Raw genomic sequence first — 57671 nt, forward strand, 5'->3', positions numbered from 1 at the left:
CCGCGCCTCGTTGCGTCGTCGGGGGTGTGCGTGTGGGGGTAGCGCCGTCGCCTGGCGCGCTGCGCGCTGTCTGGGCGTCGTGGCGTGACGGGCGGGGCCGGCGTGACGGCGCGGCTCCCCGCTGACGGCGCGGCTCCCCGGACGGCGCGGCTCCTCGTGACGGCGCGGCTCCTCGTGACGGCGCGGCTCCTCGTGACGGCGCGGCTCCTCGTGACGGCGCGGCTCCTCGTGACGGCGCGGCTCCTCGTGACGGACGGCCGCCCAGCGGTCGGCCACCCGGTACTCGGTGCCGGTGGCGTCGGCGTGCACCTCGGCGCGACGTTCCCCGACCCGCAACTCGCGACCATTCTCGTCGTCGCGGACGGCGGCCCACCGGTCACCGGCCCGCAGTTGCGACCAGTACTCGCCGGTGTCGTCGGCCCGCAGCGGTGGCCCGGGCTGCGGCGCCGCGGCTCCGGCCCGGTCGCGCTGCTCCGACCAACCCCGATCGTCCGGGCTGTCCCAGGATTCCGCTGCCGGCCGCTCGGGAGTGCGGTGTGACCGGGCCGCCGGGGCGGGCTCGTCGGGCTGGGCGTACGCGCCGCGCCGATCGGTCCACTCCGGTTCGTCGCGGCGGCCCCTCCAGCCCGGCTCGTCGCCGTACCTGGCCCCGGGGTGCTCCTCCGGCTCACTCCTCGCCCGCCCGGCCGGACGGGGGCGCTCGTCGGCGTCGCCGCCCCGGGTCCACTCCTGCGCGGGTGGGGTCCACTGACCGGCGTACCCGCCGCCGTAGCGCCCGGCCGGCTCGGCCGGGCCACCGTCCACCACAGTGTGCCGGGTGGTGACGTGCACGGTCTCGGTGTGTCGGACCACGCCACCCGGCCGGTGCGCCGCCTCGGGGCGGTCGTGTTCCCGGGGGCGGGCCGAACCGTACGCGGTGGCGGCCGGCCGTTCCGCGCCGTACGTCCCGGCGGGGGCCGGCGGCTCGGGGGCCTCCCGGGCGTACGCCGGCTCGTCGTCCGGGTGCTCGGGGCGCCCCCATCGGGGCGCGTCGTCGGGGCCGGACACCCGGGCGCGGCCGGCCGACGCGTCACCCCGGTTACGAGCCACCGGTACGTCGTCCACCGGCGGCTCGACGGCAGCCACCCGCGCCCGTCCGGCGCCCGCCGGCTCGACAGCGGGGGCGGCACCGGCGAGGGCGGCACCACTGGCGTCGAGGCGGCGGCGCACCGCGGCGATCCCCTCCTGGGCCCGTTGGGCCTGGTCGAGCGCCTGGTTACCGCGCTGGGCGGCGGCCACGATCTCGGTGCGCAGCTCCCGACGCAGCTCCTCGATCTCGTCCAGCAGCTCGTCGGTCCGCGCCGAGTCGCCGTCGCCGTCGGATCGCAGCGCGATGGAGAGGCCGATCAGCACCACAGCGAGGATGGCGAGCACCGCGGCGAAGCGCAGCGGGCCGTTGCCGTCGGCCACCAGCAGGATCAGCGCCGCCACCGGCGCGAGAGCGACGCCCGCCCAGAAGAGCATGGTCAGCAGCGGTGGTCGACGCCGGGCGTCGGAGATGGCCGGGGCTGGCATGGCTGTGCAGCCTACCCACGATAACCATCGGAGGGAACGGGGTCCCCGGGACGCGCGAACGCCCCCGCCCGGTCGGGGGCGGGGGCGTTCTCATCGCGTGCGGGAAGGGCTCAGCTGGTAGCGAAGGCGCCATCCGAGGAGAAGATGAGGCCCACGCTGATCGAACCGTCGCGCAGCCCGCTCTTGGTCAGCGGGCCGCCCTGGTCCAGGGAGGAGAACTTGCCGACCGACAGCCCGTACGTCTTCTCCAGGCCCGGCTTGCAGAACGGACGCTGCTCGCACTCCGGCGGGCCACCCAGCACTGTCGCGCTGCCGGAGCACTTCGCCGCCAGCTCGGAGAGGGTCCGCACGCCGTACTTGTCGGCGAAGGCCTGGGTCACGGCGAAGGCGTTCTGGTCCTGTGCGGCGGCCGGGGTGCCGAAGGTGAGGCCGGCCTTGTCGCCCTCGGCCTTGAGTGCGGTCACCGTCGTGTTGATGTCCGGCGAGGAGACCGGCTGAGCGTTCTGGCCGTTGGCCTTGGTGTTGAGGAACTCGGCCATGGTCGCCGCGTACTCCGGGACGACCTGGATCTCGCCCTTCTCCAGAGCCGGGGCGTACAGCTCCCGGTTGCCGATCTGCTGCACCTTGACCTGGTAGCCGGCGGCGCTGAGCGCGATCCGGTACAGCTCGCCCAGGATCTGGCTCTCGGCGAAGTTGCCGGCGCCCACGGTGATGTCGCCGCCCGGGCCCTTGGCGATGCCCGCGGTGAGGTTGTTCGCGCCGGCGAACTCCTCGGCCGCCACCTTGGGGGTCTTGCGGTCCTCGTTCACCGCCTTGTTGAGCTGGATCAGCTTCGGGGTGTCCAGCGTGGCGGAGACCTTGTCCAGTGCGGCGATCAGCTGCGGATTGGCCGCCTTGCTGTTGACAGCGGGAATGACGTTGTCGGAGTTCTGGAGCTTCTTGTCGTCCTGCAGAGCGATGAGCTGCTGACCGGCGACCGGGGCGCACCCGGCGCCGGAGGCGCTCGTCTGGGGTGCGTCGGTGCCGGACGAGCCGGCGCCACCGCAGCCAGTGAGGAGTCCTGCCCCGGCGATGGCGCTGACAGCCCCGATCGCCAGACGTGTACGTGCGCGCATGTGCCCGCCTTCCGTGTCCCGGCGCGGCCCGTCCCGGGCCGGCCGCGTGTCCGACGGGCGATCCTGACTGTCGGCCGCCCGCGAATGTCCACCCAACATGCTCCGCAAGCGACCGACAACTTGGGATGGACTTCGTCACCCCATCGTCACCGATTTGACGGGCGTGGGTCGCCAGCGCGACGCGGACTCACCCGGACGGGTCAGGCGCTCCCGGTGGCGTCGGCGGCGCGGGGTCGCCCGAGGCGCTGCCGACCGCGCCGCAGCGGCTTGGGGGTGACCAGCCGTTCGACGCCGCCGAGGACCACCTCGGCCAGCAGCGCGAGCCCGGCCACCAGCACACCGCCGGCGACGATCTGCCCGCCACCGGCCGCGATACCGATACCGAAGCCGGTCCTGATGATCTGGCCCAGGCCGCCGCCGTTGACGAAGGAGGCCAGCGCCGCGGTCGCGATCACCTGGACCGCCGCGGTTCGGAAGCCGGCCGCCAGGTAGGGCACCGCGAGCGGCAGCTCCACCCGGCGCAGCAGCTGCGCGCTGGACAGGCCCATCCCCCGGGCCGCGTCGCGGGCCTCCGGGTCCACCTGCCGCACCCCGGTGTAGGCGTTGGCCAGCAGCGGCGGAACGGCGAAGACAGCCAGTGCCACCACGACCGGTGTCTTCCCGAAGCCGCTGGCGAAGACGACCGGGAGGATGGTCAGCAGCGCCAGGGTGGGGATCGCCAGGGTGGCGTTGGAGATCAGCACCACGAGGCCGCCACCTCGGCCGAGGTGCCCCAGCCAGAGCCCGAGCGGCCAGGCCACCAGGCAGCCGAGCGCCACCGCCAGGGCGGAGATCGTCAGGTGCTCGCCGAGCCGGTCCAGCATGCCGCCGGGGTTGGTCCAGTTCAGTGGGTCGTTGATCCAGGTGATCGCCTGCCCGATCGGGTTCGCCGCGACGGTCACCGTGCCCTCCGGGTGGACCAGGGGGTCACCAGTCGGGCGACCAGGATGAGCAGCAGGTCGAGCACGACCGCGAGCGCCACGCAGAGCAGCGCGGCTGTCATGATCTCGGCCTTGTAGAGGTTGTTCTGGAAGCCCGCGAAGATCAACTGCCCGAGCCCGCCGTGCCCGACCAACACCCCGACCGTGACCAACGCCACTGTCGAGACGGTCGCCAGCCGTACGCCGGTCACGATGCCCGGCAGCGCCAGCGGCAGGTCGATCCGGAACAGGCGCCTCCACCGGCCGTAACCCATGCCCTCGGCGGCCTCGCGAACCTCCGGGGGCACCTGGTTGAGACCGGCCACCACGTTGCGCACGATCAGCAGCAGCGCGTAGAGGACCAGCCCGACCAGCACAGTGGTCGCCCCGGTGCCCAGGTAGGGGGCGATGAACGCGAAGAGCGCCAACGACGGGATGGTGTAGACCACCCCACTGACGGCGAGGATCGGGCCGGCGAGCGGACGGACCCAGTACGCCAGCACGGACAACGGCAGCGCGATCAGCACCGCGATCAACACCGCTCGCCCGGTGAGGGAGGCGTGTTCGCGCACCGCGGCGAGGATCGTGTCAGAGTTGTCCCGCACGTACTGCCAGGAGAACCAGGGGTTACCCGGGTCGGCCCGGTAGCTCAGGCGGAAGGACATACGTGGACGTTACCCCGGAGGCTGCCAGCGTGGCCCAATCCCCTCGCGCGGCGTCGATCTCCCTGGAGGGCATCCAGAAGCGCTACCCGAACGGCACCGAGGCTGTCCGTGACCTCAGCCTGGAGGTCCGGGCCGGCGAGCTGGTGGTGCTGATCGGCCCGTCCGGCTGCGGCAAGTCGACAGTGCTGCGAATGATCAATCGCCTGATCGAGCCGACCGCCGGTCGCATCACGCTCGGCGACGAGGACGTCACCGACGTCGACCCGGTGCGACTACGCCGTCGCATCGGTTATGTGATCCAGAACGTCGGCCTCTTTCCACACCAGACGGTACGGGCCAACGTGGCCACAGTGCCGGGTCTGCTCCGCTGGCCCAAGAGCCAGACCCGGGCCCGGGTCGACGAGCTGCTCGACCTTGTCGGGCTGGACCCGACGGAGTTCGGCGGTCGCTACCCGCACGAGCTGTCGGGTGGCCAGCGGCAGCGGGTCGGGGTGGCGCGCGCGCTCGCCGCCGACCCGGTGGTGCTGTTGATGGACGAGCCTTTCTCGGCCGTCGACCCGATCGTCCGGGCCCGCCTCCAGGAGGAGTTCCTGCGCCTCCAGGCCGAGGTGCGCAAGACGATCGTGCTGGTCACCCACGACCTCGACGAGGCTGTCCGACTCGGTGACCGGATCGCGGTCCTCTCCGAGGGCGGGCACCTGGAGCAGTACGACACGCCGGCCGCGCTGCTCGGCGCACCCGCCACCCCGTTCGTACGCGAGTTCGTCGGCGCCGACCGGGGCATCCGCCGGCTGGCGGTCACCCCGCTCGACCGGGAGGCGCTGGATCCGGTGCCCGAGGACGCCGCAGCGGATCTGCCCACCGTCGAGGTGGACGGCTCGGCGTACGACGCGTTGGCGGTCCTGCTCACCTCGGGCCGGGACCGGCTCCTCGTGACCGACGCCGGCCGGCCGGTGGGCGCGCTCAGCCGACAGCGGCTCCTCGACCTCGGCCGTCCGACCAGCTGACCCACTCCGGCCGGGCGCACGGACGACCGCCGCGCCTGATCCGCCTCTGCGGGTCAGGCGCGACCGCCGAGGCTGGCGATGCCGATGATCCACCCGGTGAGGAAGCCGTAACCGGCACCGGTGCTGGCGTCCTGTAGGGCCCCCAGCAGTGACGGTGCCGGGCCGAGCAGCGCCGCCAGCACGGCGGCCAGCCCACCAGCCAACACGTATGCGGCCCAGCCGGAGAAGAACTGGCTGACCGGGCCGGGCACCCGGGCGACCTGGGCGGCGGGCAACAGGTAGAGCAGCGCCACAGCGAGGACCACCAGCAGCACGGCTCGCACGTCGGCGGCGAACAACCCGCCGGCCTGCCCGTCCGCGTCGAGCCGCCAGGCCGGCCAGGCGAGCAGGCGCGCGTAGAACGCGCCGGCCGACTCCGGGTCGGTCAGTGTGACGGCCCAACCGGTGTACGCCGGACTGCCGCAGATGCCGACCAGCAGCAACACCGCGAGCGCTCCGGTGCCGGCGGCCGTGCCGTAACGGCTGACCGGGCCGGAACGGTGGATGAGCGACGCGATCCGCCCAGGCCCCGAACCGGTGGCTCGGGCGGACCTGGGCTGCCCCGAGCGGCTCAGTGCTTCATCAGGTAGTCGATGAAGGCGGCCCGCAGCAGCGGCGCCGACTCCTCGTAACCGTGACCGGTCAGCTCCCGCCACAGCGCATTGGCCTCGTCGATCGTCGGGCCGATCGAGTTCGGAGCGCCGTCGAGCACCGTGGCCTCGTCAGCGTTCGGCAGGCGGCGCAGCACCGACCAGTAGAACTTCACGTCCCGACGCTCCCGGGCGAGGGCGAACGCCCGCTCCCGCAACTCCTCGGTGGACAGCGCGTCAAGCTCGGCGAACGAGGTTCCGCTCGGGGTGGCGGCAGGTGTGTCGGTCATGTCGCCGAGCCTAACGGTCGAGATCAGCTCCGGCTCGGCGGACGCGACGGGCTCACCGCTCGTCGGTGTCCCACCGTCGCGGGCCGTCCTCCCACCGCGGATCCCGCCACGGGTCGACCGGTTGCGGCGCGGCCTGGGTCGGCAGCGTCGGAGGCCAGTTGTCGACGGACTGCGGCTGCGGCGTGGTCCAGCCCGAGCTGATCGTGCCGTCGCTGACCGGCTCGGGCCGGTCCGGGCTGCCGGTTCGGGGCCGCCCGAGCGTCTCGACCAGCCGGGTGGCCACCAGCCCGACGCCGAGCGCGGCCCCGCCGACCACCCAGTTGCTCAGCGTCCAGCCGCGCTCCGACGCGTACACCTGGAAGACGGTGACCAGGCCGACCGCCAGCAGCGTGCCGAACACACCGCCCCGGCGGCCGTACGCGCTGGTGCCGGCGAGCAGGGCCACCCCGATGGCCAGCACCGTCCAGTCCAGCCCCGACGTGGGCGCCACCGGCCCGGGGTCATTGGCGGCGAGCAGCACGCCGGCCAGAGCGGCCAGCACCGAGGAGATGACCAGCGCGACGGCGGTCACCACGGCGGCCACCGCGCCCCGCCGACGGGCCGGGTCGGCGATTGGTCGGTACCGGCCGACGAGCCGGCGGATCGCCCGGATGGCGCCGAACAGCCCGCCGAGGACGGCCACCGCGGCGAAGCCGGCGAAGAGGTAACCGGCGCTGCTGCTCGGGTCGTAGTCACCCTGCACCAGCACGGGCGCCGAACGGCGCTCGATGTACACCACCACGGCGGCGGCTCCGGCCAGGCTGGCGGCCCAGCTCGGCACGTGCAGCACCACAACGGCCAGCGCCAGCGCCAGCCCGCCCACCGCGGCGACCGCCACGGCCGGGCCGAGCGACGCCGGCAGGCCCCGGTCACCCTGCTCGGCGTAGTGCAGGGCGGCCGCTACCGCGATCGGGCCGACGGCCAGGTTCGGCGCTGCCGTACGCAGGCTCAGCCCGGCGGCCAGGGCGAGCAACCCGAGCCCGACCGCGTCGATCAGCAGCGTGCGCAGGTTGCCGTCGCGCACAGCTGTCGGATCCTCCCGCCAGAGCAGCCAGCTCACGGCGGCCAGCCCGGCCAGCAACAGCAGCTCCCAGCCCAGGTGGACGCCGATCCGATCCCGGCCGGGCTCACCGTGGGTGGGGTCGTCGAAGACGTTGTCCAGAACGGCGGCCGGCACCCCCGACGAGGGTTCGGCCGACCGGTCCCGGCCCGCTTCTTCGTACCCCATGACGCCGCCTCCCCAGTGGCCGACCGTCCCCAGTCCGGCGCACGGACGGACCCTGGGCGGCCCTTGCTCTCCGATCGCAGGCACCGTACCCGCGCCCGCAGCCGGGCGTAACCCCCTGCTCAGCGCTGGCCGGGGCGGCTCTCCCGAGGGTCCTGCTCGCGCTCGTCGTCCGGGCGTTCCGGCACGCGGCAGGAGCGCTCCAACCAGAGCGCGGCCCCGACCAGTGCCAGCGAGGCGAGCAGACCCCCGGCGGCGGCCGGTCGATCGTCCAGGGCGGCACGGGTGGTCTCCACGAAGAGCCAGCCGGTGAGCCCCGCGTAGAAGCCCGCGAAGATCGCCGCGGCCAGTGCCGACGCCTTGGCCAGCACCACGAAGCGGGCGACCAACAGCGGATTGACCGGGTCCCGACCCGGCTTGCGCTCGATCCGGCCCCGGGTGTTGATCGCGGCGTACGCCTCCAGCACGGCGAGCCCGGCCAGCGTCACCACCGGCAGCCAGGGCAGCCGGGGAATGCCGCTGTAGTAGAGGGTGCTGATCAGCAGCCAGGCCACCGCCGCCGCGGCCAGGCCAGCCACGACCAGGGTCGAGATCCGGGTGGGGCCCATCCGCGACCCGTCCGGGCCCGACCCGCTGGGTGGGGGCTTCGCCTGCGTCATGCCGGCCGGTTCCGCTCGGTCATGCCGTCGACTCTAACGCCAACTCCGGCCGGGGACGCAGCTCCAACGCCTCGTCCGCCGCCGGGCCGGTGGTCAGCAGGTCGGTCAGCCAGCCGTGACCGGGCAGCCGACCGTACGGCTGGATGTCGATCCACGGACGCAGCACGAAGGCGCGCAGGTGCGCCCGGGGATGCGGCAGGGTCAGCTCCTCCTCGTCGCTGAGCACCGGCTCGTCGTCGTCGCCCCAGACCGCGATCACGTCCACGTCGAGGGTGCGCGGCCCGAACCGCCGCTGCGGGTCACGGACCCGGCCGGCCGCGCGCTCCGCGTCCCGGGCCCGCTCCAGCCAGTCGCGCGGGGTCGCGCTCTCGTCCTGCACGAGCACCACCGCGTTGAGGTACGCGGGCTGGTCGGTGTCGCCCCACGGTGGAGTCTCGTAGACCCCGGAGAGCACGAGCACCGCGTCGCCGAGGGTGGCGACGGCCGTGCGCAGGTGCTCCAGGCGGTCGCCCAGGTTGCTGCCGAGCGAGAGGACCGCCCGGGTCACCGGGTACGCGCCCGGGTCATCGTGACGGCCACGTCGGTGAAGGTGTGCGGCACCGGAGCCTCCGGCTTGTGCACGGTGATCGTCGCGGCGTCGACCCGAACGTCTGCCAGGCAGACAGTGAGGAGTCGGTCCGCCAGGGTCTCGATCAGGTTGACCGGCTCGCCGGTCACCACCGCGACCAGGCGTTCGGCCAGCTCGCCGTAGTGCACTGTGGCGGTCACGTCGTCGCTGGTGGCGGCCGGGCCGAGGTCCAGTTCCAGGACGGCGTCGACAACGAAGTCCTGCCCCTGCTCGCGTTCGAAGTCGTACACCCCGTGCCGGCCGCGCGCCCGCAGGCCGGTCAGGTGGATCCGGTCCGTCGTCATCGCCGTACCCCATGCTCGTGATCGTGTGGCGTTCGCTTCTCGTCGTGGGGCGACACGGCCAGCCGGGGGCTACCGGTCGCCGCCCAGACGGCGAGCGCGTCGGCGGTGGCCTGGACGTCGTGCACGCGTACGCCCCAGGCGCCCGCGGCGACCGCCAGCACGCTGGTGGCCACGGTGGCCGCCTCCCGCTGGGCGGTCGGTCGCGGCGTGCCGTCCGCGGTGGCGAGCAACCGGCCGAGGTACGACTTGCGGCTCGCCCCGAAGAGCAGCGGGTAGCCGAGATCCAGCAGCTCCGGCAGGCGGGAGCTGAGCTCCCAGTTGTGCGCGGCGGTCTTGGCGAAGCCGAGCCCGGGGTCGACGATGAGGCGGTCGGCGGCCACGCCGGCGGCCAGCGCCGTGTCGATCCGTTGGGCCAACTCGGCCCGGACGTCGACCACCACGTCGGTGTAGGTGGCCAGCTCGCGCATCGCCCGGGAGTGCCCGCGCCAGTGCATCAGCACCCACGGGCAGTGCGCGTCGCGGACCACCCGGGCCATGTCCGGGTCGGCCAGGCCACCGGAGACGTCGTTGACCACCGCCGCGCCGGCGGCCAGGGCGGCCTCAGCGACCCGCGCACGGCTGGTGTCGACGCTGACCGTCACACCGGCGGCGGTCAGCTCGCGGATGACCGGCAACACCCGCTCGGCCTCGGTCGCGGCGTCGATCCGCTCGGCGCCGGGACGGGTCGACTCGCCGCCGATGTCGACCAGGTGCGCGCCGGCGTCGCGCAGACGGACGCCGTGTCCGACGGCAGCGTCCAGGTCGGCGTACCGTCCGCCGTCGGAGAAGGAGTCCGGTGTGACGTTGAGGACGCCCATCACCACCGGGCCCGAAGCCCGCACCAGATCGGTCACGACTAGACGGTACCGGTCGCGGCAGCGGCGCCCAGCGACCCGGGTCGGCCCCGCACCACTGCCCCTGACGTGCCGATTAGAACAGGTGTACGATCGGTCATCCGGGCAGTATTGGGCAGCCCCTTCGCGGCTTGTCGCAATCCGGGGCGGCCCGTACGCTTTGGAATTGGCCAGCATCGAGATGGCGAAGCTTGGAGGGAGGGCCGAAGCGGGGAAAATCCGCCCAAACCTCGCCACCCTCCGTGGTGAGTAACGAACACAGGGTCAAGAACGCCATGCCCTGTGGAGCGCTTTTCCTGCCAGGCTTGCCTATTGCACCGCCGCGGCACCGCCGGCCGCGCTATGGGGAGGTTCCAGTGATCGCCTTCGAGCTCATGGAGACGGCGTCGTCCGGCGTCGCCCACGCGCTCTCCACCCTGGCGTCGGCTCCACTCGCGGAGCCGGCACCGAAGGGGATCGACACCGACGGTGTGGTCAAATTCTTCGCCGGCAAGATCGCGCCGATCCTGCTCGCCGTCCTGGGCGTCATCTTCATCGGCCGTGCCAGCCGGGGCGAGATCTCCAAGGTGCTGACCAGCTCCGCGATCGCCATCGTCGGGCTCGCCTTCATCGCGGGCGCGGCAACACTCTTCTTCGTCGGCGATTACCTGATCGACCTCATCTTCGAATAGGCGCGTTCACCAGATGCGGCTGCGCACCGACGACGACATCTACCGGGCCCGCCTGGTCTACCTCGGGCCGCCCGGTTACACCCTTCCGGTCCACCTGCCCTACGCCCAGTACGGGCTCTTCCTGCTGCTGGTCCCCCTCTACATGTTCATCCACTGGCTGTTCACGTTGACGGTCGAGCTCTTCCCCGCCTGGGAGATCGCGCTCGCCATCGTGACCACGTCGTTCATCTTCCGGCACGTCGACCCCGATCGGCCGGCGCGGGTGGTCATCCGCACCGCGCTGACCGACTGGCGACGCACCCGGGAGCCGGCGGTCGAGCAGCGCGATCCGCGCCTGGTCGGCAGCCGGATCAGGATTCGGGAGGAGCTGGCATGACCGGATGTACGTCGAACGGTCCGTCGCAGACCGCGGGCAAGGGTCTGCCGACAGTCGCCGAGGCGATCGCATGAGCCGCTCCTCCACGCCGGGCTCCCCGGCCGGGCGCCCAGGCGTACCAGCCGGTCACCGTGCGCACTCATTCGACTACACCGAGGACGAGGACGAGGTTGCCCTCGACCCCGCTCTGGTGACGTCACCCGGCCACGGTGCCGTCGGCGTGTTCCAGGCGCCCCGGCCGGTTCCCCGCCGGACGCCACCGGCCGAGCCCAGCGCCGTGTCGGCCGGCGAGAACGCCGACATCGACTCTCCCTTCCTGGACCTCTTCGGCGGCGGGGGGCGACCCGGCTCGCCACGAGCCGTCACCGCAGGCCCGAGCACCCGCGAGCAGCCGCCGATCCCGCATCAGCCGCCACCCACCGCCAGCCCGGCACCTGCCCGCGCGGTTCCCGAGCTGGAGCCACCGTGGACGCCCGCCGAGCCGCCCGGCAACGGTGGCCGACCCGTCGAGCCACGGCACGGAGGCGGCCACCCGGCCAGCGAGTCCCGGGTGCCGCACCAGGCCGGCGATCGGCGGCCGATGCTGCGTCCGCCGGACGAGCCCGACCCGTCCACCGGCGAAGGGTCGCCGTCCGCGACCACCGGCCCCGTCCGCCGACCCGCTAGCACCGCGCCGGGCGGCCGCCCCGCAGCGACGGCCCGACCGGCGGTCCAAGCGCCCCAGCCGGCGGCCGCAGCCAGCCGGTCCACGGCTCCGCCGGAGCAGCCGGCGATGATCACATCTGCGGATCGGCCAGCTCTCGAACGCACGGCGCGCCGTGCCACCGGCAAGGAGGTCGTCGCGCCCCGACAGCGCACGGCGAGCCGACCGGACCGGCCGATCAAGCCGACCCGGGTCCGCGCCCCGAAGATCAAATTCGGGGATCGGGATCCGTCCGTCGAACTGGCCATCACCGAGATCGCCGGCCACCTGACCTTCACGCCGAACACCGTCACCGCCTGGTACTGGCTGCCCGAGGTCCGCTGGGCGTTCCGGCCGGACGCCGAACGCGAGGCGCTGCTGTCGGCGATCTCCGAGCAGTACGCCGGCCTGGCCGGCTTCCGGCTGCACCTGCGCCGCACCACCCGGCCGTTCCCCGCCGACGAGTGGGCGCGCACGATCGACACGCACACCTCGGCGCCACTGCCCGACGTACCCGGCACCACCGGCTGGGCCGACCACCTGGTCGCCGCCCAACGCCACCTGATGGCGGTCAACCACGCCGAGGGCCAGACCTACCTGGGCGTCACCTTCGCCCGGCGGTCCCTCGGCGACTCGCTCACCGAGCGGCTGCTGCGCACCTTCGGCCGGGGCACCGCCGATGGGGAACGCCGCAAGCTGGGCCGCACCGTCGAACAGTTCGACGAGGTGCTCGGCGCGTTCGGCATGCGCGGCCGGCGGGTCACCGCCCAGGAGCTGGAGTGGCTGCTCTACCGCTCGGTGGCGCTGTGCATGTCGCCGCCGAGCACCCTCTCCCCCGTCACCGACGGGCGCTGGGAGCGCGGCGACCTGCTCGCCATGACCGAGCAGGTCGAGCGCTACCGCACCCCGTACGGCTCGACGGTCAAGCTGGTCAACCGGATGACCGGCGAGGAGCGGCACGTGGCAGTGCTCGCTGTCGGCCGGATGGAGCCGCTGGAGATCCCGGAGCGACACGAGCCCTGGCTGCACTTCCACGAACGGCTGCCCTGGCCGATGGAGATTTCCACCCGCGTCGACATCCTCGGCTCCGGCGACTCCTTCCGCAATCTCGAACACCGGCTGCGGATGATCCGCTCGCAACAGCTCGACTACGCCGAACACGGCATCGACGCGCCCCCCGAGCTGGAACGACTGGCCAAGCGCGCCCTGGTGATCGGCGACGAGATGACCACCGGCCTGCCGGTCGACTCGGCCCGTGCGCACGGCTGGCACCGGATCGCGGTCGGCGGCCGCACCAGGGAGGAATGCCTGGAGCGGGCCCGCCGGCTCATCCAGCTCTACTCCCGGGAGCTCCGCATCTCGCTGCAGCACCCGAAGAACCAGGACTGGCTGGCCCGCGAGTTCATCCCCGGCGAGCCGATCGCCAACACCGGCTACGTCCGTCGCATGCCGGTGCCGTTGCTCGCCGCCGCGCTCCCCCAGGCCGCCTCCAACGTGGGCGACCGGCGGGGCGACCTGATCGGCCGGACCGCCGGCACCTGCCGCCGCCCGGTCTTCCTCGACCTGCACTTCCCCATGGAGGTCCGGGAACGCTCCGGGCTCGCGGTCTTCGTCGCCGAACCGGGTGGTGGCAAGTCGACACTGCTCGGCGCCCTGGGCTACCTGGCTGCCCGCCGAGGTGTCCAGGTGACCCTGCTCGACCCGTCCGGCCCGCTGGCCCGCCTCTGCGCGATGCCCGAGCTGCGGCCGTACTCCCGGGTGTTGAACCTGACCGGCTCGGAGCACGGCACCCTGGCGCCCTACTCGCTCATCCCGACGCCGCTGCGCTCCGAGTTCGGCACCGGAGCACCCGGTGACCGGGAGTTCGAGATCGCGGTCTCCAACGCCCGCGCCGAGCGGCGGATGCTGGTCCAGGACATCTGCATGATGCTCGTCCCGCCGCAGGTGGCCAGGGAGGCGTCAACCGCCACCCTCTTCCGGCACGCCGTCCGCCAGGTCCCCGCCGAGGAGACCTCCACCCTGGACGACGTGGTGAGCTGCCTCGGGCGGCTCGACGACGACGCCGGCAAGGAACTGGCCAACCTCCTGCTGGACACCGCCGAGATGCCACTGGCCATGCTCTTCTTCGGCCGACCGCCGGAAGGGCTGCTCGGTGCCGACGCGGCACTCACCGTGATCACCATGGCCGGGCTACGGCTGCCCGACCTCAAGATCGAACGCGAATACTGGTCAGCCGAGGAAGCACTGGCCCTGCCGATGCTGCACACCGCGCACCGGCTCGCCGTGCGGCGCTGCTACGGCGGCTCGATGTCGTCCCGCAAACTCGTCGGCCTCGACGAGGCGCACTTCATGGAAGGCTGGCGGTCCGGGCGCTCCTTCCTGGTCCGGCTCGCCCGTGACTCCCGCAAGTGGAACCTGGCCGCGCTGGTCGCCTCGCAGAACCCCAAAGACATCCTCGGCCTCGACGTGCAGAACCTCGTCTCCACAGTCTTCGTCGGCCGCATCGCCGAGGACGCCGAGATCGCCTCCGAAGCGCTGCGGCTGCTGCGGGTGCCGGTCAACGACGGGTACGAAGCAACCCTGGCCTCACTCTCCGCCGCCGACACCAGCTCGTCCAGCCGGCTCGGCTTCCGCGAGTTCGTGATGCGCGACGTCGACGGCCGGGTGCAGAAGGTCCGAGTCGACGTCTCGTACGTCGAAGGGCTGCTGGACCACCTCGACACGACGCCCGCCGCGATCGCCGCGGCGGCCGGAGTCCTGCCGAGCATCCCCCTGCCGGATCTGGAGGCGTGACATGGCTAGGGCCTGGGCAAGGACTGCGTCGTTCCTGCTCGCCCTTGGCGTACTGGCCGGGGCCACCCTCACCTGGCCGCTGATCGGCGCGGAGGCCGCAGCCGCGGCACCGCCCGCCGCCCAGGCCCGCGCCGACCTCTGCACGACCGCCGAATGGCAAGCCGACTTCCGTGCCTGCGTGGCGAAACTCAAGCAGGTCGGTGAGGGGGAGATCGAGTGTCGGAAGCCGCCAGTACCGTCCGCGCCTGACTCGGGCCTCGCTGGCTGGTTCGCTTCCCGCCCGGACTCGTCCAAGCTGCCCGGACCCAAGGGCATCTACAGCGACTACGGCTACGGCGGTTACAGCTTCAACACTTATAAGCTGGATGGTGGCTGCGCCTCCGCCGTCCTCCATCCCGACTACAAGTTCACCACCACCGTCGCCAACGGTGAGCTCATGATCGCCACGGCGGTCGTGGGCGCTTCGAACGCCCTCCGTGAGCGGGCCTGGGACCCTCGCTCGATGTGGGATTGGGCCGACCCGCTGGTGGAGAAGGCCACCAAGGCCGTCTACCAGAAGGTATTCAGCGTCTTCGGAATCGTCACGCTCTGCGTGGTGGGCCTCTACCTGCTGTGGCGCTCCCGCCAGTCGGACATGAGCAATGCGATGACGACGGCCGGGTGGGCGCTACTGGTGATGGTTGCGGTCACCGCGCTGGCAGCCTGGCCGGTCAAGTCGGCGAACATCGCCGACGGCACCCTGATCACCTCACTCGGCGTCGTGCACGATGCTTTAGGTCCGGCATCAAAAGATGTCCCAGCCGACAAGTGCGTACTTCCGAACCCGGACGCCTGCGTCGACAAGCGGCCACCGGCCGTCCGGGCCAGCGACACCGCTACCGAGTCGATGCTTTACCGCAACTGGCTGCGTGGCGTGCTTGGCTCAGCCGACAGCGAGACCGCCAAGAAGTACGGCCGGGCACTCTACGACGCCAAGTCGCTGAGCTGGGGTGAGGCGGAATCAGTCCGTTCCAATCCCAGCACCCGTGGTGTAGTGATCGAGGCCAAGCAGCGACAGTGGATGACTATTGCCGAGCAGATTAGGGTCGAGGACCCGGAGGCGTATGAGTTTCTGACGGGAACCCGCGATATGGACCGGATTGGCTCCGGGTTCATCGCGGTGCTTGCGGCCGTGCTCTTCGCGATGTTCGACCTCACCGCGTCAGTGCTGGTACTGCTGGGCTTCCTGATCTTCCGGTGGGCGGTGATCGCGGCACCCATCCTGGGCACCATCGGTTTGCTCCGACCGGCCAGCGCCGGGCTACGCCGACTGGCTAACGCGGTCGTTGCCGCGGTGTTCAACATTGCCATCTTCGGCACCGGCGCCGCGATCTACCTCTTCGCTGTTGATTTGATCATGAGCACACCCACCCTGCCGGGCTGGCTCCAGGTGGTGCTGGTCTGGCTCTGCGGGGTGGTCGGATGGCTGCTGCTGCGCCCGTACCGGCGGATCACCCAACTCGGCGGCAAGGACAGCAGCGAAGCGGTCAGCTCCGCCGGATCCTGGCACCGCCGGTTCTTCCGCGACATGCGGACCGCCGCTCGGCTGGACGTGGCCGAGCCGGGCGGCACCGCCGAGCCGGTGGGCGGACGTCGACGGTCGCCCGACGCTACGCAGACCCGGCTACGTCCCGAGGCGCGGCGGGAGGACCCGGCCCCGGTGCCGACCGCAGTGGCCGACGGGCGGCGTGCAGACGGGGTACGCCCCGACGGTCGAGAGCGGCCCGAAGAAGCCCCGGCGGAAGAGGGCAGGGGTCGGAGCCGCCCAACCGCCCCGCAGCCCCGACGCCGACAGCCAGCGACCTGGACCGAGCCGGATGTTCCGGCTGAGAACCCTTCGTTCGTGGTCTACCGCCCGGGCTCCACCGAGCGTGTACCGGACCGCACCGGACCTCGGGTGCGCTCAGAGGCGAGGTGACGGTCATGCGACGGGCGTTGGAATTCCTCTTCACTCGGGCTCTGCGGTCCCGGCTGGGCATTGCGCTGGCGATCGGGGTGGTGGTCGTCGGCGTGCTCGGGGCGACCCGGCTGATCTCCAACCCGGTCGACTCAGCGGATGGGTTGAGCAGCCGTCCGGATGGGCCGATCGTCACCGTGGATCCGACGGCCGGCGACGACGGGCTGCTCAACAGTGCGGCGCCACCTTCACCCGCGACGTCGCCCGGCGCCCGCACACCCGAACAGACCGCCGACCGCTTCGCCAAGGCCTGGCTGGGCCGTCCCGGGATGACCACCGAAGAGTGGCAGGCTGGCCTACGGCCACTCTCCACGCCGGCGCTGAGGGAGAAGTTGACCGGCGCCGAGCCCGAGAGCGTGCCGGCCGAGAAGGTCACCGGTCCGCCAACAATGCGAGAGCGGACCGAAACGTTCGTCGAGTTGCTGCTCCCCCTTGATGCCGGCGGGCTCCGGTTGGAGCTGGTCACCTCCGATGATGGTTGGCTGGTCGACGTTCTGGACTGGGAGCGGCCGTGAGCGACGTTGGTAGCGCCAAAACCCGCCGCGGTCCCCTCCGGCTCGGTGTGGTCGCCGCGGTGCTCACCGGGATGCTGCTTCTACTCTGCTGCACCGGCGGCACCGCGGCGTTCTTCCTCACCGGGCTCGGCGGCGACGACGCCGAGAACGTGGAGGCCTTGGCCCGGATGGAATGCGGACCGGCCCGAGCGGTCAATATCGCAGGCAAGCTGCCGCGGTTCACCGAGTACGGCGACACCCAGGTCCGCAATGCCGCGATCATCATCAAGGTCGGCCAGGACATGGGCGTACCCTCCCGAGGCTGGGTGGTCGCCCTCGCCACCGCGATGCAGGAGTCGGCCCTACGCAACCTGGCGAACAGCGGCGTTCCCGCATCCCTGGCCCTGCCGCACGAGGGGGTTGGCGCGGACCACGACTCGCTGGGCCTGTTCCAGCAGCGGCCGGGGTGGGGCAGCGTCGCCGAGCGGTTGACCCCCGCGTACGCGGCCCGCAAGTTCTACGAGAAGCTCGTCAAGGTGGAGAGTTGGCAACGCCGACCACTGACCGCAGTCGCCCAACGGGTGCAGGTCAGCGCATATCCGGATGCGTACGCCAAACACGAAGAGGTAGCCAGCCGGCTCGTGGACGCGCTGGCCGGCGGCGCGGCCCGCACCGTCGAGATCAACGGCAAGGCGGTGTGCAACGCGGCCGAACGCGGTCAGATCGCGGCCTCCGGCTGGACCGCGCCGATCCCCGGCGGAGTCGGCTCCGGTTTCCGCACCACCAGCCGTCCCAGCCACAACGGTGTCGACATCGGCGCGGCCAAGGGCACCGAGATCCGCGCGGCAGCGACCGGTCGGGTGCTGGTCTCCACCTGCGACGAGGACCACCGCGGCCGCCAGGACTGCAACGTGGACGGCTTCCCCGGCAAGGGTGGCTGCGGCTGGTTCGTCGACCTGCTGCACGCCGGCGGCTACATCACCCGCTACTGCCACATGGTGGTCCAGCCCTTCGTCAAGAAAGATCAGATCGTGACGGCCGGTCAGGTGATCGGCAAGGTCGGCAGCAGTGGCAACTCCTCCGGCCCGCACCTGCACTTCGAGGTGCACCTGCGCAACGACCGCAACGCGTCCGGCGCGGTAAACCCGGTCCCGTTCATGCGCGAGCGGGGCGCCCCGCTGCGCGCCGCTGAGTGAGGCCACCGCGGTCATGACCGGACCACTGCCCGACCCGTTCGCCGACCAGCCCGACTGGGCACCGCAGCCGCCGAGACCCCTGGCCATTGTTCCCGCGACCGAGCGGGTCGAGCTACGGGGGCAACGGGTGCTGGTCGGGCTGCCCGGGATGGGTTGGCGCGGCGACCTGCGCGCGGACGACCGGGTGGTGCAGAGCGCCCGAACCTACGTGCCGGTGATCCCCGAGCACGAGTGGTACCGGGCCGAAGCCGACCAGGTCGAGGTGTTCGCGCCGCTGGTGCCGGTGGAGCGGGTCTGGGTGGAGACCATCGGCAGCCGACCGGGATTGGACGACGCCCGGGACACAGGGATCCGGCTGGTATCGCTGGACGGCCCGGCACACCGGACCCCCACGCCGGTCTTCGAGGCGGACGCGGTCACCGGTCGGCGGGTGGTGCACGTCGAGGGCGGCCTGGAGCACCGCGACCTTCGAGCGGTCACCGAGACCTACTCGGGCGCCGAAGGAGACATCTGCGTACGAATCACCCCCGAAGTGGAGTGGTATCGCTGGGCCTGGCGCGGTCAATCACCCACGACCCTTGAGGTGCCGGTTCACCTGCTTTGGATCGAGTAAGTCTGCTCAGAATTGCCCGGCCTTACATACCCGCCAGCCGTCTTCGCGCCGTGTCTCAAATCGCCAACGCTGGCGATCGCTCTGCGATACCCCGTCCACGTAGGCCGAGAGAATGAGGTCGACCTCAACGTTTGCGGAATCACCTTGCCGCTGAATTGAGAAGTCCTCCCAACTTGTCGAGATCTTGGTGCTGAACCGGAGTTCACGCGCTATCAGATCCTCCCGGAGTTGCCGCAGACCTTCGATATCTGCACCGCCTTGACAGACAAACTCGCTTGCTCTCGTGTCGTCCCGGTCTGCCAAAAACGACTGAATGTAATTGGCCACCACTACGTCTGGCGTGCTGCGGTCGGGCGTCGAGGCGCGGTTGTACCAAACCAAGGCGGTGGCGACTCCGCCGAGGCAGAGCAGGGCGAGCACGCCGGCGACGACCGTGAGCACTGTCCGCATCCGGCGGCGTGGCGGCTGCGGTGCCGGCGTTGCCGGGGCGGGCGGCAGCTGCTCGGACGGTGTCCGCTGGGCCGGTACGCGGGAGACCTGGGAACCGGCGGGGGGCTGCACTGATTCCACCTCCTGAAGTTATCGGCTGGACGCTCCGGAGCCAATGCCTCAGATCCAGCGGATCGTGACGGACCCCTCCCCACCGGTGAGATCCACGACAACACCGGCGCAGCGCCGAGGCACCTCCCGGAGGAGGGCCGTCGGCTGGGATACCGTCTCTGCTTGGGGAGGGGTTGCCAACCTCGGGTAGAGGGGGTGGACGCGGTGGCCGGTCCGAAGGCTCGCACGAACCGCGCCGCAGCCCTGCACCGTCGGGCGGCGGCCGTCGCGACCGCAGCTGCTGGGATCCTCGACGAGACGCGGCCGGCTCCGGCCGATCAGCGCCGCCAGTACGAGGTGGCCGACCGGCTCCGCACGGCTGCGGCCGTGCTGGCTCCGGGCTGGTCGGGCGCGGCGCTGGACTCGCTCACAGTGGACTCGCCGGCGGGTGATGGTCCTCCGCCGTTCGTTCGGGTCGGTACTGCGGCGCCGTTTGACGACGCTCGTTTCCCCGCGTTGGTGCCGCTTGTCGGCACGGGTCACCTCAGCGTGGACGCTGACGCGCGGGAGCCGCGGGTGGCGGGGTTGCTGCGGGCCGTACTTCTGCGGTTGTTGGGTGCGGCACCTGCGGGTGCCCTGCTGATTCGCGCGGTGGATGCCACAGGTGCTGTGCTGACGCCGTTCGGGGCGCTCGCGGATGCTGGCCTGTTCCCGCCGCCGGCGGTGGACGTGGCGGGGTTGCGCGTGGTGCTGACCGAGGCGGAGCAGTGGGTGACGCCGGGGGCGAGTGGGCGGCGTCGTCACGATCGGACGTTGTTGCTGGTGGTGGCCGCGCTGCCGGAGTCGACCGGCCCGACCGATCTGGCGCGCATCGAGACGTTGGCCGAGCAGGGGCCGGCTGCTGGGCTGCATCTGGTGGTGGCTGGTTGGCCGCCCGCCGGCCCGTACTCGGCCCGAGCACCGCTGCCGCACACCACTTCGCTGGCGCTGCGTAATGCGTACGCGCTGCTGGGCGATCCGCCGGGGGCGTCGTTCGCCGGGCCGGGCGCCGATCCGCCGGGCGGTTTGAACTCGCCGGTCTTCGTCGAGGCGGACCCGCCGGCCGAGCTGGTCGACGCGGTCTGTCGGCGGCTCGCCGAGCAGGTGGAGGCGGGTTCCCGGTTGGCGTTGGGTGCTCTGCTGCCGCCGACGGGTGAGCAACTGTGGGAGTCGGACTCGGCCGACGGGCTGACCACTACCGTCGGCGATGCGGGGGGCCGGTCGGTGCCGCTGGGCTTCACCGAGTTGACCCCACACTGGCTGGTGAGTGGCCGGTCCGCTGCGGGTCGGGCCGCGTTCCTGACCACCGCGTTGCTCGGCTTGGCCGCCCGGTACGGCCCGGACGACCTCGCGTTCTACCTGGCGGATCTCGGCGACGGCGAGTCCTTCGTGGAGTTTCTGCAGACCGAGCGGGACCGGTCGTGGGTGCCGCAGGTGCGCGCGGCCGCGATGGCCGCCGACCGGGAGTACGTCCGGGATCTGTTGGACGAGTTGACGGTCGAGGTGCAGCGCCGCACGGAGGCGGGCGCCCGGGCCGGGGGGCAACGCTTCGCTGAGCTGCGTCAGCACCAGCCGCTGCCGCGGATCGTCTGTGTGGTGGACAATGTGCCGCTGCTCTTCGCCGAGCGGGACCGGCTGGCCGCCGAGGTGGCCGCCCAGTTGGACGGGCTGGCCCGGGCGGGTCGGGCGTACGGCGTGCACCTGGTCCTGGCGGGCGCGGGCGAGTTGGGGTTGAGTGCGCGCGCGGATGCTGGTCATCGGGATTCGGTGCTCGGGCAGTTCCCGGTGCGGGTGGCGCTGCCGGGTGGCAGTCCGGTGTTGGAGCCGACGAACGACTCGGCGGCCGGTCTGCCGGTGGGCAGCGCTGTGGTGAACACGGCCGGCGGGCTCGGTGGCCCACGGGGTGCGATCCGGGGTCACGAACGGTTGATTCGCCACCCGGACCCGCAGGATCATCCGGAGGTCGTGGAGAAGCTGCGGCACGAGTTGTGGGCGGCCCGTCCGGCCGGGTCGGTGCCGCCGGTGGTCTTCGCGGGTTACGCCCGGCCGCTGCTGGGCAACGATCCGCGCCACCGGGCGGCCCTGGCGGGGCAGGCGCACGGCCCGGCCGCCCTGCTGGGTCGGGCGGTTGACGTGGCCCGCTCGACGGTCGCCGTGCCGCTGGGGCCGGCGGCCGGGCGCAACCTCGCGGTGCTGGGCTCGGGTACCGCGGCGGGTGGGCTGTTGGCGACGGCGGCGCGGAGCACGTCGGCTCACCACGCACCGGGCGGTGCCCGCTTCCTGGTGGCGGCACCGGACCCGGGTGCCCGGGCACTGGCCGAGGCGCTGACGGCCGATTTGGCGGCCCGGCATCCGGCCGAGTTGGTGGATCTGCCGACACTGCTCGCTGACGCGACCGACGACCTGCCGACGTATCTGGTGGTCTTCGGTCTGGACCGGCCGGGTCCCCGCGAGCTGCCGGTGGACCGGCTGCGCTCTCTCCTGCGGGATGGGCCGCCGGCGGGGCGGCATCTGCTGGGCTGGTGGCGTGCGGTGCCACCGTTCGCCGCGTTGTTCGAACCGGCGGGCGAGGTGGACAAGCTTACGGCGGTGGCCGTGCTGGACGTGCCGGTCGCGCAGCTCACAGCGGTCTTCGGTCGGCCGGTCGAGTGGCAGGTGCGCCCCGACCGCGCGGTGCTCTGGGACGGCCCGGACGAGCGGGGCACCGTCCTGGTGCCGTTCGCCGACGAGGCCGGCTGATCGGGTGGCGCGCATGGAGGGGGTCGAGGTGGATCCGAACGCGACGGTGACCGGGCCGGGGCGGCAGCGGGCCGCCGCGGCGACCGGGGACGCCCCACAGCGGGCCGTCGAGCCCAGCACGGCCTGGACGGAGTATCTTGCGGCCGCCCGCCAGCTGGACGGGGTACGCCGGAGCGCGGCTGCCGCCGCCGGGGAGCAGGTCCGGTCGGCGGAGGCCGCCCGGGAGGAGTTGACGGTGGTCCGTACCGGGCTGGCGACTCAGCAGGAACGGCTGCGCGAGTTGGGCGTACCGGCGATCTCCCTGGTGCCGTCGCCGCCGGAGCTGACCGAGGCGGCCCGGTCTATGGCGGGTGGTCCGGCGGCCGTGTTGGCAGCGCTGCGGACCGCGCGTGGTCGGGCCGAGGCGGCGGACGCGGCGCTGACCGCGCGCCGCCGGTTCCGGCCGGGGTCCTGGCCCGCCCGGGTGCGCAACCTCCTGGTGTACGGACCGTTTGCGCTGCTGGTGCCGCTGATCCAGGTCGTGGTTCTGGCGGCGACGGGGGTGGGACCGGCCACCGTGGCGGCGTTGATCTGCGGGCTGCCGATGCCGGCGGTCGCGTTCGTCGCCGGCTGGATCGGCATCGGACGGTTGTTCCGGGTCAGCCCCACCGAGCGGCTGGACCGTACTGTGCGTTTCGGCGCGTTGGTGTGCCTGGTGCCGGCGGTGCTGGCCACGGCCGGCCTGCTGTTGGCCCTGCTCGCCGGCTGACCCGCCGGGCTGAGAAGCTGTCGGGCCGGAACGATCCCGGGCGGGGTTCGGAAACGCAACGGCCGGCCGTCCCGGATGGGGTGTCGGCCGGCCGTGGTGCGTCGGAGTGTCAGCGGGGGATGATCAACGCCATCGCCTCGGCCCGCGACTTGGAGTCGCTCTGCAGGATGCCGCGTACGGCCGACGTGATGGTCTTGGCACCGGACTTCTGGATGCCGCGCATCGCCATGCACATGTGCTCGCATTCGAGCACGACGACGACGCCGCGTGGTGCGAGCTTGCTCATCAGCAGGTCGGCGACCTGCGAGGTGAGCCGCTCCTGCACCTGCGGCCGACGGGCGAAGACCTCGACGAGTCGGGCCAGCTTGGACAGGCCGGTGATCCGTCCATCGGGGCCGGGGATGTAGCCGATGTGCGCACTGCCCCGGAAGGGCAGCAGGTGGTGCTCGCAGAGGCTCATCACGTCGATGTCCCGGACGATGACCAGCTCTTCGTGGTTGGCCTCGAAGGTGGTGCTGAGCACCTGGGCCGGGTCGACCCGCAGGCCGGCGAAGAGTTCGGCGTACGCCCGGGCGACCCGTGCCGGGGTCTGCTGGAGTCCGTCGCGGTCCGGGTCCTCGCCGACCGCGATCAGGATCTCGCGGACGGCCTTCTCGATCCGGCCGAGGTCGACAGCGTCCTCGACGGGGCGGCCGGTCAGCTTGCCGCTGATCAGCCGCGCGGCCACGTAGTCCAGCTCGTCGTCGCCGTCGGGTCGTTGCTCAGTGCGTGCCGTCCGAGTTGTTGGACGGCGCCACGCCGCCGACCGACGCCTGCGCGCCGTCAGCCTGGGCCTGCGCCTTGAGCTTGTCCTTCTCCGCGGGGGTGAGAACTGGCGGCTCGGTGGAGGGCTGACGCTTGCCGAAGCCGTTGTACGGCGCCAGCGGCGGGCGCTTGACCACCCGGGAGCAGATCCGCGCCATGTCGGCCGTGGAGAGGGTTTCCTTCTCCATCAGCTCGAGCACGATGTTGTCCAGGACGTCCCGGTATTCCACCAGGATCTCCCAGGCCTCGTCGTGCGCCAGCTCGACCAGTGCCCGCATCTCGCCGTCGATCTCGGCAGCCACCGAGTCCGAGTAGTCCCGCTCGTGGCCCATGTTGCGGCCGAGGAACGGCTCGTCCCCGCTGGTGCCGTACTTGATCGCGCCGAGCTTGGAGCTCATGCCGTACTGGGTGATCATCGCGCGGGCCAGTTGAGTGGCCTTCTCGATGTCGTTGCCGGCACCGGTGGTCGGCTCGTGGAAGACAAGTTCCTCTGCGGCGCGGCCGCCCAGCGCGTACGCCAGGGTGTCGATCATTTCGGCACGGGTCTGGGTGTACTTGTCTTCGGTCGGGAGCACCAGGGTGTGGCCCAGCGAGCGACCACGGGACAGGATCGTCACCTTGTGCACCGGCGCGGCGTGCGGCAGCGCCCAGGCGACCAGCGCGTGGCCACCCTCGTGGTACGCGGTGATCTTCTTTTCGTTGTCGCTCATCACCCGGGTCCGCCGCTGCGGACCGGCGACCACCCGGTCGATCGACTCTTCGAGCGAGTCGTTGGAGATCGCCCGCTGCTCCTTACGAGCGGTGAGCAGGGCCGACTCGTTGATCACATTGGCGAGGTCGGCGCCGCTGAAGCCAGGCGTGCGACGGGCCACCGCGTCGAGGTCGACGTCGGGCGTGAACGGCTTGCCCTTGGCGTGCACCCGCAGGATGGCCTTGCGGCCCTCCATGTCGGGGGCGTCCACCGGGATCTGCCTGTCGAACCGGCCCGGGCGCAGTAGCGCCGGGTCGAGGATGTCCGGCCGGTTGGTGGCCGCGATCAGGATGACCCCGCCCTTGGTGTCGAAGCCGTCCATCTCGACGAGCAGCTGGTTGAGCGTCTGCTCCCGCTCGTCGTGGCCGCCGCCCATGCCGGCGCCACGGTGCCGGCCGACGGCGTCGATCTCGTCGACGAAGACGATCGCCGGGGCGTTCGTCTTGGCCTGCTCGAACAGGTCACGGACCCGGCTGGCGCCGACGCCGACGAACATCTCCACGAAGTCGGAGCCGGAGATCGAGTAGAAGGGCACCCCGGCCTCGCCGGCGACCGCGCGGGCCAGCAGCGTCTTGCCGGTGCCGGGCGGGCCGAACAGCAGCACGCCCTTCGGGATCTTGGCGCCCAGGGCCTGGTACTTGGCCGGGTTCTGCAGGAAGTCCTTGATCTCGTACAGCTCTTCGACGGCCTCCTCGGCACCCGCGACGTCCGCGAAGGTCGTCTTCGGAGTGTCCTTGGTGATCATCTTCGCTTTGGACTTGCCGAAGTTGAGCACCCGGGAGCCGCCGCCCTGCATCTGCGACATGAAGAACAGCAGCAGGAGCACGAGCAGCGCGATCGGCAGCAGGTTGACCAGCAGGCTCACCCAGATGCTGTCCGAGGAGACCTTGGCGTCGGCCGGGCCGGTGACCCGGTTGTTCGCCTTGGCGTCCAGCACCTCGTTCCAGATCTGGTCGCCAGCCTGGTACGGGAACTGGGCCTCGATCTTGTTGGTCTCGGTCTTACCGAACTTGGTCTTCTGGGCCAGGTCCAGCTGGAGCGTCTGCTCCTTGTCCTGGAAGACCACCTTGTTGATCTTGGCGGTGTGCAGTTGATCGAGCGCAACGGAAGTGTCCACGCGGTGGTAGCTGGGACCACTGGTGAACAGCTGACTGAGCACAACGGCGCCGAGGATGACCAGGATGATCCAGACCACCGGTCGGCGGAAGAAACGCGTACGTTCCATACTGTTGTCGAGCGCCGGGGCGCCCGCATCCTCCTGATCGACGTCCTGACCGTCTGATGGTGTCGCCGCGTTGAGCGGCGGCCGGAGCCGCCGTGCGGGCCGGCCTCGACCCCGAGGCGCGAAAACTACCGCGCCGCGGTCATTCGACGGTACACCGTGTGCGCGAGGAGTGAGCTTGCGAGCCCCGCAGTCGTGCACCATCAAAAGACCGCGTACGCCAGCAGCGAACCTGCGAGCCCCCGCACTCTGCGCGCCTTCGACATCGACGACACGCACCGTGGGCAGGCCCACCAGCCCCGCAGCCAACGTACGGCGAGTCCGGGTGGAAGCCGGCGTGGCGGGGAGTCCGGCTCGGCCACCCGAGCGCCCGGTCACGCGATCGAGAGGGTCGAGCGCGGAGAAACCTCCGGGCCACCGTGCTACACGGTAACCGCATCAGCTGAGAGCGCGCTGAACGTCGGCTTGATGGATGCCGATGCAATTCGGGCTCATGTCGACCGGCGGGCCGCTCCGACGGGTCGGGCCAGCGTCAGGAGCGGGCGTAGACCTCGGGCTTGAGCACCCCGACGTACGGCAACTCCCGGTAGCGCTCAGCGAAGTCGAGGCCGTACCCGACCACGAACTCGGTGGGGATGTCGAAGCCGACGTACTTCACTCCGACCGGCACCTTCACCGCGTCCGGCTTACGGAACAGGGCGACCACCTCGACGCTCGCCGCCGAGCGCGACTCGAGGTAGCGCAGCAGCCAGGAGAGCGTGAGCCCGGAGTCGACGATGTCCTCGACGACGATCACGTGCCGACCGGCGATGTCCCGATCCAGGTCCTTGAGGATGCGGACCACCCCGGAGGAGGTGGTGCCCTGGCCGTAGGACGAGATGGCCATGAAGTCGAGCTCCGCCGGCGGGCCGTTGCGGCCCAGCGCCCGGGCGAAGTCAGCCATGAACATCACCGCACCCTTGAGTACGCACACCAGCAGCAGTCCGTCGCCCACGTGGGCGTAGTCGGCGGAGACCTGCTTGGCCAGTTCCGCCGTCTTCTCGCGGATCTGCGCCTCAGAGATGATCACGTGGTCGATGTCGGCGTCGTACCAGGAGCCGTCAGCCATGACTCCTAGCCTGCCGTACGTCGGATGGCCTCCGTCGGCGGGGCCGCACCTTTTGGCGCGGTCCCGCCAAGGATTTTCTACGCAAACAACGCTAATCACATCAGTTGGTGCGTGACCGCCAGCGACGGCCATCGTCACTCGGCTTCCAGTCGGCCGAATCGTGGCTGTCGACGGTGAGGCCGGCCGCCGAGGCGGCGACGAGCAGGACGAGGAACAGGAGGAAGAACAGGAACTCCATGGCGGCGCTCGCTTTCGCATGATTGCTGTCGGTTTCGCCGCCGGTGCGCACCGGACTGAGACCAGTCTGCGCCCTGATGAAGCGACCGGACAGTGGCAGGAATGCCATTGGTCATCGATTTACTGCCACCTGTCGGGTTACCCTCGTCACATGCTGCGGTCCGTTGCCGTCCTCGCCCTCGACCAGGTCGCTCCCTTCGAGCTCGGCGTACTCGCCGAGGTGTTCGGCACCGACCGGACAGCCGACGGTTTTCCCGCCTACCGCTTCCAGGTGTGCAGCCCGGACGGCGCACCAGTGCGTACCTCGTCCGGTTTCCACCTCACCCCGCACGCCGACCTCGGCCCGGTCGACGAGGCCGACCTGGTGGCCATCCCCGCGCACAGCCAGGGCACCACAGTCCCCGGTCCGGTGCTCGACGCGCTACGCCGGGCCGACGCCCGCGGCGCGCACCTGTTCAGCGTCTGCTCGGGAGCCTTCCTGCTCGGGGAGGCCGGGCTGCTCGACGACCGCGAGTGCACGACCCACTGGCGGTACGTGGACGAGCTGCAACGCCGGCACCCCCGCGCCCGGGTGCGCTGCAACTCGCTCTACGTCCAGGACGGTCGCCTGCTCACCAGCGCCGGCACGGCGGCCGGCATCGACGCCTGCCTGCACCTGATCCGCCAGGAGCACGGCTCGGCCACCGCGACCCGGCTGGCCCGGCGGATGGTGGTCCCGCCGCACCGCGACGGCGGTCAGTCCCAGTACGTCGAGGCGCCCATCCCGAAGGCCCCCGAGGCACCCACTCTGGAACCGGTGCTGGAGTGGCTGATGGGTCACCTGGACCGGACGATCACGGTGGAGGAGTTGGCCGCCCGCGCCGGCATGGCGCCCCGCACGTTCGCCCGCCGGTTCCGCGCCGAGACCGGCACCACCCCGCACGACTGGCTCACCAACCAGCGGGTGCTGCTCGCCCGGCGGCTGCTGGAGGAGACCCCGTTGAGCGTGGAGGCCGTCGCCGACCAGTCCGGCTTCAGCGACGCCGCCGCGCTGCGCCACCACTTCAGCCGTCGGGTCGGTGCCACCCCGCACAGCTACCGGACCACCTTCCGGGACCGGGCGCACAGCAGCTGAGACCGGCCGGTCAGGTCAGGCGGGGCGCACCGAGGCCAGTCGGCCGTCGCGGCGGAGCACCCGGACACCGCCGGGCAGGTCCGCCGGGCCCTGACCGCGCCAATCGGTGACCAGGGCGTCCAGGGCGGCGACGTGCCGATGCGACAGGGCACCCGGCAGCGCGCCCAGTTCGCGGGCCCAGGAGTGCAGCACCCGGCCGCGTACGGCGGGAACCAGGCCGAGCAACGCCGGCACGGACAGGCCGCCGTCGGGGCACCGGGCCGCCGCCAGCGCCGTCCCCGCCAACTCGTCGAGTGCGGCGTTGTCGGCGGCCACCAGCCGGGCGGTACGCGCGAGGTTGTCCACCACGCCCGGCCCGAGCGCCCGCACCAACGCCGGCAGCAGTTCGGCCCGCACCCGCGACCGGGCGTACGACGGGTCGGTGTTGTGCGGGTCCTGCCACGGGCTCAGCCCGAGCACCGCGCAGGCGGCGCGCGTCTGCTCCCGACCGATCTCCAACAGCGGGCGCAGCAGCGGCACCCCGCCCAGATCACGCCGGGCGGGCATCCCGGCCAGTCCTCGAGGGCCGGCGCCCCGGGCGAGCGCGAGCAGTACCGTCTCCGCCTGGTCGTCACGGGTGTGCCCGGTGAGCACCGCGACGGCGTTCTGCTGCCGGGCCGCCTCGGTCAGCGCCTGGTAGCGGGCCTCGCGGGCGGCCGCTTCCGGCCCGCCCGGACGCCCGGCCACCTCCACCCGGACCACCGTCGCCGACCCGAAGCCGGCCCCTCGCCCCCAGGTGGCCACCGCCTCGGCGCGCTCCGCGGAGCCGTCCTGCAGGCCGTGGTCGACGGTGACGAGCGCTGCGGCGCGGCCCAGCCGAGGCGCCACGAAGACGGTGGCCGCCGCGAGCGCGAGCGAGTCGGCGCCACCGGAGCAGGCCACCAGCACCGGACCGCCGGACGGCAGACCGGTCAGAGCGCGGCGGACCGCCACCCGGATCGCTGCCACCGGCGGGGCGAGCGCGGCCACCGGCGGGTGGTCAGCCAGCGGCCGGGATGGTGCCGGCCGGGCCGTGCACCCGGGCGACCCAGGCGTCCGGGTCACCCAACTCCGACAGTCGCGGCAGGGTCAGCGGCGAATTGAAGATCGAGTTGAACCCGTCCATGCCGACGCGTTCCACCACCCCGTGCACGAACTTGCGTCCCTCGGCGTACTGGCGCATCTTGACGTCCACCCCGAGCAGCCGGCGGATCGCCTTCTCCAGCGGGTTACCCGCCTCCCGGCGTCGGTTGAACGACGCCCGGATCCGCTCCACGCTCGGGATCACCTGCGGGCCGACGCCGTCCATCACGAACTCGGCGTGCCCTTCCAGCAGGGTCATCAACGCGGTGAGCCGGTCCAGGACGGCCCGCTGTGCCGGGGTCTGCACGATGTCCAGCACGCTGGTGCGGCTCTCCGGGTCACGGACCGCCTCGGACAACGTGGCCACCCCGCGCCGCAACCGCTCCACCAGGTGCTCACTTCCACTGGACGAGGCGTCGACGAACGCCTGCACCTCGCTGAGGAAATAGGCCCGCATCCACGGCACGGCCGTGAACTGGGTGCGGTGGGTGACCTCGTGCAGACACACCCAGAGCCGGAAGTCCCGAGGGTCGGCGCCGAGCTTGCGCTCCACCTCGACGATGTTCGGTGCGACAAGCAGCAACTGGCCCGGATCGGCCGAGAAGACCTCGTACTGGCCGAGCACCCGGCCGGAGAGGTAGGCCAGCACCGTCCCGGCCTGCACCCCGGTCAGCCGGGACCCGATCGCCTCGGTCAACGCGCCCGGTTGCTTGTCGCCGGAGAGCCGACTCACCAGCGGAGTGATCACCTCGCGGAGACCGGCGATGTTGGTAGCGGCCCAGTCGCGGCGATCGACCACCCGCACCGGCGGATGCGACACCTGCGCCCGCAACCCCGTGTAGTCGGCCACGTGCCCGGCCGCCTCGTCGGTCAGCCGACGCAGGTCGCCGACCACGTCGGTGGCTTCGGCGTACGACACGCGAGGGCCAGACTTGCTCAACGCCCCCGCCGTGGCGGCGGCCAGATCCCAGTCCACGAACTGCGCCATGGACCCACCGTACCCGCGCCGCGACACCCCGGCCCGGGCTCGCGCCCTCGATAGACACCGATGGCGACGGCCTCACCCCGAACCGGCGACGGTCAGCCGCAGCCGCAACCGGCCAACGCGGCGGCGATCCGGTCCAGTGCCGGCTGGGCGGTGTCCCGGTCACCCGGCACCTTGTCGGTGAGCACCGCGAAGGTCAACAGCCGACCATCGGCGGTGGTGACCAGGCCCGCGATGGAGTGCACGCCGGTCAGGGTGCCGGTCTTGGCCCGGACGCTGCCCGCGCCCGCCGCGGTGCCGGCGGCGGTGCGGTAACGCTCGTTCAGGGTCCCGGACCAACCCCCCACCGGCAGGCCACCGAAGACGCCGGCCAACTCCGGGTGGTCCGGGCTGGCGGCCAACCGGACCAGATCGGTCAGCAGCGAAGGGCTGATCCGGTTGAGACGGGACAGGCCGCTGCCGTCGGAGACGCTGATCTCCTCGGCGGGCAGGCCCAACTCCGCCACCTCGGCGTCCATGGCGGCGGCCCCGCCGTCGAAGGAGGCGGGCTGACCACGGGCCAACGCGACCTGCCGGGCGAGCGCCTCGGCCACCAGGTTGTCGCTCTCACTGATCATGACGTCGACCAGCCGGATCAGCGGCGGAGACTGCACCACGCCCAGCTCGGTACCTGGCACCGGGCTGGCACCGGCCGCCGCCTGAGGCGGGGCCGTGCCACGCTTCACGGCGTCGGTCGGCACCCCGAGCAACCGGGCGAACGCCTTGCCTGCGGCCAGGTCCGGCTCGGCGAACCGCGGGGCGGACCCGTGCTCGACGCCCGGGTCGGTACGCGCGCCGTCGGTCATCAACGCGGTCACCGCGCCGCCCGAGCCGCCGGTGGGGATGTCGTCGTCCCAGCCAGGGCCGTAGACCGGGCCGGAGTAGACCGAGCCGTCGACGACGATGCTGGTCGGGGGTGTGCCGCCGAGCGCGGTACGCACCTGGGCGGCCAGGTCGTCGAGACGCGCCGCACCCGGGTAGTAGCCCTTCTTGTTGATCGCGAGGGTCGGGTCGCCACCTCCGACGATGACCACCTCGCCGGCCTTCGCACCGGCCACCACACGAGTGGGGATCCGGTAGCCGGGCCCCCGGGCCGCCAGCACGGTCACCGCGGTCGCGAGCTTCGTCACCGAGGCGGGGACGGTGCCGTCGTCCGCCCCCTTGGCGAACAGCGTCTGACCGGTGATCACGTCGGCGACCGAGACGTTCACCCGGTCGCCGAGGACGGCGACGCCGACCAGCGGATCGAGCACGGCACGAACCCCGTCCGGGGTGGGCACCGGGGCGTTCGAATCCGGGCCGCCCAGCACGTCCGACGGGGCGGGTTCCGGCGTCACGCCGACGGCGTTCGGCCCGGACCCGGCGTCGTCGCCCAGCCACCCGGCGACCGGGCCGGGACGGGTGATCACGACGCCGATGCTGGCGAGCACCAGCAGGAGCACGGCGGCCAGCACCACCGGCAGCCGCCTCCGGCGGCGCGGTGCGGCGGGCGCGGGTGCGGGTGCGGCATCGGCGGGTGCCGGCAACGCGGAGATCGGCGGGCCCACCGGGGGGACCCCGCCGGGGCCGGTCGGCCCGGGACCGAACGACGGGCTGAGCGGCGCAGGGCTCACCGGGACCGTGGCACTGCCGCGCGGCGGGCCGCTCACCGGTTGCTCACTGCCGGCCACCGGGAAGTGACCGGTGTTCGGAGCGGGCGACGCCGACCCGGTCGGCGGGCGCCAGGGCAGCGGCGGAGGCCGCTCGGGCACCGTCTCCGGTGCCGGGGCCGGTGCTTCGGGAGCCCGTGGGAGGTGCGCCTCCGGCACCGGGACCCGCCCCTTGGCACTGCCGGAGCCGGATCGTCCGGTACCGTGCGCGGAGCCCCCGTCCGGGCGGTAGTGTGAATCTTCCCTCCCCACGACCCCCTCCTCCCCCAGCGAAAATCGGCTTGGGTGACACTACTTCGGTCCGAAGACTATGCGGCGGCCGGAGTCGGCGGGTGGGCATTCACCTGTCCGGAGGGCCGCCAGTGGTTCCGTTAGCCAGCGTGGGCAGACGAGGGAGCGTGCAGATGGATTTCGACGTGACGGTTGAGATCCCCAAAGGTCACCGGAACAAGTACGAGGTGGACCACAAGACCGGCCGGATCCGGTTGGACCGCACCCTCTTCACCTCCACCCAGTACCCGGCCGACTACGGGTTCATCGAGGGCACCCTGGGCGAGGACGGCGACCCGCTGGACGCCCTCGTGCTGGTCCCCGAGCCGACCTTCCCGGGTTGCCTGATCCGCTGCCGCACCATCGGCATGTTCCGGATGACCGACGAGAAGGGCGGGGACGACAAGGTCCTCTGCGTGCCCTACGAGGACCCCCGCCAGGAGCACCTGCGCGACATCCACCACCTGGGCGAGTTCGACCGCCTGGAGATCCAGCACTTCTTCGAGGTGTACAAGGACCTGGAGCCCGGCAAGTCGGTGGAGGGCGCGACCTGGGTCGGCCGCACCGAGGCCGAGGCCGAGATCCACGCCTCCTACCAGCGGGCCAGGGACGCCGAGGCGCGCGGCGAATCCGCCCACTGACGACCGCTGACGCACCGGGCCCGAGGGTCGCTCAACCGAGCAACCCTCGGGCCCGGTCGTACAGGTCGAGCACCGCGCAGGCGATCGGCACCACGGCGACCACCAGGGCCGTGTCGGTGAGGTCCGCGATCCTCCCGAGGTATGGCGAGACCGGCCGACGGGCGTACCCGGTGCCGCTGGCGACCGCCACCAGGGCCAGTGCCGCCCCGCCCAGGACCAGCACCAACCGCCCGGTCTCGTCGGCCCGGCCGACCAGCACCGCGCCCAGCGCCGCGTAGCCGGCCAGCCCGGCGAGCACCGTGGGCACCCGGTGTCGCAGCGCCACGAACAGCCGCGACCGCAGCAGCAGCACGGCCGAGGTGACCGCCACCAGCACCCGACCGGCAGTGCCACCGGCGACCACGAGTACGACAGCTGTGGCCACCACCAGCAGCGCGTGGCCGATCAGCATTCCGGTGAGCATCTCCTCGGTGCGGATCACCGCGGCGAGCACCCGGCCCCGGTCCGGTAGATCCCGGACCCGCTCCGGCTCCTCAGCGGACGTGGCGGCCGGCAGGGTGATTGGCGGCAGCGGCAGCTTGCCCAGCCGGATGGCCAGCAGCGGGATCACGCCGACGGCGAAGACCAGTGCGCTGAGCAGCACCGCCGCCGTACCGGCCGTGGTCATCAGCAGCCCACCGAGCGCGGCCCCCGCGCCGATCAGGCCGACGGTGACACCCGCCACGAAGACCCGCAGCCGACTGGCCACCCCGAGGAGACCGATCAGCGCCACCAGCAGCAGCGCGACCGAGCCGGCCAGCAGTTCGGGGGCGCCCACCCAGCGGGCCGGCCCGATCGGCCCGACCGGGTCGCCGGAGCCGACGGCCAGGGCACCTGCCGTGAACGCGTAGGGCAGCGCGTAGCCGCCGAGCGTCGCCCCGGCGGTGCCGTCGCCGTTGGCGCGGGAGGCCACGCCGCCGGCGACTGTGAGCACCAGCGCCACCGCGACGGCCGCCAGCCAACCGGCCCGGTGCGTCGGGCCGCCGGCGAGCAGCGCGAGCAGTCCGACCGCGAGCGGTACGGCGGCACCGGCCAGACCGGCTGCCCGGGTGGCGGTGGGCGACCAGGCGCCGCCGCGGCGGCGAGCACCGTCGGCGATCGCCTCGATGACGTCGTCGTACTCCAACTCGGGCCAGTGCGCGCGGGCCGGCACGAGGTGCAGCACCTCACCGTCGCGGACCCCCTGCGGCAGCAGCGCCTGTGCGGTCACCAGCAGCGCCCCGTCGGTGCGGCGGAGCACCCAACCGCCGTGCTGCTCGCCGTCGTCGGCCAGCCCGACGCCGGCGTGCCGGAGCAAGTCGGGCAGCAGTTCAGCCAGGGGCACCTGCTCCGGCAGGGCGACGTCCACCCGTCGTTGCGGCGCGCTGATGGTGACGCGTGCCAGCCCGGTAGTCATCGACTGGTCTCCATATCGACTGGGATCGGAGGCTGCGCGGACGACAGGACTTTACCTACCATGAGCCAGGCTCGGGTTACCCAGCGCTGTCAGGAGGCCGAGTGTCCACCGTCGTCATCAAGCGCCCACCGCGCCGACCAGCGCCGGAGATTCCCGCCGGTGAGCTGTCGGTCGACGCACCGCCGGAGATCCCCGTGGTGACCGGCGGGCGGTGGCAGCAGCTGCTCATGCTGCTGCCCATGCTCGGCGGCACTGTGGCGATGGCGATGATGTTCGGCCGGGGCGGCGGGGCCTACTCGTACGTGGTGGGCGGCATGTTCGGGCTCTCCTCGTTGGCGATGCTGGTGACGTCCTGGGGCAGCGCCTCCGGCACCCCGAAGAAGTCCGAGATGATGGCCGCCCGCAGGGAGTACCTACGCCACCTGGCCACGCTGCGGCGGCGGGTCCGGCGGACCGCGGGCCAGCAACGGGCCGGGCTCTACTACCGGCACCCGGATCCGGGCCGCCTCTGGTCGACTGTGGACAGCCACCGGGTCTGGGAGCGGCGCCCCGCCGACCCGGACTTCGCTGTGGTGCGGGTCGCCGTCGGGCCGCAGACACTGGCCACCCCACTCGTCCCACCGGTCACCCGGCCGCTGGAGGAGCTGGAGCCGATGACCGCCGGCGCGCTACGCCGCTTCCTGGACGCGTACTCAGTGGTGCCGGACCTGCCGGTGGCGCTGTCGCTGCGCAGCTTCGCCCGGGTGCACGTACGCCCCGCCGGCCGCGGCCGGGCGACCACCCCGACCACCGGCGGGCCACCCACCGGCGACCCGGCGGTACAGGCGCTGGTCCGGGCCGTGCTGACCCAGCTGGCGGTCTTCCACGCCCCCGACGAGCTGCTCGTGGCGGTCTGCGCCGGGCCGGAGCGCCGCGCCTGCTGGGAGTGGGTGAAGTGGCTCCCGCACGCCCACCACCCCGGCCGCACCGACGCGCTCGGCCCGATACGCCTGGTCACCAGCTCCGCCGCCGAGTTGGAGTCGCTGCTGGCCGACGTGCTGGCCACCCGGTCCCGGTTCAGCCCGGCCGGCCCGGCCACCGACGGCCCGCACGTGGTGGTGGTCCTCGACGGCGGCGACCTGACCGGTGCCAGTGACCTGACCGGCGACGGCGGCATCGACGCGGTGACAGTGCTGGACCTGGACACCCCACCGCCCCGACTGCTGGACCGGTACGCGCTGCTGCTGGAGTTGCACGGCCGACGGCTGCACTCGCGGTCGTCCGACGGGCACGCCGAGGTGGGCACCGCCGACCAGTTGGACCTGGCCGACGCCGAGGCTGTCGCCCGACGGTTGGCGCCGCTGCGGCTCGCCGGCGCGGCCCGCGGACCGGACGCCCCACTCCAGGCCGACCTGGGCCTCCCCGAGTTGCTCGGTCTGGGTGACCCGGAGAGCTTCACTGCGGAACAGGGCTGGTTGCCGCGCTCGGCACGGGATCGACTGCGGGTGCCAATCGGAGTGGGCGCGGATGGCGGCGCCATCGAGCTGGACCTCAAGGAGTCCGCCCAGGACGGCATGGGTCCGCACGGCCTGCTCATCGGGGCGACCGGCTCCGGCAAGTCCGAGCTGCTCCGCACGCTGGTGCTGGGGCTCGCCGCCACGCACAGCTCCGAGCAGCTCAACTTCGTGCTCGTCGACTTCAAGGGTGGCGCGACCTTCACCTCGTTCGACCGGCTGCCGCACACCGCGGCCGTGATCACCAACCTGGCCGACGCGTTGCCCCTGGTCGACCGCATGGTGGACGCGATCAACGGGGAGTTGGTCCGCCGCCAGGAGTTGCTGCGGCGCGCCGGCAACTTCGCCAGCGTGCGCGACTACGAGCGGGCCCGGGCAGCCGGCAGCCCTTTGGCACCGCTGCCGTCGTTGCTGCTGATCTGCGACGAATTCTCGGAGCTGCTCTCCGCAAAGCCCGACTTCATCGACCTGTTCGTGCAGATCGGTCGGCTGGGCCGCTCGCTCGGCGTGCACCTGCTGCTCGCCAGCCAACGCCTGGAGGAGGGCCGGCTCCGCGGGTTGGACACCCACCTCTCGTACCGGATCGGGTTGCGCACCTTCTCGGCGCTGGAGTCCCGGACGGTGCTCGGCGTGGCCGACGCGCACGAGCTGCCCCGCTCACCGGGCCACGGCTACCTGCGTGCCGGCACCGACCCGCTGGCCCGGTTCAAGGCCGCGTACGTCTCCGGTGCCGTCCGCCGTCGGGCCGCGCCGGGCGGCGTCGCCGCCGAGGGAGGCGCGCGGCTGCTCACCTTCACCACCCACGTCGTACCGGTGCCCGAGCCGGCCGTCCCGGTCGTGCCCGTCGTGGCGGACGAGGAGGGCGGCAGGACGCTGCTCGACCTGCTGGTGGACCGGCTCGTCGGGCAGGGCCCGCCGGCACACCAGGTCTGGCTTCCGCCGCTCGGCCAGCCGCCGGCCCTGGACGAGCTGCTCGGTCCGGTCGAGGTGCACCCGAAACGCGGGCTGACAGTGGGCAACCCGGAGTTGCACGGGGCACTCGGCGTGCCGATGGCGGTGGTGGACAAGCCGTTGGAGCAGCGCCGGGACCTGCTCTGGCTGGCGCTGGACGGCGCCGCCGGGCACGTAGCGGTGGTCGGTGCGCCGCAGAGCGGCAAGTCCACAGCCCTGCGCACGCTGATCTGCGCGCTGGCACTCACTCACACACCGGCAGAGGTGCAGGTCTACTGCCTCGACTTCGGCGGCGGCGGGTTGGCCGCGCTGCGCGACCTTCCGCACGTCGGCGGGGTGACCGGCCGCGCCGACCCGACCGCCGTACGACGCACCGTCGGCGAGATGACCACCCTGCTGGTCGACCGGGAACGCCGCTTCGCAGAGCTGGGCGTGGAGTCGATGGCCGCGTACCGGCAGCGCCGAGCGGCAGCGGGGACGGCCAGTCAGCCGGGCGCCGACCCGTACGGCGACGTGTTCCTGGTGATCGACGGGTGGAGCACCATCCGCGGCGAGTACGACGACCTGGAGCCACTCGTCACCGACCTGGCCACCCGGGGTCTGTCGTACGGGGTGCACGTGGTCGCCACCGGGCTGCGCTGGATGGATTTCCGCCCGGCGATCCGGGACCTGTTCGGCTCCCGGCTGGAGCTGCGCCTCGGGGACCCGACCGACTCGCTGGTGGCCCGGCGCGCGGCCGCCAACGTTCCCGAGCGCTCCGGCCGAGGGGTGACAGCTGAGGGCCTGCACTTCCTCACCGCGCTGCCTCAGCTCGGTACCGGTGGAGACACCGCCGACCTGGTCAAGAGGGCCGCCGACGGGTGGGCGGGCGCTCCGGCGCCCCGGGTGCGGCTGCTCCCGCCGGTGCTGCCGTACGCCGATCTGGACCTCACCTCGACGACCGGGCTGCGGCTGCCGATCGGGATCGCGGAGGCGGACCTGCGTCCGGTGCTGCTCGACTTCGCCACCGAGCCACACTTCGTCGTCTTCGGGGACTCGGAGTGCGGCAAGTCGTCGTTCCTGCGCGCGCTGGCCACGTCGATCATCACGCGGTTCACTCCCGAGCAGGCCCGGGTGATCCTCGTCGACTACCGGCGCAGCCTGCTCGGTGCCATCGAGACGCCACACCTGATCGGGTACGGCACCGCGGCGGCACACACCGCCGACCTGGTCGAGTCGGCCGCCGGTTACCTGGAGCGGCGGGCTCCCGGGCCGGAGGTCACCCCGCAGCAGCTGCGGGACCGGTCCTGGTGGTCCGGGCCGGAGCTGTTCGTGCTGGTGGACGACTACGACCTGGTGGCGGCGGGGCCGGCGAACCCGTTGCGCGCGCTGGAGGACCACCTGCCGCACGCCCGGGACATCGGGCTGCACCTGGTGCTGGCCCGCCGGTCCGGTGGGGCGAGCAGAGCCCAGTACGAGCCGATCGTGCAGCGCCTGCGGGAGCTGTCCACCGCCGGCCTGGTGATGGCGGGCAGCCCCGAGGAGGGGGCACTCGTCGGGCCGGTGCGACCCGGACCGCTGCCGCCGGGGCGTGGTCGGCTGGTCACCCGGCGGGAGGGCGTACGCCTCGTTCAGCTGGCGCAACTGCCGCCGCAATGACCTGACTCGCCGGTTCTTCCCGTGACGGGTGGGGAAACCGGTAATCTCCGATCGTCATGGTTCCGTCGGGATGAATGGCTGGGGATGTGACTGGGGTGCGGTACAGCGGTCCGTCAGCGGCCCGACGGGCGACCGGTCGGGCGCTGCTCGGCGTGGCCGCGGCGCTTGCCGTCGTGGCCCCGACCGCGGCAGCCGTGCCCGTCGCCGCGTCCACCAACGGTGGACAGCTCGCCGGCGCGCCGATGGCGTTCGCCCCCGGTGACGCCGTGGCCCGCACCGATCAGGTCCGCGACGAGCAGTGGCAGCTCGACGAGTTGCAGGCCGAGACGGCGTGGCGCAGCTCGACCGGCCGGGGCGTGACGGTGGCGGTGATCGACTCCGGAGTGGACGGCAACCACCCCGACCTGGTCGGCCAGGTGTTGCCCGGCAAGGACCTGGTCGGCCCCGGTGGCGCGCCAGGCCCGGATCCGGTGGGTCACGGCACCACTGTCGCCGGCCTGATCGCCGGGCGCAACGACGACAAGCGGGGTGTGGTCGGCCTGGCGCCGGACGCCCGGATCCTGCCGGTCCGTGTGCTGGACGAGGAGAACCGGTACGACGACGCGCTGATCGTGGCCCAGGGGGTCCGCTGGGCTGTCGACAACGGCGCCCGCGTGATCAACCTGTCGCTGGGCGGCAGCGGCGACAGCCCGGCCCTGGCCGCGGCCCTGGACTACGCGTTCGTGCGGGACGTTGTCGTGATCGCCTGCACCGGCAACCTGGCCACCTCCACCAGCACCAAGGTCTGGTACCCGGCTCGGGAGCCAGGTGTGATCGCGGTGTCCGGTCTCGAACGCAGCAGCGACAACATGTGGTCCGGCTCGATCACCGGCCGGGCGACGGTGCTCACCGCTCCCGCCAGCGGGTTGGTCGGCGCCAAGCCTCCCGGCGGGTACTGGCGGGTGCAGGGCACCAGCTTCGCCGCACCACTGGTGGCGGCGACCGCCGCACTGGTCCGGTCCCGCTATCCGCAGATGCCAGCGGGTGAGGTGGTCAACCGGTTGTTGGCCACCGCCCGGGACCTGGGCCCCACCGGGCGGGACGACCGCTTCGGGTACGGGGTGGTCGACCCGGTGGCCGCGTTGACCGCTCAGGTGCCGCCGGTGACCGCCAACCCGCTGGACGACCAGACGTCGCCGGGCGTGACCGGTTTCGGTCCGGCGCCCGGCTCGGTCGACGACGATCCGGTGGCCGGTGCCGGTGCCGATCCTCTCGGTCTCGCCGCATCCGGTCAGCAGAGCCGCTGGACGGCTCGGGCGGCGGGCGGTCAGGACACCTCAGCTCCGCAGCAACTGTGGACCACTGTCGTGCTCCTCGTCGCTCTGGTCTGCGGTGCGTCCCTGATGGTGCGCCGGCTGCGTCAGCGGACCCGTTGATCAACGCCGACCGGCAGGCCTGAGCGGCTGCCCGGGCGGGTAGAACGGACCCATGAGTACGCACCGGCCGCCCACCCTCGCCCGCACCGGCCAGCCGTCCTGGCGGCACCGCCGATTCGACAGGGATCGCGCGCTGGGTCTGCGGCTCACTCTCGCCGCGACGGCGGCGTTCCTGCTGCTGGTGCCGTTCGCGCTGCTCACACTGCTGGTGCTCGGCGCCTGGGCACCACTGCACCGGCTGGACACGGCGGTCACCGACGCGCTGCACGGCTACGCCCAGGATCACCCGGCCTGGGTCGTGCTGATGCGGGTCTGGACCGAGGTGTTCGCACCGATGCCGCTGCGCGCCGTCGCTCTGCTGCTGGTGGTCTGGCTGCTGCGCCGGGGGGCCCGCAGGCTGGCCCTCTGGGCGGCCACCACAATGGTCGTCGGCGGGTTGGTCGGTCCGCTGCTCAAGTTGCTGGTCGGCCGGGACCGGCCGGAGTTGTTGGACCCGGTGGCCCGGGCCGCCGGTTACTCGTTCCCCTCCGGGCACGCGTTGAACGCCACCCTGGCCGCCGGGGTGCTGCTGCTGGTGCTCCTGCCGTACGTCGGGCGGGGGGCGGCGCGGGCCGCGCTCTGGGTGGCGGCGGTCCTGCTCACAGTGGTGACCGGGCTGAGCAGGGTGACCCTCGGCGTGCACTTCACCAGCGACGTGGTGGGTGGGTGGCTGCTCGGTGTGGCGGTGGTCGCGGCCACCACCGCCGCGTTCACCAGTTGGCGGGCACACACCGGTCTTCGACCGGTCCGGCCGACCCGCGACGGCGTCGCTCCTGAGGTCGAGCGGCACCCGGGAGCGGCCTGAGGAGTGACGACGAGGTCGGCCGGGTACTGGCCGACCCATGTCCGAGACCGCGCTCCAGATCGTCCGGCGGGTACTGCTGCCGGTGTCCCTCCTGCTCGGGCTCATGGTGCTGCTCGGGGTGCTGGTCACCCGGGTGTTCGCCAGGACCTGGCCGTTCACCGTGGAGGACGCGGTGAACCGGGAACTGGCCGCCGACCGCACCGGCGACTGGAACAACGTCTCGCTGGTGTTCAGCACTCTGGCCAGCACCCAGATGATCGTCGTGGTCACCGTGCTGGTGGCGTTGGCGCTGCGGCTCTGGCTGAAGCGTTGGCGCGAGCCGCTGTTCCTGTGCGCGGCGGTGACCGCCCAGGCGCTGGTGTTCCTGCTGACCACGCTGGCGATCGACAGGCGGCGGCCTGCGGTCGAGCACATGGACGTCTCGCCACCCACGTCGAGCTTTCCGTCCGGGCACACCTCGGCGGCGGTGGCGCTCTACGTCGGCATCGCCGTGCTGCTGGCGCTGCGGGCACGGAGCACCGGCGCGAAGGTGGCCTGGTGGACGCTGCTGCTGATGGTGCCGCTGGGCGTGGCGATGACCCGGATGTACCGGGGAATGCACCACCCGAGCGATGTGGTGGCGTCCTTCCTCAACGGCGGCACGTGCGTCGCGATCATGGCCCGTGCCGTGCTGGACCGAGGGCTGCGGTGGGGCCGGGCGAAGCTACCGACCGTCGGGCGTCGCCCCCTGCCGGCCCAGGGCTGAGCCGACCCTCGCAGCGACGCTCAGGTGCACTCGCCGGTGGCGACCTGCCGGTTGCGTTCGGCCCCGGCCAACGCCACCGGGCGGGCCTCGGCCGCCGTCACCGCGAAGCCGGTGTTCGGGTCGTCGGACGCCGCCGCGAAGATCACGCCAAGCACCAGGCCGTTGGCGGAGAGCAGCGGACCGCCCGAGTTGCCGCTGCGCACCAGCGCCCGGATCGTGTAGATCTCCCGGGTCACCTCGCTGGACGAGTAGATGTCCGGGCCCTTGATCCGGTCGACGTCCCGGACCCGCGCCGACTGCGCGTTGTACGGGCCGTCGAGCGGGAAGCCGAGCACGATGGCGTCGGAGCCGCTGCCCGCGTTGCCGGCGGCGAACCGCAGGGACGGCCCGGGCAGCCCGGGCACGAGCAGCACCGCCAGATCCCGGTTCGGGTCGTAGACCACCACCTTGCCGTCGTACCGCTCGCCGCCCAACTCCACGGCCACCGAGCGGGTGCCGGCCACCACGTGCGCGTTGGTCATCACCCGGTCGTCCGCGTACACGAAGCCGGAACCCTCGATCCGGCGTGAGCAGCTGGGCGCGGAGCCGAGCACCTTGACGACCGACTGCTGACCGCTGACCACCACCTGCGAACCGGCCAGCGCCGGGTCCGGCGGGTCGACCTGCCGGGCCCGGGTGGGCGCGAGGTCACCGAAGACGTCCGGGAACCCGTCGGTGTCGACGGTGTCCTCCAGCGCCGTGGACAGCTGGTGGGCCTGCTCCGGCAGGACCTGGTTGACCACCGTTATCAACGCGCTGTTGCGGACCGAGGCGGCGAGCCAGGGCACCGAGGACGAGCCGAGCGGCACGGCGACCAGCCAGGCGAGCAGGAGCACCGCGAACAGCGAGACGAACGCCCCACCGACGTCGTCGGCCCGTTTGCCCACGTCGCTGGTGATCGTCTTGCGCAGGTGCGAGCCGAGCCAACCGGCGAGCGCCTGCCCGACCACCGCCAGCCCGAAGATGGCCACCAGCGAGATCAGCACGCGGGTGCCGGCGTCCACGAACTGTCTGGCGAACAGCGGCCCGAGCTGGAGACCCAGCAGTAGACCCAGGAAGAAGCCGGACAACGACGTGACGCCGATGACGAAACCCTGGCGGTATCCGCTGATCGCGAACACGAGCATGAGCAGCAGCAGGACGAGATCCACGACGGACACGGGTCAAGCGTACGGGCAGTGTGCCCGCCGGATGACCATCGCTTGCGGATGGTGACCGTGCGGTCAGCGCAGGGCGTTCTCGTCGGCGTCGTCGGTGCCGGCGGACGGGGCCGGTGTCGCCCGGGTCGGCGGAAGCTCCACCACCCGGTCGCGTGACCACGGACGGGCCCAGCCGCCCATTTCGAGCAGGGTGGCGAGCACCCCGGCGGTGAAGCCCCAGACGAGCATCCCGCGGGCCGAGAACGCCGGCCCGATCCAGCCGCTCGGGTGGCGGACCTGCAGGCGGTTGGCCGGATCGACCAGCTCGCTGACCGGCAGCCGGGCGACGTGTGCCACCTCGGCCGGCTCCCGTGGGTGCACCGGGTGCGGGTCGTGCCACCAGGCCAGCACCGGCGTGACCACGAAGTCGCTGACCGGGATCCACAGCTTCGGTAGCTCGGCCAGCACTGTCACACTGGCCGGGTCGAGGCCGACCTCCTCGTTCGCCTCGCGCAGGGCGGTGGCGCGGACGTCGGCGTCCTCCGGGTCGGCGGCACCCCCGGGAAAGGCCGGCTGGCCGGCGTGGTTGCGCAGGGTGGCGGCACGTTGCAGGACCAGAACGTCGGGACTCGCGCCGGGCTGCTCACCGAGCAGCACCAGCACGGCGCTCTCCCGACCGCCTTCGGCCGGGGTGGTCAGCCGGGTGAAGTCCTCGGCGCGGGCGGTGCCCAGCCGGGTCAGCAGCGGCTCGATCCACTCGGGGGGCCGACGGGTCACGCCGGCACCGCCAGGCCGAGGTGCTGGCGGACCAGCTTGGCGAGCGTGGTGTCGTCGAGAGCGCCGCTGGCGTCGATGTGCCGGACCTGACCGTCGGCGCCGACGAAGAGGGTCAGCGGAATGGCGTTGCGCTTCAGCTCGCGCTGTAGCGCCTCGCCCTGGTCGACCAGCATCGGGAACCGGACGCCGAAGTCCTCACCGATGGACTGGGCACCGCTGCGGCTGTCCCGGCTGTTGACCCCGACCACCTGGAGCTGGCCTGCGGCCCGCTCGCTGAGGCGCTGGAAGGCGGGCAGCTCCTTGCGGCACGGCGGGCACCAGGAAGCCCACACGTTGATCACCGCCGGCCCGGCCACCTCCCGCAGCACGACGGGGGCGCCGCCGGTGAAGCAGGAGAGCGTCAGCTCCGGCAGCGCCGACCCGCCAGCGGCGGGGGCCGTCGTGCCGGACGTGCCGGGCGAGGCGGGGGTAGCCGTTGTGGGAGTCGCCGTGCCGGAGCCGGGCGTCGTGGCGGTGGGCGCCGTGCTCAGCGTGGCGCAGTCCCGAAACGGGGACGGTCGCTCAGCGGCGGCCGGACGGGGAGCTGGCTCGTCGTCGACCGTGCCGCTGGTGCAACCGGCGACCGCCAGCAGCAGCGGCAGGACGGCGAGGGCGAGGCGGTGGTTCACGGCACCTCCGCCGTGATCGCCTGCGCCGGCACCAGCTCCGGGTCGACCCCTGCGGCCACCGCGAGGTCGCGCGCCCGAGGGCCCTTGAGCAGCTTGGCGGCGGCCGCCGGCTCGGTGGGGCCGGTGCCGTACGACGGGCAGAGCTTCGCGAGGGTGCAGGCGCCGCAGGCCGGCTTGCGGGCGTGGCAGACCCGTCGCCCGTGGAAGATGATCCGGTGCGAGAGCATGGTCCAGTCGCGCTTGTCGTACAGCGCGCCGATCGCGTGCTCGATCTTGACCGGGTCGGTCTCGGTGGTCAGCCGCCACCGGTGGACCAGCCGCTGGAAGTGCGTGTCGACGGTGATGCCCGGGACGTCGAAGGCGTTGCCCAGGATCACGTTGGCGGTCTTGCGGCCGATGCCGGGAAGCGTCACCAGGTCGACGAGCCGGCCCGGAACCGCGCCGTCGTACCGGTCGAGGAGCGCCTGACCGAGCTTGAGCAGTGAGTCGGTCTTGTTGCGGTAGAAACCGGTGGGCCGGATCAGCTCCTCCATCTCGCCCCGGTCGGCGCCGGCGTACGCGGCAGCGCTCGGGTAGCGGGCGAAGAGCTTCGGGGTGACCTCGTTGACCTTCTTGTCCGTGCACTGCGCGGACAGGATCGTGGCGACGGCCAACTCCAGGGCGTTGGAGTGGTCCAGCTCACAATGCGCGTCGGGATGCGTCTCGGTCAGCACCCGACCGATCTTGCGGGCACGGCGTTTGCGCCCGAGATCGGTCTCGCTGGCACCGGGAGGGCTACTGGTCACGACGGTCAGCCTACGTCGCACCCCGGACGCTCCTCGTCGGGTCAGCCGCCGGTCGGCGGCGAGATCTTCCCCTGGCCGTCGAGGCGAGCGCCGCCCTTCGGGAAGTCGGCGCGGCTCACCTCGGTGACCAGGCCCAGGCCCCGGTCGTCCGGGTCCATCGTCGGCTTACCGGCGGAGTTCATGTAGGTGGAGGCGAACGAGCCGCCGGCCCAACTGCCGTCCGGCTTGAGCGACACCTTCAGCACCCCGCCCCAGCCGAGGCGGCCGGCGTTGCTCAGCGAGTTGCCGCCGCCGGCGAAGTTGCCCAGGCTGTACGCGATCAGGCGCCCCTGGTAGAACTCCATCCCGCGCAGCACGTGCGGGCCGTGCCCGACGATCAGGTCGGCGCCAGCGTCGATCATGGCGTGTGAGAACTTCACCGGGTCGCCCCGGTTCTCGCCGAGGAACATCTCGGTGCCCGGCTTCACCCGGGTCTTGTCGGCGCCCTCGCCACCCATGTGCACCTGCACCACTACCAGGTCGGCCATGGTGGCGGCCTTGGCGACCACCGCCTTCGCCTTGTCGATGTCGACGAGGCTGTTGGACCACACGTACGACGAGAAGCCGGCGACGGCGACCTTGACGCCCTTGACGTCGACCACCGTGATCTCGTTCGGGGCACCGGTGTGCTCCAGGTCGTACTTCTTCAGCGCCTTCTGGGTGTTCTCGTAGCCCTTGGGGCCGTAGTCGTACCCATGGTTGTTGGCCTGGTTGAGCACGTCGAAGCCGGCGTCACGCAGGTGGGCGGCGTACTCCGGCGGGGCGCGGAACTGGAAGCAGCGGGTGGAGTTCGCCCCGCACTTACCGGTGCCGGTGTCGACAGTCAGCGGCTCCTCCAGGTTGCCCATCACCAGGTCGGCCTTGAGCGCCTCGGTGACCGAGGTGAAGAAGCCCTTACCGCCGGCCGCGGGCAGCCGACTGGGCGCGTTGCCCATGATGATGTCGCCGGTGGCGGAGAGCGAGATCGCGCCACCCTGACCGGACGACGCCGGCGCTGTGGCCTTCGGGCCGGCCGTGGAGACCGGCGCGCCGGTGCCACCACCTCCCGCGCCGGGCTGCCAGACGGGCGCCTCACCGCCGGAGTCGGCACAGCCGGCCACGAGAAGGGCGGCCAGCAGCGCGGCGAGGCCGAGGGCGACGCGGCGGCGCGGGCGGGACGCGAGGGGGGCGGGAGCATACATCGCCCGCGACCCTACCGGTCGTTAAACGCGCCGACGACAGCCGATCGGTTGGACTTTGCGCCCCTGAGCTGGTCGGACCACGGCACGACCGGCCGGGAACCACCGGCGAGCACCGCCGCGTGCACCGCTCGGGCGAGCGGGGCGCCCCAGGTGGAGCGCGGCCCGCCGTACGCCGCCTCCGGCCCGTCCACCGGGCAGAGCACTGTGACAGCGTCGGTGGGCGTGCCGGTCCCCGGCACCCCCAGCTCGGTGATCGCCTGGGTCTTCGCCTCGGTCGCGGTGGCCACCGCGTTGACCAGCGCCGAGTCGGCGAGCCGGGCCGGCACGTACACCACGATGTTGACAGTGCCGACGTGTTGGGTGAGCGCGGCCGGCGTCGGCGCGGCCGCGGGCACCGGCGTACCGAGCCCGACCGTTGCCCAGGCCCGCACCCCGGCGTCGGTTCGCGCCACCACCTCTGTCACATCGACGCCGGTCAGCAAACCAATCCCGGGCCCGTCGAGGGCCAGCTCGGCGGCGAGCGAAGCCAGGTGCGCCGCGGGGTCCTCCCGGTCGTACGACATCGGCACTGTCGCGTTCACCACCCACCGCCGGACCCCGATGCCACCGCCCAGCGGGGCACTGCTGACCGCCCGCAGGGGCACGTCCGCGCGCCAGACGAGCAGCGGGACGTGGTGCCCGTCCTCGGCGCGGCTGGTCAGAGTCGGCTCGCTCAGCACGTCGGGCAGGTTACGCCCACCGATCAAGATTCCAGGGGCGACCTCTGATTCATGCTCACGTGCGCCTAGACTTGGCGGCGCGCGAGGGGATCAGCGGACGGCGGCCCCGGCCGACGGACGGCACGCGCAACCGGAGGTGCGCAATGGACGAGGTACTGGCCCGCAGCGGGATCTTCCAGGGTGTTGACCCGGAAGCTGCCGAGGCGCTTGCCAAGGAGATGGAGACGATCGAAGTCCGCAAGGGCGAGATCGTCTTCAATGAGGGCGAGCCCGGTGACAGCCTCTACATCCTGCTGTCCGGGAAGATCAAGGTTGGTCGCCGCGCAGCGGACGGCCGACAGAACCTGATCGCGGTGATGGGGCCGTCGGACATGGTCGGTGAGCTGTCGCTCTTCGACCCGGGTCCGCGTACGGCGACCGCCACCGCGGTGACCGACACCCGGCTGGTGCGGCTGCGTAAGCAGGCGCTGCGGCCGTGGCTCAACAATCGCCCGGAGATCGCCGAGCAGTTGCTCCGGGTGCTCGCCCGGCGGCTGCGCCGGACCAACGACTCGCTCGCCGACCTGATCTTCACGGACGTGCCGGGCCGGGTCGCCAAGAACCTGCTCCAGATGGCGGGCCGCTTCGGCACCCGCGACGGCGGCGTTCTGCGGGTGACCCACGACCTCACCCAGGAGGAGATCGCCCAGCTCGTCGGCGCCTCCCGGGAGACCGTCAACAAGGCGCTGGCCGACTTCGCCTCGCGCGGTTGGCTGCGGTTGGACGGCAAGAGCATCATCATCCTGGACCCGGAGCGCCTGGCCCGTCGCGCCCGCGTCTGAGCAGCACCCGACGTCCCCGCCTGCCGTCACCGACGGCAGGCGGGGACGTTTGCCATCTGCCTGGCGCAGAATCGCTGGCCTCGGGGCGGTGCCGGCGGTGAGGGTGGGGCCATGGTGAACCGAGTTGCGGTGCTCTCCGACATCCATGGTGTCCTGCCGGCGCTGGAGGCCGTACTGGCCGAGCCGGACGTCGCCGCCGCCGATCTGATCGTGCTCACCGGCGACATCGCCGCCGGCCCGCAACCGGTCGAGGTGCTGGACGTGCTCGCCGACCTGCGTGACCGGGTGTGCTGGGTCGGCGGCAATTGCGAACGCGAGCTGGTCGAGGCCCGGGCCGGCCGCCCGGCGTCGATCGAGGTGTCGAACTGGGCCGCCGGGCAGCTGCGCGACGACCAGGTGGCCCGGCTGGCCGCGCTGCCGGCGACGGCGACGCTGGAGATCGACGGCCTCGGGCCGACGCTGTTCTGCCACGCCACGCCCCGCGATGACGAGGAGGTAGTGCTCGTCGACTCCCGGATGGCGCGCTGGGCGGAGGTGTTCGACGGTCTCCCCGCCGAGGTCACCACCGTGGTCTGCGGCCACACGCACATGCCCTTCACCCGGCTGGTCGACCGGCGTCTGGTGATCAACCCGGGCAGCATCGGCATGCCGTACGGGGGCACGGGCGCGTGGTGGGCACTGCTCGGGCCGGGCGTGCAACTGCGCCGCACCGCCTTCGACGTGGACGCGGCCTGCGCCCGGGTGGCGGCCGAGTCGACCTTCCCTGACGCTGCCGCCTGGGCCGACGAGTACCTGCGCTCCCAGCACAGCGACGCCGACGCGCTGACCGTCTTCGGCCCCCGCGACGGCCGCTGACCCGGTCAGCCTCGACCAGACAGTCGCTCCGGTCCACGCTCCGGGCTCAGGCGCGGGTCGGGCACAGGGAACGGCCCTCGCTGCCTGTAGAGCTGCCCCGGATCTGGGGCAGCGCGACTCAGCCGAGACGGCCAGGAGCATCGGCAGTGACCGTCGACGGACGGGCTCCCCACTGGCCCAGGGGTCGGCTCCGGCACTCCGTCGCAGCGCGCGACGGCAGCGACGGAGCCGACCCGGCGATCATCGGCGCGTCGCGCTCCGGTGTGGGCGTGGATCGGTGCCGAACATCCGGGCGGCGATCTCGCCGGCGGCGAAGCCGCCGACACCGGCGCCCGCCACTGCCTCGGTGAGGGTGGCACCCTGCAGGTAGATCACCGCGCCAAAAGCGGCGACGGCGAACGCCACGACGATCGTGGGCAGTGGACCTGCGTCGGCGACGATGCGCCGCGCGACCTGCCCGCCGATGAGGGCGAGGCCGCCCGCACCGATCAGCGACTCGTGCAGGGTGTGGCCGGTCACCAGGAGCCCGGCAGCACCGCCGAGCACCAGGACGACAGTGGCAACCGCGGTCCACGTACCGCTGCTGCGCTGGACCGGCGGGTCCTGGCCCCGCGCCGGTTCACGAGGCGACAGGTCTTCTGTGCCGGCCGGTGGTTCCGCCACACTCGCCATCGGGGCCCCCTAGGGTTGCGGAAGGGACGTCCAACCTCGATCGTGCGCGAAGCCGTGGACGCCCCTGAGCTGTGCCGGCGCGGATGCGTTGGCCCAAAAATGGCACCACGCCTGAGTGGATCTCCAGAAGACGTGAAAGTTCGTGGATGCCGACTTCCCGGTGCCATCTCGACGAACCGGAAGTTCCCACCGGCTGGATTATCGGGAATTTCGAGCTGACCCCGCGGCGAGCCTGCCCGAACACCGTCGTCGGCATCCCGGCGACTTGATCATGCTGGTCGAATTCACCGGCACCCGGAAATTCGAGAATCACTCACTTCCAGCCGCCGGGAAGTTCCCCCGGTCGGCCGAACAACGATCGCAAGCCGGCTGCCCACTCCCCCCGATGGCGGAAGTTGTCCCTTATGGACCGGTCGGTGCCCACGCACACTTCCTTGTAGCCGGAAGTTGACTGCCTTTATCCGGATCACCCCTGTAAACATACGGTCGTGAACACCCTGAGGCCGCCCGTCAACCCTTTGAGCGACGCGCTCCGCGAACTCATCAGGATTCGACATGGCAAGGAGTACGGCTCCATGCGCCGCCTGGCCGACAAGGTGCAGCAGGCCACCGACGGATCAGATCCATACAAGACGATCAGTCGGCAGCTCGACGGCCGACCCAGATGGCAGCTCGTCGAATGGGTTCTCGATCACTGCGCCCCCGATGACGCAGAAGAGGGTTGGCGCGAGCACCACGCCGTACGCCTGGCAGGCATCTACTACGCCGTGCACCAGGAGAGGCCACCGCGCTATACCGGCAAGTTGATCGTCAACGGGGCGGTCGTGGAAGACGCGATCTCCTCACCGGAAGAGGCGCGCGACCCCACCACTCGCGTGCTGCTGCTGCAGGACGAGATCGCCCGGCTCCAGCAGAGCTTCGAACGCGGCGAGGAACTCTCCGCCCAGCTTCGTGATCAGGTCACCGGCCTTCAAGGTCAACTCGATTCGCTGCAGAAGGACTACACCGCCCTCGAATCGACCCACGACGTTTTCCGGCAGACGAAACAGGAACTCGACGGATTGGTCACCACGCTTCAGCAGCGCGTCCGGACCGCCGAGGAGACCGCCGAATCGCTTGAGCGACGCGTACGCAGTGCTCACGAAGAGGCGATCTTCAGCCAGGCAGCCCTGGAACAGAAGAAAATCGAGCATCAGGAGCTGGAGCAGCGCGAGTTGCAGACACGCGTGGATCTGGCCGAAGCACGCGACATCGCCGACCGGCGCTACCACGAGCTCGACGACTACCGGAAGGAGTCCGACGAGGCCCAGCACCGACTCCGCACCCAGATCGTCAACCTTCAGCGGGACATCGTCGAACTCCGGGAGCGGTTTCAGGGGCTCGACTCCCGCACGCCGAACCGACCGCCACCCTCGCCCACGCCTCCGACCGTCACCACTCCGTCTCCCTCCCGACCTCCGGCAGCCGACACCCCGAAACCACGGCAGGCCGGTCACGATGGCCGACGAGGCCCCGAGTACGACTGGATGGGCGAGGACGACCAGAACTTCTTCACCTGAGGGCGGGGCGGCCTCCGCCGGCGACGTCGGCACCCGCCCCATCCGTGGGGCAGCTCTACAGGAGCCGTTGCACACAGACCCCGTCCAGCTCCACCGCACCGAACAACACAGAAAAAGTCAGTCTTGACTGTTTGTTTCTCAGGCCGCAGGCTGTTCGCGTGTCTCCCGCATCGACGCGCGTCCCTCAGCAGGAACGCAGCCGCGCCACCCAGGCCCGGCTGCTGGAGGCGACCGTCGACTGCCTGATCGAGCACGGCTGGTCCGGCACCACGACCACAGTCGTCGCCGCGCGGGCCGGTGTCTCGCGCGGAGCGCAGCTGCACCACTACCCCACCAAGGCCGCACTGGTCACGGCTGCCGTGGCCCACCTCGCCGAGCGGCGGGCCGACGAGTTGCGCACCGAGGCCGAGGCGCTGCCGGCTGGCCCGCAACGGTTGGACCGGGTCGTCGACCTGCTCGCCGTGGCGTTCACCGGGCCGCTGTTCGTGGCCGCGCTTGAGCTGTGGGTCGCCGCCCGCACCGATCGGGAGCTGCGGGACGCCCTGGTGCCGCTGGAGGCGACGGTCGGGCGGGAGATGCACCGGCTCACCGTCGCCCTGCTCGGTGTCGACGAGCGTCGACCCGGTGTCCGCGAAGCGGTGCAGGCCACGCTCGATCTGCTCCGTGGGCTCGGGGTGGCCAACCTGCTCAGCGACGATTCCGCCCGTCGGGCCGCCCTGTTGACCACCTGGAAGCGCCAGCTCGCCACCCTGCTCACGCCCTGACCGCCGGCCGCAGCGGCCACCACCGACCGGAGGCACCATGGTCGACCTCAGCGACCTGCTCACGGACCTGGCCGACGAGTCCGCCCAACTGGACGCCCTGGTGGCGCCACTGCCTGTAGCCGACTGGGCGAGCCCGACCCCCGCGCCGGGCTGGAGCGTCGGGCACCAGATCGCTCACCTCGCCTGGACCGACCACGTCGCGCTGTTGGCCGCGACCGATCCCGAGGCGTTCTACGCGACTGTCACCGCCGCACCGGACGTGACCCGACTCGTCGACGTCGGCGCCGAGGAGTTCCTCGCCCCGCCGGCCGAGCTGCTCGCCCGCTGGCGGGCCGGGCGAACCGCGCTCGTCGACGCACTGGCCGCCGTTCCGGCCGGGGGCAAGCTGCCCTGGTACGGCACCCGGATGTCGGCCACCTCGATGGCCACCGCCCGGATCATGGAGACCTGGGCGCACGGCGCGGACGTGGCCGACGCCCTCGACGTGGTCCGCCCCGACAGCGACCGGCTTCGGCACGTGGCGCACCTGGGCGTGCGTACCCTCGGGCACGGTTTCGCCGCGCACGGCCGGGAGGCACCGACGGCACCGGTCCGGGTCGAGCTGGTCGGGCCCGGCGGGGAGACGTGGAGTTGGGGTCCGACGGACGCCGCCGACCGGGTCACCGGCCCGGCTCGGGACTTCTGCCTGCTGGTCACCCAGCGCCGACACCGCGCGGACCTCGCTCTGGTCGCCACCGGGCCGGTCGCTGACGAGTGGCTCGACGTGGCCCAGGCCTTCGCCGGGCCGCCGGGTGACGGCCGGCGGCCGGCCGGCCGGAACGGGGTACGGGCATGATCCGCATCGGCAACGCCTCCGGCTTCTACGGTGACCGGTTCACCGCCTGGCGGGAGATGCTCGACGGCGGTGACCTGGATGTGCTGACCGGCGACTACCTGGCCGAGTTGACCATGCTGATCCTCGCCCGGGACCGCCTGCGCGACCCCGACCTGGGCTACGCGAAGACGTTCCTGCGGCAACTGGAGACCTGCCTCGGCACCGCCCTCGACAGTGGGGTGCGGATCGTGACAAACGCCGGCGGGCTGAACCCGGCCGGCCTGGCCGCCGCCATCGAGAAGCTCGCCCACCGGCTCGGGCTGCCGACCCAGGTCGGGTACGTCGAGGGCGACACGATCCAGCGACCGGACGCGTTGAGCGCCAACGCCTACCTCGGCGCGTTCGGGATCGCGGCCTGCCTCGAAGCCGGTGCGGACGTGGTGGTCACCGGCCGGGTCACCGACGCGTCGCTGGTCGTCGGCCCGGCCATCGCCCGGTACGGGTGGGGCCGCGACGACCTCGACGAGCTGGCCGGGGCCACCGTCGCGGGGCACCTGGTCGAGTGCGGCGCGCAGGTCACCGGCGGCAACTTCAGCTTCTTCACCGAACTGCCCGACGGCGGTCACCGGCCCGGGTTCCCGATCGTCGAGGTGCACAGCGACGGCTCATCGGTGGTCACCAAGCATCCGGGCACCGGTGGGGCGGTCACAGTGGAGACGGTCACCGCCCAACTGCTCTACGAGATCGGCGGACCCGCGTACCTCGGGCCGGACGTGGTGACCCGACTGGACTCGGTGACACTGCGCCCCGACGGGCCGGATCGGGTCCGGGTCGCAGGCGTTCGGGGCACGCCGCCACCGCCCACGCTGAAGGTGGGCGTCAACAACCTCGGCGGCTTCCGCAACTCGATGACGTTCGTCCTCTGCGGGCTGGACATCGAGGCGAAAGCGGCCCTGGTCCGTGGGCAGGTCGAGGAGGCGGTGGGCAAGGACGGGCTGGAGTTCACGCTGGCCCGGACCGACCATCCGGACGCCGCCGACACCGAGGCCGCCAGCGCCCTGCTGCACGTACACCTGCGCGACGGCGACAAGGCGCGGGCCGGGCGGGCCTTCTCGGCCGCCGCCGTGGAGCTGGCTCTGGCCTCCTACCCGGGCTGCACGCTGACCACGCTGCCCGGTGACGCGACACCGTACGGCGTCTTCACCGCCGACGCGGTGCCACAGGACGCGGTGGCGCACGTCGCGGTGCTGCCCGGCGGCGAGCGGGTGCCGATCGCACCGCCGATCCGCACCGCCCCCGCCACGCGGGACGAGTCGAGCCCGGGTGGTGAGGCGGCGGTCGACGGCCCGACCCGGCGCGGGGCGCTCGGCGAGGTGGTCGGCGCACGCTCCGGAGACAAGGGCGGGGACGCGAACCTCGGTGTCTGGGCGCGAACCGATGCGGGGTATGCGTGGCTGCGGACCTGGCTGACGGTCGAACGGCTGGCCGAGCTGGTGCCGGAGACCGCGCCGCTGACGGTACGGCGCTACGAACTGCCGAACCTGCGCGCCGTCAACTTCGTGATCGAGGGCCTGCTCGGCGCGGGCGTGGCCGCGTCCACCCGGTTCGACCCGCAGGCCAAGGCGCTCGGCGAACTGCTGCGCGCCCGGGTCGTCGACCTGCCGACAGCGGCATCCCGATGAGCATCGTGGACACACCGGAGCGCCGGCAACTGCGCGAGCTGACCCGGGCGTTCGTGACCCGGGAGGTGTTGCCGCACCTGGACGACTGGGAGCGGGCCGGCGAGGTGCCCCGGGCGCTGCACGCGACCGCCGCGAAGCTCGGCCTGCTCGGCATCGGCTTTCCGGAGTCGGTCGGTGGCAGCGGCGGTGACCTGCTCGACTCGATCATCGTGACGGAGGAGCTGATCCGATCGGGCGGCTCGTCCGGGCTGGTGGCGGCCCTGTTCACGCACGGAATCGCGTTGCCGCACATGGTCGCCGCGGCCGGTGCCCGCACCGGTGGCTCGCTGGGCGGTCGGCTCGGCGGTCTCTCGTCCCCCGGTGACGAGAGCCTGATCGAGCGGTACGTGCGGCCCACGCTGTCCGGGACGATGATCGGCGCGCTGGCCATCACCGAGCCGGACGGCGGATCGGACGTGGCCGGCATCCGCACGACAGCCCGTCGCGACGGCGACCACTACGTGGTGAACGGGTCGAAGACGTACATCACCAGCGGGCACCGGGCCGACTTCGTGACCACCGCGGTGTGTACCGACTTCCCCGGCAGCGGCGAACTCACCCTGCTGGTCATCGACAAGGAGTCGCCCGGGTTCACAGTGGGACGCCGGTTGGAGAAGCTGGGCTGGCACTGCTCGGACACCGCCGAACTGTCCTTCGCTGGCGTGCGGGTGCCGGTCGCCAACCGGATCGGCGCGGAGAACACCGGCTTCCTGGCGATCATGCAGCACTTCGCGGCGGAGCGGCTGTCGCTGGCGACGCAGGCGTACGCGACAGCGCAGCGCTGCGTCGAGTTGGCGGTGCGCTGGTGCCGCGACCGGGAGACCTTCGGGCGTCCGCTGGCCAGCCGGCAGTTGATCCGGCACCGGTTGGCCGAGATGCACACCCGGGCCGAGGCGGCCCGGTCGTACGTGCACGAGGTCGCGGGTCGGGTCGCGGCCGGCGAGCCGGTGGTGACCGAGGTGGCGATGGCGAAGAACGTGGCGGTGGCCGCCTGCGACCACGTCGTCGACCAGGCGTTGCAGTTGCACGGCGGCTTCGGCTACCTGCGCGACGCCGAGGTGGAGCGGCACTATCGCGACGCGCGGATCCTCGGCATCGGCGGCGGCACCACCGAGATCATGAACGAGATCATCGCGAAGGGCATGGGCCTATGACCACCTTGGACAGCGCTGTCGACCCGTCCGCTCCCTCGTACCTGGCGAACCGGGCGGCGTTGCGGGAGCGGTTGACCGAGTTGGACGCCGCGCTGGACCAGGCACGGGCGGGTGGTGGCGAGAAGTACGTGACCCGGCACCACGCCCGCGGCAAGCTGCTCCCCCGGGAGCGGATCGAGCTGCTGGTCGACGCCGACAGCCCTTTCCTGGAGCTGTCGCCGGTCGCCGCGTACGGCTCCGACTTCCCGGTCGGGGCCAGCGTGGTCACCGGCATCGGGGTGGTCGAGGGCGTGGAGTGCCTGATCGTCGCCAACGACCCGACGGTACGGGGCGGCGCGGTCAACCCGTGGTCCCTCGCCAAGACCCGACGGGCCGGCGAGATCGCCCTTGCCAACCGGTTGCCCATGGTCAACCTGGTGGAGTCGGCCGGGGCGGACCTGCCCACTCAGGCGGAGATCTTCATCCCCGGTGGTCGGGTGTTCCGTGACCTCACCCGGCTCTCGGCTGCCGGCATCCCCACTGTCAGCGTGGTCTTCGGCAACGCCACTGCCGGCGGCGCGTACGTGCCGGGGATGTCCGACCACGTGATCATGATTCGGGACCGGTCACAGGTCTACCTGGCCGGTCCGCCGCTGGTGAAGATGGCGACCGGCGAGGTCACCGACGACGAGTCGCTGGGTGGCGCGGCGATGCACGCCGGCACGTCCGGGCTCGCCGACTACCTGGCCGCCGACGAACGGGACGGCATCCGGCTGGCCCGGCAGTGCGTTCGCCGGCTGAACTGGCGCAAGCAGGGCCCGTCGCCGCGGACGGCGGTGCCGCAGCCGCCGAAGTACGACCCGGAGGAGTTGCTCGGCATCACCAGCGCCGACCTGAAGGTGCCGTTCGACCCTCGGGAGGTGCTGGCCCGGATACTCGACGGCAGCGACTTCGACGAGTTCAAGCCGGCGTACGGGGACGCGTTGGTCACCGGTTGGGGCGAGCTGCACGGGTACCCGGTGGGGGTGCTGGCGAACGCTCGGGGGGTGCTGTTCAGCGCGGAGGCGCAAAAGGCGGCCCAGTTCATCCAGCTCGCGAACGCCTCGGACACCCCGTTGATCTTCTTGCAGAACACCACCGGCTACATGGTCGGCACCGAATACGAGCAGCGCGGCATCATCAAGCACGGCGCCCTGATGATCAACGCGGTGTCGAACTCGACGGTGCCGCACCTGACGGTGAACCTGGGCGCCTCCTACGGGGCCGGCAACTACGGCATGTGCGGCCGGGCGTACGAGCCGAGGTTCCTGTTCACCTGGCCGAACGCGAAGTCGGCGGTGATGGGGCCGGCGCAGCTCGCGGGGGTGCTGTCGATCGTGGCCCGGCAGGCGGCTGCCGCGCGGGGGCGCGACTACGACGAGGATTCCGACGCGGCGATGCGAATGATGGTCGAGCAGCAGATCGAGTCGCAGTCCGGTGCGCTCTTCCTCTCCGGCCGGCTCTACGACGACGGGGTGATCGACCCTCGGGACACCCGGACCGTCCTCGGGCTCTGCCTCTCGGCGATCCACAACGGACCGGTGAAGGGCGCCGACGGTTTCGGCGTCTTCCGGATGTAGACCGTGAGCGCGAGGAACGCAGCGAAGCGGAGTCCCGCAGTCGCGAACGAAAGGCAGGCTCAGGGCACCATGATCACTAGACTGCTCGTGGCCAACCGGGGCGAGATCGCCCGTCGGGTCTTCGCCACCTGCCGAACGCTCGGCGTGCAGACCGTCGCCGTGCACTCGGACGCGGACGCCGACGCGCCGTTCGTGGCCGAGGCCGACCAGGCCGTACGCCTGCCGGGGAGTTCGCCGACCGAGACGTACCTGCGGGTCGACCTGATCCTGGACGCGGTCCGCCGCAGCGGCGCGGACGCCGTCCACCCCGGGTACGGGTTCCTCGCCGAGAACGCCGAGTTCGCGGCGGCGGTGACCGACGCCGGTCTGACCTGGGTCGGGCCGCCGGCCAAGGTGATCGCCGCGATGGGCGACAAGCTGGCGGCGAAGGCGCTGCTCGCCGAGGCCGGTGTGCCGATGCTGCCGAGTTGGACCGACACCGACGAGATCGCGGACTTCCCGGTGCTGGTGAAGGCGTCCGCCGGCGGTGGCGGCCGGGGCATGCGGATCGTCCGGGCCGCCGACGAGCTGGCCGAGGCAGTGGCCTCCGCGCGCCGCGAGGCGGCTGCCGCGTTCGGCGACGGCACTGTCTTCATCGAGCGGTACGTCGAGCGCGGCCGGCACGTCGAGGTGCAGATCTTTGGTGACGCGCACGGTCGAGTGGTGGCCCTCGGCGACCGGGAGTGCTCGATCCAGCGGCGGCACCAGAAGATCGTCGAGGAGGCGCCGGCTGTCGTTCCGGACCGGGTGCGGACGGCGTTGCACGGGGCGGCGGTGGCCGCCGGACGCGCTGTCGACTACCTGGGCGCGGGCACCGTGGAGTTCCTGCTCGCCCCGGGTGGCGAGTTCTTCTTCCTGGAGATGAACACCCGACTTCAGGTCGAGCACCCGGTCACCGAGTTGTGCACCGGGCTGGACCTGGTGGGGTTGCAACTGCTCGTCGCCGAGGGTGAGCCGTTGCCGGTGGCCCTGCCGGCGAGCACCGGGCACGCGATCGAGGTACGCCTCTGCGCCGAGGACGCGGCGGCGGGTTGGCGGCCGGCCACCGGGA

At 72.1% G+C, this 57671-nt stretch carries 52 protein-coding genes (1 of these 52 running past the window's edge); 25 read left to right on the forward strand and 27 right to left on the reverse strand.

Annotation, left to right across the window (positions count from 1 at the left end; genetic code table 11):
* The 4 genes from NIE79_RS33000 to NIE79_RS33015 all read right to left on the reverse strand — a co-directional run.
* Window positions 1-1554 (reverse strand): hypothetical protein (locus NIE79_RS33000; RefSeq protein ID WP_238682290.1); only part of this gene is annotated, 1554 nt, incomplete at its 3' end.
* Between the two features lie 110 nt (window positions 1555-1664).
* Window positions 1665-2669 carry a glycine betaine ABC transporter substrate-binding protein gene (locus NIE79_RS33005; protein WP_238682291.1) on the reverse strand — a complete coding sequence of 335 codons (1005 nt, stop codon included), beginning with the start codon at window positions 2667-2669 and terminating at the stop codon, window positions 1665-1667.
* 200 nt (window positions 2670-2869) lie between these two features.
* Window positions 2870-3610: an ABC transporter permease gene (locus NIE79_RS33010; protein ID WP_091403223.1), complete on the reverse strand. Its 741-nt coding sequence runs from the start codon at window positions 3608-3610 to the stop codon at window positions 2870-2872.
* Window positions 3607-4293 (reverse strand): ABC transporter permease, encoded by a 687-nt coding sequence (locus tag NIE79_RS33015; protein WP_091403225.1) that lies wholly within the window; start codon window positions 4291-4293, stop codon window positions 3607-3609. Before NIE79_RS33015 ends, NIE79_RS33010 begins: the two co-directional genes overlap by 4 nt.
* A 2-nt stretch (window positions 4294-4295) precedes the next feature.
* On the opposite strand from NIE79_RS33015, the gene NIE79_RS33020 reads away from it, so the two are divergent.
* Window positions 4296-5300 (forward strand): ABC transporter ATP-binding protein, encoded by a 1005-nt coding sequence (locus tag NIE79_RS33020; protein ID WP_238682292.1) that lies wholly within the window; start codon window positions 4296-4298, stop codon window positions 5298-5300.
* 53 nt (window positions 5301-5353) lie between these two features.
* Here the strand turns inward: NIE79_RS33020 and NIE79_RS33025 are convergent, their stop codons facing one another.
* The 7 genes from NIE79_RS33025 to folP form a co-directional block, all read right to left on the reverse strand.
* Window positions 5354-5785, reverse strand: coding sequence for a hypothetical protein (locus NIE79_RS33025; RefSeq protein WP_308193261.1), 432 nt, complete (start codon window positions 5783-5785; stop codon window positions 5354-5356).
* Window positions 5786-5910: 125 nt separating this feature from the next.
* Complete coding sequence (locus tag NIE79_RS33030; RefSeq protein WP_238682293.1) at window positions 5911-6219, reverse strand: hypothetical protein; 309 nt, start codon at window positions 6217-6219, stop codon at window positions 5911-5913.
* Between the two features lie 52 nt (window positions 6220-6271).
* A complete protein-coding gene (locus tag NIE79_RS33035; protein ID WP_238682294.1) occupies window positions 6272-7486 on the reverse strand; it encodes an ABC transporter permease in 1215 nt (404 codons plus the stop codon).
* Window positions 7487-7605: 119 nt separating this feature from the next.
* Window positions 7606-8142, reverse strand: a complete 537-nt coding sequence (locus NIE79_RS33040; RefSeq protein ID WP_238682295.1) for a DUF3180 domain-containing protein — start codon at window positions 8140-8142, stop codon at window positions 7606-7608.
* A gap of 19 nt (window positions 8143-8161) precedes the next feature.
* A complete protein-coding gene (gene folK / locus NIE79_RS33045) occupies window positions 8162-8689 on the reverse strand; it encodes a 2-amino-4-hydroxy-6-hydroxymethyldihydropteridine diphosphokinase (protein WP_112601537.1) in 528 nt (175 codons plus the stop codon).
* Window positions 8686-9054: a dihydroneopterin aldolase gene (folB, locus tag NIE79_RS33050; protein WP_238682296.1), complete on the reverse strand. Its 369-nt coding sequence runs from the start codon at window positions 9052-9054 to the stop codon at window positions 8686-8688. Before folB ends, folK begins: the two co-directional genes overlap by 4 nt.
* Complete coding sequence (gene folP, locus NIE79_RS33055) at window positions 9051-9947, reverse strand: dihydropteroate synthase (RefSeq protein ID WP_238682297.1); 897 nt, start codon at window positions 9945-9947, stop codon at window positions 9051-9053. The genes folB and folP overlap by 4 nt, the downstream gene beginning before the upstream one ends.
* Window positions 9948-10303: 356 nt before the next feature.
* Here folP and NIE79_RS33060 point away from each other — a divergent pair, with 356 nt between their 5' ends.
* The 7 genes from NIE79_RS33060 (at window position 10304) to NIE79_RS33090 (ending at window position 18768) form a co-directional block, all read left to right on the forward strand.
* A complete protein-coding gene (locus NIE79_RS33060) occupies window positions 10304-10618 on the forward strand; it encodes a hypothetical protein (RefSeq protein ID WP_238682298.1) in 315 nt (104 codons plus the stop codon).
* Window positions 10619-10631: 13 nt separating this feature from the next.
* On the forward strand, window positions 10632-10994 hold the full coding sequence (locus NIE79_RS33065) for a hypothetical protein (RefSeq protein WP_238682299.1): 363 nt from the start codon (window positions 10632-10634) through the stop codon (window positions 10992-10994).
* A gap of 70 nt (window positions 10995-11064) precedes the next feature.
* Window positions 11065-14469 (forward strand): ATP-binding protein, encoded by a 3405-nt coding sequence (locus NIE79_RS33070; protein ID WP_238682300.1) that lies wholly within the window; start codon window positions 11065-11067, stop codon window positions 14467-14469.
* 1 nt (window position 14470) lies between these two features.
* The gene (locus NIE79_RS33075) at window positions 14471-16426 is read left to right on the forward strand and encodes an MFS transporter (protein ID WP_238682301.1); all 1956 of its coding nucleotides are present in this window, start codon (window positions 14471-14473) and stop codon (window positions 16424-16426) included.
* Window positions 16423-16980, forward strand: a complete 558-nt coding sequence (locus NIE79_RS33080) for a hypothetical protein (protein WP_238682302.1) — start codon at window positions 16423-16425, stop codon at window positions 16978-16980. The genes NIE79_RS33075 and NIE79_RS33080 overlap by 4 nt, the downstream gene beginning before the upstream one ends.
* Window positions 16981-17051: 71 nt before the next feature.
* Window positions 17052-18155 (forward strand): M23 family metallopeptidase, encoded by a 1104-nt coding sequence (locus tag NIE79_RS33085; protein WP_274525032.1) that lies wholly within the window; start codon window positions 17052-17054, stop codon window positions 18153-18155.
* Window positions 18156-18168: 13 nt separating this feature from the next.
* Window positions 18169-18768, forward strand: a complete 600-nt coding sequence (locus tag NIE79_RS33090) for a hypothetical protein (protein ID WP_238682304.1) — start codon at window positions 18169-18171, stop codon at window positions 18766-18768.
* 6 nt (window positions 18769-18774) lie between these two features.
* Here the strand turns inward: NIE79_RS33090 and NIE79_RS33095 are convergent, their stop codons facing one another.
* Window positions 18775-19329 carry a hypothetical protein gene (locus NIE79_RS33095; RefSeq protein ID WP_238682372.1) on the reverse strand — a complete coding sequence of 185 codons (555 nt, stop codon included), beginning with the start codon at window positions 19327-19329 and terminating at the stop codon, window positions 18775-18777.
* Between the two features lie 195 nt (window positions 19330-19524).
* Between NIE79_RS33095 and NIE79_RS33100 the strand changes: the two genes are divergently transcribed.
* Window positions 19525-22086, forward strand: coding sequence for an FtsK/SpoIIIE domain-containing protein (locus tag NIE79_RS33100; protein ID WP_238682305.1), 2562 nt, complete (start codon window positions 19525-19527; stop codon window positions 22084-22086).
* 13 nt (window positions 22087-22099) lie between these two features.
* On the forward strand, window positions 22100-22834 hold the full coding sequence (locus NIE79_RS33105) for a hypothetical protein (RefSeq protein ID WP_238682306.1): 735 nt from the start codon (window positions 22100-22102) through the stop codon (window positions 22832-22834).
* A 109-nt stretch (window positions 22835-22943) separates the two neighbouring features.
* On the opposite strand, the gene folE is transcribed toward NIE79_RS33105, so the two are convergent.
* From folE to NIE79_RS33125, 4 genes are all read right to left on the reverse strand, one after another.
* Entirely contained in the window at window positions 22944-23561 is a 618-nt protein-coding gene (folE, locus tag NIE79_RS33110; RefSeq protein WP_112674389.1) for a GTP cyclohydrolase I FolE, read from the reverse strand.
* 34 nt (window positions 23562-23595) lie between these two features.
* Complete coding sequence (gene ftsH / locus NIE79_RS33115; RefSeq protein ID WP_238667228.1) at window positions 23596-25614, reverse strand: ATP-dependent zinc metalloprotease FtsH; 2019 nt, start codon at window positions 25612-25614, stop codon at window positions 23596-23598.
* 529 nt (window positions 25615-26143) lie between these two features.
* Window positions 26144-26719, reverse strand: coding sequence for a hypoxanthine phosphoribosyltransferase (gene hpt / locus NIE79_RS33120; protein ID WP_238682307.1), 576 nt, complete (start codon window positions 26717-26719; stop codon window positions 26144-26146).
* Between the two features lie 100 nt (window positions 26720-26819).
* Window positions 26820-27065: a hypothetical protein gene (locus tag NIE79_RS33125; RefSeq protein ID WP_238682308.1), complete on the reverse strand. Its 246-nt coding sequence runs from the start codon at window positions 27063-27065 to the stop codon at window positions 26820-26822.
* 42 nt (window positions 27066-27107) lie between these two features.
* Here NIE79_RS33125 and NIE79_RS33130 point away from each other — a divergent pair, with 42 nt between their 5' ends.
* Entirely contained in the window at window positions 27108-28070 is a 963-nt protein-coding gene (locus NIE79_RS33130) for a GlxA family transcriptional regulator (protein WP_238682309.1), read from the forward strand.
* Between the two features lie 15 nt (window positions 28071-28085).
* On the opposite strand, the gene tilS is transcribed toward NIE79_RS33130, so the two are convergent.
* The 3 genes from tilS to dacB form a co-directional block, all read right to left on the reverse strand.
* Window positions 28086-29078, reverse strand: coding sequence for a tRNA lysidine(34) synthetase TilS (tilS, locus tag NIE79_RS33135; protein ID WP_238682310.1), 993 nt, complete (start codon window positions 29076-29078; stop codon window positions 28086-28088).
* Between the two features lie 10 nt (window positions 29079-29088).
* Complete coding sequence (locus NIE79_RS33140; protein ID WP_238682311.1) at window positions 29089-30159, reverse strand: Rv3626c family coenzyme F420 biosynthesis-associated protein; 1071 nt, start codon at window positions 30157-30159, stop codon at window positions 29089-29091.
* A 92-nt stretch (window positions 30160-30251) separates the two neighbouring features.
* Complete coding sequence (gene dacB / locus NIE79_RS33145) at window positions 30252-31721, reverse strand: D-alanyl-D-alanine carboxypeptidase/D-alanyl-D-alanine endopeptidase (protein WP_308193263.1); 1470 nt, start codon at window positions 31719-31721, stop codon at window positions 30252-30254.
* A 527-nt stretch (window positions 31722-32248) separates the two neighbouring features.
* Here dacB and NIE79_RS33150 point away from each other — a divergent pair.
* Window positions 32249-32755: an inorganic diphosphatase gene (locus NIE79_RS33150; RefSeq protein ID WP_109816465.1), complete on the forward strand. Its 507-nt coding sequence runs from the start codon at window positions 32249-32251 to the stop codon at window positions 32753-32755.
* A 31-nt stretch (window positions 32756-32786) separates the two neighbouring features.
* Here the strand turns inward: NIE79_RS33150 and eccD are convergent, their stop codons facing one another.
* Window positions 32787-34190, reverse strand: coding sequence for a type VII secretion integral membrane protein EccD (gene eccD / locus NIE79_RS33155; RefSeq protein WP_238682313.1), 1404 nt, complete (start codon window positions 34188-34190; stop codon window positions 32787-32789).
* Window positions 34191-34291: 101 nt separating this feature from the next.
* Here eccD and eccCa point away from each other — a divergent pair, with 101 nt between their 5' ends.
* The 4 genes from eccCa to NIE79_RS33175 all read left to right on the forward strand — a co-directional run bounded on the left by eccCa (window position 34292) and on the right by NIE79_RS33175 (window position 41276).
* Window positions 34292-38272, forward strand: a complete 3981-nt coding sequence (gene eccCa / locus NIE79_RS33160; protein ID WP_238682314.1) for a type VII secretion protein EccCa — start codon at window positions 34292-34294, stop codon at window positions 38270-38272.
* A 74-nt stretch (window positions 38273-38346) separates the two neighbouring features.
* Entirely contained in the window at window positions 38347-39687 is a 1341-nt protein-coding gene (mycP, locus tag NIE79_RS33165; RefSeq protein WP_238682315.1) for a type VII secretion-associated serine protease mycosin, read from the forward strand.
* Window positions 39688-39739: 52 nt separating this feature from the next.
* A complete protein-coding gene (locus NIE79_RS33170; protein ID WP_238682316.1) occupies window positions 39740-40531 on the forward strand; it encodes a phosphatase PAP2 family protein in 792 nt (263 codons plus the stop codon).
* Window positions 40532-40568: 37 nt separating this feature from the next.
* Window positions 40569-41276, forward strand: a complete 708-nt coding sequence (locus tag NIE79_RS33175; protein ID WP_238682317.1) for a phosphatase PAP2 family protein — start codon at window positions 40569-40571, stop codon at window positions 41274-41276.
* Window positions 41277-41296: 20 nt separating this feature from the next.
* Here NIE79_RS33175 and NIE79_RS33180 read toward each other — a convergent pair whose 3' ends face one another.
* From NIE79_RS33180 to NIE79_RS33205, 6 genes are all read right to left on the reverse strand, one after another.
* Window positions 41297-42475, reverse strand: coding sequence for a MarP family serine protease (locus NIE79_RS33180; protein ID WP_238682318.1), 1179 nt, complete (start codon window positions 42473-42475; stop codon window positions 41297-41299).
* A gap of 63 nt (window positions 42476-42538) precedes the next feature.
* Window positions 42539-43231 (reverse strand): NUDIX hydrolase, encoded by a 693-nt coding sequence (locus tag NIE79_RS33185; protein ID WP_238682319.1) that lies wholly within the window; start codon window positions 43229-43231, stop codon window positions 42539-42541.
* A complete protein-coding gene (locus NIE79_RS33190) occupies window positions 43228-43899 on the reverse strand; it encodes a TlpA family protein disulfide reductase (RefSeq protein WP_238682320.1) in 672 nt (223 codons plus the stop codon). The genes NIE79_RS33185 and NIE79_RS33190 overlap by 4 nt, the downstream gene beginning before the upstream one ends.
* Complete coding sequence (gene nth / locus NIE79_RS33195; RefSeq protein ID WP_308193262.1) at window positions 43896-44684, reverse strand: endonuclease III; 789 nt, start codon at window positions 44682-44684, stop codon at window positions 43896-43898. Before nth ends, NIE79_RS33190 begins: the two co-directional genes overlap by 4 nt.
* Before the next feature lie 41 nt (window positions 44685-44725).
* Window positions 44726-45904: a CapA family protein gene (locus NIE79_RS33200; protein WP_238682322.1), complete on the reverse strand. Its 1179-nt coding sequence runs from the start codon at window positions 45902-45904 to the stop codon at window positions 44726-44728.
* An 11-nt stretch (window positions 45905-45915) separates the two neighbouring features.
* Entirely contained in the window at window positions 45916-46623 is a 708-nt protein-coding gene (locus NIE79_RS33205) for an adenosylcobinamide amidohydrolase (protein ID WP_238682323.1), read from the reverse strand.
* Between the two features lie 143 nt (window positions 46624-46766).
* Here NIE79_RS33205 and NIE79_RS33210 point away from each other — a divergent pair, with 143 nt between their 5' ends.
* A complete protein-coding gene (locus NIE79_RS33210) occupies window positions 46767-47444 on the forward strand; it encodes a Crp/Fnr family transcriptional regulator (RefSeq protein ID WP_007466162.1) in 678 nt (225 codons plus the stop codon).
* 111 nt (window positions 47445-47555) lie between these two features.
* Window positions 47556-48299, forward strand: a complete 744-nt coding sequence (locus NIE79_RS33215) for a metallophosphoesterase family protein (protein WP_238682324.1) — start codon at window positions 47556-47558, stop codon at window positions 48297-48299.
* 240 nt (window positions 48300-48539) lie between these two features.
* On the opposite strand, the gene NIE79_RS33220 is transcribed toward NIE79_RS33215, so the two are convergent.
* A complete protein-coding gene (locus NIE79_RS33220) occupies window positions 48540-48971 on the reverse strand; it encodes a hypothetical protein (RefSeq protein WP_238682325.1) in 432 nt (143 codons plus the stop codon).
* A 488-nt stretch (window positions 48972-49459) separates the two neighbouring features.
* On the opposite strand from NIE79_RS33220, the gene NIE79_RS33225 reads away from it, so the two are divergent.
* From NIE79_RS33225 to NIE79_RS33255, 7 genes are all read left to right on the forward strand, one after another.
* On the forward strand, window positions 49460-50530 hold the full coding sequence (locus NIE79_RS33225) for a hypothetical protein (RefSeq protein WP_238682326.1): 1071 nt from the start codon (window positions 49460-49462) through the stop codon (window positions 50528-50530).
* 158 nt (window positions 50531-50688) lie between these two features.
* Window positions 50689-51294, forward strand: coding sequence for a TetR/AcrR family transcriptional regulator (locus tag NIE79_RS33230; RefSeq protein WP_238682327.1), 606 nt, complete (start codon window positions 50689-50691; stop codon window positions 51292-51294).
* Window positions 51295-51331: 37 nt separating this feature from the next.
* Complete coding sequence (locus NIE79_RS33235; RefSeq protein ID WP_238682328.1) at window positions 51332-52129, forward strand: TIGR03084 family metal-binding protein; 798 nt, start codon at window positions 51332-51334, stop codon at window positions 52127-52129.
* Complete coding sequence (locus NIE79_RS33240; protein WP_238682329.1) at window positions 52126-53790, forward strand: acyclic terpene utilization AtuA family protein; 1665 nt, start codon at window positions 52126-52128, stop codon at window positions 53788-53790. Before NIE79_RS33235 ends, NIE79_RS33240 begins: the two co-directional genes overlap by 4 nt.
* Complete coding sequence (locus NIE79_RS33245) at window positions 53787-54983, forward strand: acyl-CoA dehydrogenase family protein (RefSeq protein ID WP_238682330.1); 1197 nt, start codon at window positions 53787-53789, stop codon at window positions 54981-54983. Before NIE79_RS33240 ends, NIE79_RS33245 begins: the two co-directional genes overlap by 4 nt.
* The gene (locus tag NIE79_RS33250; protein ID WP_238682331.1) at window positions 54980-56581 is read left to right on the forward strand and encodes an acyl-CoA carboxylase subunit beta; all 1602 of its coding nucleotides are present in this window, start codon (window positions 54980-54982) and stop codon (window positions 56579-56581) included. The genes NIE79_RS33245 and NIE79_RS33250 overlap by 4 nt, the downstream gene beginning before the upstream one ends.
* Before the next feature lie 69 nt (window positions 56582-56650).
* A protein-coding gene (locus NIE79_RS33255) for an ATP-binding protein (protein ID WP_238682332.1) crosses the window boundary here: on the forward strand, window positions 56651-57671 show its 5' portion. It continues 974 nt past the right edge of the window; 1021 of the gene's 1995 nt are visible here — the first part of the coding sequence; its start codon is at window positions 56651-56653; the stop codon falls past the right edge of the window.

The organism is Micromonospora trifolii, from assembly GCF_022229005.1.
In the GTDB taxonomy this organism is placed as follows: domain Bacteria; phylum Actinomycetota; class Actinomycetes; order Mycobacteriales; family Micromonosporaceae; genus Micromonospora; species Micromonospora trifolii.

Coding starts and splice junctions, on each gene's coding strand:
- NIE79_RS33240 (WP_238682329.1), top strand. CDS start 52,126: ATGATCCGCATCGGCAACGCCTCCGGCTTCTACGGTGACCGGTTCACC.
- NIE79_RS33075 (WP_238682301.1), top strand. CDS start 14,471: ATGGCTAGGGCCTGGGCAAGGACTGCGTCGTTCCTGCTCGCCCTTGGC.
- NIE79_RS33210 (WP_007466162.1), top strand. CDS start 46,767: ATGGACGAGGTACTGGCCCGCAGCGGGATCTTCCAGGGTGTTGACCCG.
- NIE79_RS33085 (WP_274525032.1), top strand. CDS start 17,052: ATGCTGCTTCTACTCTGCTGCACCGGCGGCACCGCGGCGTTCTTCCTC.
- NIE79_RS33030 (WP_238682293.1), bottom strand. CDS start 6,219: ATGACCGACACACCTGCCGCCACCCCGAGCGGAACCTCGTTCGCCGAG.
- NIE79_RS33250 (WP_238682331.1), top strand. CDS start 54,980: ATGACCACCTTGGACAGCGCTGTCGACCCGTCCGCTCCCTCGTACCTG.
- NIE79_RS33040 (WP_238682295.1), bottom strand. CDS start 8,142: ATGACGCAGGCGAAGCCCCCACCCAGCGGGTCGGGCCCGGACGGGTCG.
- NIE79_RS33175 (WP_238682317.1), top strand. CDS start 40,569: ATGTCCGAGACCGCGCTCCAGATCGTCCGGCGGGTACTGCTGCCGGTG.
- NIE79_RS33200 (WP_238682322.1), bottom strand. CDS start 45,904: ATGTATGCTCCCGCCCCCCTCGCGTCCCGCCCGCGCCGCCGCGTCGCC.
- folB (WP_238682296.1), bottom strand. CDS start 9,054: ATGACGACGGACCGGATCCACCTGACCGGCCTGCGGGCGCGCGGCCGG.
- NIE79_RS33125 (WP_238682308.1), bottom strand. CDS start 27,065: ATGGCATTCCTGCCACTGTCCGGTCGCTTCATCAGGGCGCAGACTGGT.
- eccD (WP_238682313.1), bottom strand. CDS start 34,190: ATGACTACCGGGCTGGCACGCGTCACCATCAGCGCGCCGCAACGACGG.
- NIE79_RS33215 (WP_238682324.1), top strand. CDS start 47,556: ATGGTGAACCGAGTTGCGGTGCTCTCCGACATCCATGGTGTCCTGCCG.
- NIE79_RS33005 (WP_238682291.1), bottom strand. CDS start 2,669: ATGCGCGCACGTACACGTCTGGCGATCGGGGCTGTCAGCGCCATCGCC.
- NIE79_RS33170 (WP_238682316.1), top strand. CDS start 39,740: ATGAGTACGCACCGGCCGCCCACCCTCGCCCGCACCGGCCAGCCGTCC.
- NIE79_RS33245 (WP_238682330.1), top strand. CDS start 53,787: ATGAGCATCGTGGACACACCGGAGCGCCGGCAACTGCGCGAGCTGACC.
- NIE79_RS33070 (WP_238682300.1), top strand. CDS start 11,065: ATGAGCCGCTCCTCCACGCCGGGCTCCCCGGCCGGGCGCCCAGGCGTA.
- NIE79_RS33150 (WP_109816465.1), top strand. CDS start 32,249: ATGGATTTCGACGTGACGGTTGAGATCCCCAAAGGTCACCGGAACAAG.
- hpt (WP_238682307.1), bottom strand. CDS start 26,719: ATGGCTGACGGCTCCTGGTACGACGCCGACATCGACCACGTGATCATC.
- ftsH (WP_238667228.1), bottom strand. CDS start 25,614: ATGGAACGTACGCGTTTCTTCCGCCGACCGGTGGTCTGGATCATCCTG.
- mycP (WP_238682315.1), top strand. CDS start 38,347: ATGGCTGGGGATGTGACTGGGGTGCGGTACAGCGGTCCGTCAGCGGCC.
- NIE79_RS33035 (WP_238682294.1), bottom strand. CDS start 7,486: ATGGGGTACGAAGAAGCGGGCCGGGACCGGTCGGCCGAACCCTCGTCG.
- NIE79_RS33140 (WP_238682311.1), bottom strand. CDS start 30,159: ATGGCGCAGTTCGTGGACTGGGATCTGGCCGCCGCCACGGCGGGGGCG.
- NIE79_RS33090 (WP_238682304.1), top strand. CDS start 18,169: ATGACCGGACCACTGCCCGACCCGTTCGCCGACCAGCCCGACTGGGCA.
- NIE79_RS33130 (WP_238682309.1), top strand. CDS start 27,108: ATGCTGCGGTCCGTTGCCGTCCTCGCCCTCGACCAGGTCGCTCCCTTC.
- NIE79_RS33065 (WP_238682299.1), top strand. CDS start 10,632: ATGCGGCTGCGCACCGACGACGACATCTACCGGGCCCGCCTGGTCTAC.
- NIE79_RS33105 (WP_238682306.1), top strand. CDS start 22,100: ATGGAGGGGGTCGAGGTGGATCCGAACGCGACGGTGACCGGGCCGGGG.
- NIE79_RS33220 (WP_238682325.1), bottom strand. CDS start 48,971: ATGGCGAGTGTGGCGGAACCACCGGCCGGCACAGAAGACCTGTCGCCT.
- NIE79_RS33235 (WP_238682328.1), top strand. CDS start 51,332: ATGGTCGACCTCAGCGACCTGCTCACGGACCTGGCCGACGAGTCCGCC.
- NIE79_RS33015 (WP_091403225.1), bottom strand. CDS start 4,293: ATGTCCTTCCGCCTGAGCTACCGGGCCGACCCGGGTAACCCCTGGTTC.